General features: G+C 50.1%; 54 protein-coding genes and 1 pseudogene (1 of these 55 only partly in view). 24 read left to right on the top strand and 31 right to left on the bottom strand.

The genetic code is table 11. From position 1 onward, the window contains the following. The 3 genes from proW to ACF8PK_RS12640 all read left to right on the top strand — a co-directional run. Positions 1–323, top strand: the 3' end of a protein-coding gene (proW, locus tag ACF8PK_RS12650; protein ID WP_392441622.1) for a glycine betaine/L-proline ABC transporter permease ProW. The gene continues 784 nt to the left of window position 1, outside the view; the window shows 323 of its 1107 coding nt (coding positions 785–1107); the start codon falls outside the window, past its left edge; it ends in the stop codon at positions 321–323. After that, positions 320–1324 carry a glycine betaine/L-proline ABC transporter substrate-binding protein ProX gene (gene proX, locus ACF8PK_RS12645; RefSeq protein ID WP_392441620.1) on the top strand — a complete coding sequence of 335 codons (1005 nt, stop codon included), beginning with the start codon at positions 320–322 and terminating at the stop codon, positions 1322–1324. Before proW ends, proX begins: the two co-directional genes overlap by 4 nt. 61 nt (positions 1325–1385) lie before the next feature. Then, positions 1386–1874 (top strand): MarR family winged helix-turn-helix transcriptional regulator, encoded by a 489-nt coding sequence (locus ACF8PK_RS12640; protein ID WP_014257611.1) that lies wholly within the window; start codon positions 1386–1388, stop codon positions 1872–1874. Between the two features lie 19 nt (positions 1875–1893). Here the strand turns inward: ACF8PK_RS12640 and ACF8PK_RS12635 are convergent, their stop codons facing one another. Continuing rightward, positions 1894–4251, bottom strand: coding sequence for a methyl-accepting chemotaxis protein (locus ACF8PK_RS12635; protein WP_392441618.1), 2358 nt, complete (start codon positions 4249–4251; stop codon positions 1894–1896). Positions 4252–4581: 330 nt separating this feature from the next. Here ACF8PK_RS12635 and ACF8PK_RS12630 point away from each other — a divergent pair, with 330 nt between their 5' ends. The 6 genes from ACF8PK_RS12630 (at position 4582) to hemB (ending at position 10302) form a co-directional block, all read left to right on the top strand. After that, positions 4582–5157: a mechanosensitive ion channel domain-containing protein gene (locus tag ACF8PK_RS12630; protein WP_158164601.1), complete on the top strand. Its 576-nt coding sequence runs from the start codon at positions 4582–4584 to the stop codon at positions 5155–5157. Continuing rightward, positions 5154–6503, top strand: a complete 1350-nt coding sequence (locus tag ACF8PK_RS12625) for a magnesium transporter (RefSeq protein ID WP_004727063.1) — start codon at positions 5154–5156, stop codon at positions 6501–6503. The genes ACF8PK_RS12630 and ACF8PK_RS12625 overlap by 4 nt, the downstream gene beginning before the upstream one ends. A 348-nt stretch (positions 6504–6851) precedes the next feature. Next, positions 6852–7142, top strand: a complete 291-nt coding sequence (locus tag ACF8PK_RS12620) for a co-chaperone GroES (RefSeq protein WP_004727064.1) — start codon at positions 6852–6854, stop codon at positions 7140–7142. Positions 7143–7172: 30 nt separating this feature from the next. Then, positions 7173–8765: a chaperonin GroEL gene (gene groL / locus ACF8PK_RS12615; protein WP_392441615.1), complete on the top strand. Its 1593-nt coding sequence runs from the start codon at positions 7173–7175 to the stop codon at positions 8763–8765. 54 nt (positions 8766–8819) lie between these two features. Further along, entirely contained in the window at positions 8820–9035 is a 216-nt protein-coding gene (locus tag ACF8PK_RS12610) for a hypothetical protein (RefSeq protein ID WP_004727066.1), read from the top strand. 280 nt (positions 9036–9315) lie between these two features. After that, positions 9316–10302, top strand: coding sequence for a porphobilinogen synthase (hemB, locus tag ACF8PK_RS12605; protein ID WP_004727067.1), 987 nt, complete (start codon positions 9316–9318; stop codon positions 10300–10302). Positions 10303–10414: 112 nt separating this feature from the next. Here the strand turns inward: hemB and ACF8PK_RS12600 are convergent, their stop codons facing one another. Together ACF8PK_RS12600 and ACF8PK_RS12595 are read right to left on the bottom strand one after the other, a co-directional pair. Next, positions 10415–11362, bottom strand: a complete 948-nt coding sequence (locus ACF8PK_RS12600) for a GGDEF domain-containing protein (RefSeq protein ID WP_392441613.1) — start codon at positions 11360–11362, stop codon at positions 10415–10417. A 30-nt stretch (positions 11363–11392) separates the two neighbouring features. Further along, positions 11393–12520 (bottom strand): HD domain-containing phosphohydrolase, encoded by a 1128-nt coding sequence (locus tag ACF8PK_RS12595; protein WP_392441611.1) that lies wholly within the window; start codon positions 12518–12520, stop codon positions 11393–11395. Positions 12521–12884: 364 nt separating this feature from the next. On the opposite strand from ACF8PK_RS12595, the gene ACF8PK_RS12590 reads away from it, so the two are divergent. After that, positions 12885–13604: a prephenate dehydratase domain-containing protein gene (locus ACF8PK_RS12590; RefSeq protein ID WP_143679917.1), complete on the top strand. Its 720-nt coding sequence runs from the start codon at positions 12885–12887 to the stop codon at positions 13602–13604. A 90-nt stretch (positions 13605–13694) separates the two neighbouring features. On the opposite strand, the gene ACF8PK_RS12585 is transcribed toward ACF8PK_RS12590, so the two are convergent. Further along, a complete protein-coding gene (locus ACF8PK_RS12585) occupies positions 13695–14666 on the bottom strand; it encodes a LysR substrate-binding domain-containing protein (RefSeq protein ID WP_004727071.1) in 972 nt (323 codons plus the stop codon). Positions 14667–14758: 92 nt separating this feature from the next. On the opposite strand from ACF8PK_RS12585, the gene ACF8PK_RS12580 reads away from it, so the two are divergent. Continuing rightward, complete coding sequence (locus tag ACF8PK_RS12580) at positions 14759–15337, top strand: ribosome recycling factor family protein (RefSeq protein WP_392441608.1); 579 nt, start codon at positions 14759–14761, stop codon at positions 15335–15337. A gap of 46 nt (positions 15338–15383) precedes the next feature. Here ACF8PK_RS12580 and ACF8PK_RS12575 read toward each other — a convergent pair whose 3' ends face one another. The 5 genes from ACF8PK_RS12575 to ectA all read right to left on the bottom strand — a co-directional run bounded on the left by ACF8PK_RS12575 (position 15384) and on the right by ectA (position 20391). Then, a complete protein-coding gene (locus ACF8PK_RS12575; RefSeq protein ID WP_392441606.1) occupies positions 15384–16187 on the bottom strand; it encodes a Cof-type HAD-IIB family hydrolase in 804 nt (267 codons plus the stop codon). 438 nt (positions 16188–16625) lie between these two features. After that, positions 16626–18062 (bottom strand): aspartate kinase, encoded by a 1437-nt coding sequence (locus tag ACF8PK_RS12570; RefSeq protein WP_238824337.1) that lies wholly within the window; start codon positions 18060–18062, stop codon positions 16626–16628. An 83-nt stretch (positions 18063–18145) separates the two neighbouring features. Continuing rightward, entirely contained in the window at positions 18146–18538 is a 393-nt protein-coding gene (locus ACF8PK_RS12565) for an ectoine synthase (protein ID WP_004727076.1), read from the bottom strand. A 9-nt stretch (positions 18539–18547) separates the two neighbouring features. Further along, a complete protein-coding gene (ectB, locus tag ACF8PK_RS12560; RefSeq protein ID WP_055465780.1) occupies positions 18548–19813 on the bottom strand; it encodes a diaminobutyrate--2-oxoglutarate transaminase in 1266 nt (421 codons plus the stop codon). 11 nt (positions 19814–19824) lie between these two features. Beyond that, on the bottom strand, positions 19825–20391 hold the full coding sequence (gene ectA / locus ACF8PK_RS12555) for a diaminobutyrate acetyltransferase (RefSeq protein WP_041943219.1): 567 nt from the start codon (positions 20389–20391) through the stop codon (positions 19825–19827). 603 nt (positions 20392–20994) lie between these two features. On the opposite strand from ectA, the gene ACF8PK_RS12550 reads away from it, so the two are divergent. Further along, positions 20995–21894, top strand: coding sequence for a GyrI-like domain-containing protein (locus ACF8PK_RS12550; protein WP_004727079.1), 900 nt, complete (start codon positions 20995–20997; stop codon positions 21892–21894). Between the two features lie 96 nt (positions 21895–21990). Here the strand turns inward: ACF8PK_RS12550 and ACF8PK_RS12545 are convergent, their stop codons facing one another. After that, entirely contained in the window at positions 21991–22758 is a 768-nt protein-coding gene (locus ACF8PK_RS12545; protein WP_392441604.1) for a TerC family protein, read from the bottom strand. Positions 22759–22955: 197 nt separating this feature from the next. After that, entirely contained in the window at positions 22956–23813 is an 858-nt protein-coding gene (locus tag ACF8PK_RS12540) for an AraC family transcriptional regulator (protein WP_172562541.1), read from the bottom strand. Positions 23814–23910: 97 nt separating this feature from the next. Between ACF8PK_RS12540 and ACF8PK_RS12535 the strand changes: the two genes are divergently transcribed. Continuing rightward, a complete protein-coding gene (locus ACF8PK_RS12535) occupies positions 23911–25314 on the top strand; it encodes an MATE family efflux transporter (RefSeq protein ID WP_392441602.1) in 1404 nt (467 codons plus the stop codon). 137 nt (positions 25315–25451) lie between these two features. Here ACF8PK_RS12535 and ACF8PK_RS12530 read toward each other — a convergent pair whose 3' ends face one another. After that, entirely contained in the window at positions 25452–25796 is a 345-nt protein-coding gene (locus ACF8PK_RS12530) for a 4a-hydroxytetrahydrobiopterin dehydratase (RefSeq protein WP_158108390.1), read from the bottom strand. Next, positions 25789–26580 carry a phenylalanine 4-monooxygenase gene (gene phhA / locus ACF8PK_RS12525; RefSeq protein WP_158141722.1) on the bottom strand — a complete coding sequence of 264 codons (792 nt, stop codon included), beginning with the start codon at positions 26578–26580 and terminating at the stop codon, positions 25789–25791. Before phhA ends, ACF8PK_RS12530 begins: the two co-directional genes overlap by 8 nt. Before the next feature lie 229 nt (positions 26581–26809). On the opposite strand from phhA, the gene ACF8PK_RS12520 reads away from it, so the two are divergent. Both ACF8PK_RS12520 and ACF8PK_RS12515 read left to right on the top strand, forming a co-directional pair. Continuing rightward, positions 26810–28795 (top strand): acetoacetate--CoA ligase, encoded by a 1986-nt coding sequence (locus ACF8PK_RS12520; RefSeq protein WP_143679907.1) that lies wholly within the window; start codon positions 26810–26812, stop codon positions 28793–28795. A gap of 117 nt (positions 28796–28912) precedes the next feature. Next, complete coding sequence (locus tag ACF8PK_RS12515) at positions 28913–29836, top strand: LysR family transcriptional regulator (protein ID WP_014257632.1); 924 nt, start codon at positions 28913–28915, stop codon at positions 29834–29836. Positions 29837–30084: 248 nt separating this feature from the next. Here ACF8PK_RS12515 and ACF8PK_RS12510 read toward each other — a convergent pair whose 3' ends face one another. From ACF8PK_RS12510 to ACF8PK_RS12475, 8 genes are all read right to left on the bottom strand, one after another. Beyond that, positions 30085–31503 (bottom strand): ATP-binding protein, encoded by a 1419-nt coding sequence (locus tag ACF8PK_RS12510; RefSeq protein WP_392441600.1) that lies wholly within the window; start codon positions 31501–31503, stop codon positions 30085–30087. Further along, complete coding sequence (locus ACF8PK_RS12505; protein WP_004727088.1) at positions 31493–32149, bottom strand: response regulator; 657 nt, start codon at positions 32147–32149, stop codon at positions 31493–31495. The genes ACF8PK_RS12510 and ACF8PK_RS12505 overlap by 11 nt, the downstream gene beginning before the upstream one ends. 2 nt (positions 32150–32151) lie before the next feature. Next, positions 32152–32787 carry a tetratricopeptide repeat protein gene (locus ACF8PK_RS12500; protein WP_392441599.1) on the bottom strand — a complete coding sequence of 212 codons (636 nt, stop codon included), beginning with the start codon at positions 32785–32787 and terminating at the stop codon, positions 32152–32154. After that, complete coding sequence (locus tag ACF8PK_RS12495; protein WP_014257635.1) at positions 32784–33629, bottom strand: SDR family oxidoreductase; 846 nt, start codon at positions 33627–33629, stop codon at positions 32784–32786. Before ACF8PK_RS12495 ends, ACF8PK_RS12500 begins: the two co-directional genes overlap by 4 nt. Positions 33630–33639: 10 nt before the next feature. Beyond that, positions 33640–34323 (bottom strand): TenA family transcriptional regulator, encoded by a 684-nt coding sequence (locus tag ACF8PK_RS12490; RefSeq protein WP_014257636.1) that lies wholly within the window; start codon positions 34321–34323, stop codon positions 33640–33642. Positions 34324–34371: 48 nt separating this feature from the next. Next, the gene (locus ACF8PK_RS12485; protein WP_392441596.1) at positions 34372–35895 is read right to left on the bottom strand and encodes an AMP-binding protein; all 1524 of its coding nucleotides are present in this window, start codon (positions 35893–35895) and stop codon (positions 34372–34374) included. Then, positions 35895–36512, bottom strand: a complete 618-nt coding sequence (locus ACF8PK_RS12480) for a thermostable hemolysin (protein WP_004727093.1) — start codon at positions 36510–36512, stop codon at positions 35895–35897. The genes ACF8PK_RS12485 and ACF8PK_RS12480 overlap by 1 nt, the downstream gene beginning before the upstream one ends. 128 nt (positions 36513–36640) lie before the next feature. Continuing rightward, positions 36641–37222, bottom strand: coding sequence for a class I SAM-dependent DNA methyltransferase (locus ACF8PK_RS12475; RefSeq protein WP_392441824.1), 582 nt, complete (start codon positions 37220–37222; stop codon positions 36641–36643). 280 nt (positions 37223–37502) lie between these two features. Between ACF8PK_RS12475 and ACF8PK_RS12470 the strand changes: the two genes are divergently transcribed. After that, positions 37503–38381: a LysR family transcriptional regulator gene (locus ACF8PK_RS12470; RefSeq protein WP_004727095.1), complete on the top strand. Its 879-nt coding sequence runs from the start codon at positions 37503–37505 to the stop codon at positions 38379–38381. 202 nt (positions 38382–38583) lie between these two features. Continuing rightward, a complete protein-coding gene (locus ACF8PK_RS12465; protein ID WP_038151678.1) occupies positions 38584–39483 on the top strand; it encodes a cation diffusion facilitator family transporter in 900 nt (299 codons plus the stop codon). On the opposite strand, the gene ACF8PK_RS12460 is transcribed toward ACF8PK_RS12465, so the two are convergent. Continuing rightward, entirely contained in the window at positions 39480–39653 is a 174-nt protein-coding gene (locus ACF8PK_RS12460) for a tyrosine-type recombinase/integrase (protein WP_392441593.1), read from the bottom strand. The two genes, ACF8PK_RS12465 and ACF8PK_RS12460, sit on opposite strands and share 4 nt — an antisense overlap. A gap of 389 nt (positions 39654–40042) precedes the next feature. Between ACF8PK_RS12460 and ACF8PK_RS12455 the strand changes: the two genes are divergently transcribed. Beyond that, on the top strand, positions 40043–40567 hold the full coding sequence (locus ACF8PK_RS12455; protein WP_392441591.1) for an SHOCT domain-containing protein: 525 nt from the start codon (positions 40043–40045) through the stop codon (positions 40565–40567). A 165-nt stretch (positions 40568–40732) separates the two neighbouring features. Here the strand turns inward: ACF8PK_RS12455 and ACF8PK_RS12450 are convergent, their stop codons facing one another. Then, positions 40733–41776: a GMP reductase gene (locus ACF8PK_RS12450; RefSeq protein WP_004727097.1), complete on the bottom strand. Its 1044-nt coding sequence runs from the start codon at positions 41774–41776 to the stop codon at positions 40733–40735. A 566-nt stretch (positions 41777–42342) separates the two neighbouring features. Between ACF8PK_RS12450 and ACF8PK_RS12445 the strand changes: the two genes are divergently transcribed. Both ACF8PK_RS12445 and ACF8PK_RS12440 read left to right on the top strand, forming a co-directional pair. Next, the gene (locus tag ACF8PK_RS12445) at positions 42343–42900 is read left to right on the top strand and encodes an outer membrane beta-barrel protein (protein ID WP_038151681.1); all 558 of its coding nucleotides are present in this window, start codon (positions 42343–42345) and stop codon (positions 42898–42900) included. A gap of 144 nt (positions 42901–43044) precedes the next feature. Next, entirely contained in the window at positions 43045–44040 is a 996-nt protein-coding gene (locus tag ACF8PK_RS12440) for a 2-hydroxyacid dehydrogenase (RefSeq protein WP_004727099.1), read from the top strand. Here ACF8PK_RS12440 and ACF8PK_RS12435 read toward each other — a convergent pair. Both ACF8PK_RS12435 and ACF8PK_RS12430 read right to left on the bottom strand, forming a co-directional pair. Next, positions 44029–45501, bottom strand: coding sequence for a bifunctional ADP-dependent NAD(P)H-hydrate dehydratase/NAD(P)H-hydrate epimerase (locus tag ACF8PK_RS12435; RefSeq protein WP_014257640.1), 1473 nt, complete (start codon positions 45499–45501; stop codon positions 44029–44031). The genes ACF8PK_RS12440 and ACF8PK_RS12435 overlap by 12 nt on opposite strands. A 216-nt stretch (positions 45502–45717) precedes the next feature. Further along, positions 45718–46392, bottom strand: a complete 675-nt coding sequence (locus tag ACF8PK_RS12430; RefSeq protein ID WP_014257641.1) for a response regulator transcription factor — start codon at positions 46390–46392, stop codon at positions 45718–45720. Between the two features lie 578 nt (positions 46393–46970). Here ACF8PK_RS12430 and ACF8PK_RS12425 point away from each other — a divergent pair. Beyond that, entirely contained in the window at positions 46971–47594 is a 624-nt protein-coding gene (locus ACF8PK_RS12425) for a response regulator transcription factor (protein WP_014257642.1), read from the top strand. Between the two features lie 3 nt (positions 47595–47597). Then, complete coding sequence (locus ACF8PK_RS12420; protein ID WP_392441587.1) at positions 47598–51170, top strand: ATP-binding protein; 3573 nt, start codon at positions 47598–47600, stop codon at positions 51168–51170. Between the two features lie 57 nt (positions 51171–51227). Here ACF8PK_RS12420 and ACF8PK_RS12415 read toward each other — a convergent pair whose 3' ends face one another. The 5 genes from ACF8PK_RS12415 to ACF8PK_RS12395 form a co-directional block, all read right to left on the bottom strand. Then, the gene (locus ACF8PK_RS12415) at positions 51228–52400 is read right to left on the bottom strand and encodes an EAL domain-containing protein (RefSeq protein WP_014257644.1); all 1173 of its coding nucleotides are present in this window, start codon (positions 52398–52400) and stop codon (positions 51228–51230) included. A gap of 207 nt (positions 52401–52607) precedes the next feature. After that, a complete protein-coding gene (locus ACF8PK_RS12410; protein ID WP_004727104.1) occupies positions 52608–53048 on the bottom strand; it encodes a PAS domain-containing protein in 441 nt (146 codons plus the stop codon). Then, on the bottom strand, positions 53048–54052 hold the full coding sequence (locus tag ACF8PK_RS12405; protein WP_004727105.1) for a response regulator: 1005 nt from the start codon (positions 54050–54052) through the stop codon (positions 53048–53050). Before ACF8PK_RS12405 ends, ACF8PK_RS12410 begins: the two co-directional genes overlap by 1 nt. Positions 54053–54164: 112 nt before the next feature. Beyond that, a complete protein-coding gene (locus tag ACF8PK_RS12400) occupies positions 54165–54404 on the bottom strand; it encodes a hypothetical protein (protein WP_055465582.1) in 240 nt (79 codons plus the stop codon). A 187-nt stretch (positions 54405–54591) separates the two neighbouring features. After that, on the bottom strand, positions 54592–54948 hold the full coding sequence (locus tag ACF8PK_RS12395) for a hypothetical protein (RefSeq protein WP_004727107.1): 357 nt from the start codon (positions 54946–54948) through the stop codon (positions 54592–54594). Positions 54949–55439: 491 nt separating this feature from the next. On the opposite strand from ACF8PK_RS12395, the gene ACF8PK_RS12390 reads away from it, so the two are divergent. Further along, on the top strand, positions 55440–56603 hold the full coding sequence (locus ACF8PK_RS12390; RefSeq protein WP_014257647.1) for a threonine/serine exporter family protein: 1164 nt from the start codon (positions 55440–55442) through the stop codon (positions 56601–56603). Positions 56604–56752: 149 nt separating this feature from the next. On the opposite strand, the pseudogene ACF8PK_RS12385 reads toward ACF8PK_RS12390, so the two are convergent. Next, positions 56753–56950 (bottom strand): annotated as a pseudogene (locus ACF8PK_RS12385) (alternative ribosome-rescue factor A); the annotation flags it as partial. 408 nt (positions 56951–57358) lie between these two features. On the opposite strand from ACF8PK_RS12385, the gene ACF8PK_RS12380 reads away from it, so the two are divergent. Further along, positions 57359–57568 (top strand): cold-shock protein, encoded by a 210-nt coding sequence (locus tag ACF8PK_RS12380; protein ID WP_004727110.1) that lies wholly within the window; start codon positions 57359–57361, stop codon positions 57566–57568. Positions 57569–57671 lie beyond the last annotated feature (103 nt).

Genomic DNA, 57671 nt, shown 5'->3' with positions numbered 1-57671 from the left:
TGCCCACCATTATGGCTGGCGTCAACCAAACCTTGATGCTGTCGCTGTCCATGGTGGTGATCGCCTCCATGATCGCCGTCGGCGGTTTGGGTCAAATGGTGCTGCGCGGCATTGGCCGACTCGACATGGGACTTGCCGCCGTGGGTGGCTTGGGCATCGTGATTTTGGCCATTTTGCTGGATCGCATCACCCAAACGATCGGCGCCAATAGCCGAGACAAGAAAACCCATTGGTATGAGAAAGGCCCTGCCTCACTCGCCTACCAACTGAAACTGAAGTTCACACACACCGAAGGTCAGAAAAAACTAGGAGAACAGAAATGAACGTAGCATGGAAGACAATGCTCACCACGGGACTTGTGGCCGGCACAACGCTCTCAGCCTCGGCTTGGGCGAAACTGCCGGGCGATGGCATTACAGTGCAACCGGTTCAGTCGACAGTGGCTGAAGAGACGTTCCAAACGCTGATTGTGAATAAAGCGATGGAAGCGCTCGGTTACACCGTACTGCCCACCAAAGAAGTGGATTACAACGTGGGTTACACCTCCATCAGTGAAGGCGACGCCACCTATCTTGCCGTGAACTGGGCGCCGCTGCACGAAGGCAAATACATTGCAGCGGGGGGTGATTCAAAGTTCTACCGTAAAGGCGATTACATTGCCGGGGCAGCGCAGGGCTACCTGATTGATAAAAAGACGGCCGATCAATACCACATCACCAACATTGAACAGTTGAAAGACCCCAAAATCGCCAAACTGTTTGATGCCAACAACGACGGCAAAGCCGATCTCACCGGCTGTAACCCAGGTTGGGGCTGTGAAAGCGTGGTGGAACACCAGATGGATGCGTTTGGTTTGCGTGACACAGTCACCCACAACCAAGGCAACTACGCGGCGATCATCGCCGACACCATTTCGCGTTACAAAAAAGGCGATTCAATTCTGTACTACACCTGGACACCGTATTGGGTAAGTGGCGTTTTGGTACCGGGGAAAGACGTGGTGTGGTTGGAAGTGCCTTTCTCATCGCTACCGGGCGATCGTAAAGACATCGACACCACACTACCGAACGGCAAAAACTACGGCTTCCAGATGAACTCGATGAAGATCGTGGCCAACAAGCAGTTTGCAGAGCAAAATCCAGCGGCTGCCAAATTGTTTGAAATCATGAAGCTCAACATCAACGATGTGAGTGCCGAAAACATGATGATGAGCCAAGGACACAATTCAGAGAAAGACATCGAAGCGCACGCGAACGGTTGGATCAAAGCACACCAGAAACTGTTTGATTCTTGGGTCGCCACTGCAAAACAAGCCGCCAAATAATAACAATGGCTCAGGCAGCGTGCTGACCGGCTCGCTGCCTCTATGCCTAATGGAGGATGACTTGGATATTCACGAGGAAGTATTAGTCTCAATTCGCCAAATTATTCGCGCCATCGATCTGCATTCTAAAAAGCTCAACAAAGATTATGGCCTAACCAGTCCGCAGTTACTGCTGATGAGGGCAATCAAAGCCGAACCCAGCATGACGATTCGCCAATTGTCGGTGACCACCAACATGAGTCAGGCAACCGCCACCAGCATTTTGGACCGACTGGAAAAACGAGAACTGGTGATTCGGGAACGCGACACGATCGACAAACGCAAAGTCCACGCGATGCTCACCGCGCGCGGGGAACACATTCTGTCTGAAGCGCCGCAGCTGCTGCAAGATGATTTTGTTCAGCGATTTCAATCGCTCGATGCGTGGGAGCAAACGTTGTTGCTGTCATCGCTGCAACGCCTCTCCCGCATGATGAATGCGCCGGAAGCAACCACCCGCGTCGAACCCTTATTGCTGGCGATTGACGCAGAGTCGTTGGATCTCTCCTAACCCGTTGGCGCTGCTCCAGTTAATCATCGCTGCGAACTTTCGCGCGTCTTGCGGTCGAGAAATCTTCCTTCGTCACTTGGAACAGGCTGGCGAATGATTGCAATCTCGTCCCCATTTTATTGATGTCTTCGCCAATCACCGCACTATCTTCAATCGCATGTTGAATCACATCAAACTGCTTGTCCATGTGCGAGAAATGGCTGGAGACCACATTCAGTTGTTGATCCTGTTCGCTGATCGCACCGCCAATTTTCTCCACATGCAGTGAAATGTTGGCAATCGCCTCTTCAATCTGATGCCACGTCTCCTGCGCCTGATTCACCCGTTCTGCGCAGGCGGTGGCTGATTCCAAACTGTCACTCATCACGTTTTCAACGCGCTGGGTACTGGTTCGAATCGCACCAATCAGTTCACTCACGCTGTCAGTCGAAGCGCGGGTTTTCACCGAGAGGTTACGCACTTCATCGGCCACCACCGCAAACCCGCGTCCCTGCTCGCCAGCGCGAGCTGCCTCAATCGCGGCGTTCAACGCCAGTAAGTTGGTTTGCTCTGCGATGTCGTTGATCACTACGATCACTTGGCGAATTTTCTCCGCATCGACGGTGAGGTTGCTCACCGCTTGTGCCACCAGCGATAGGTCGCTGCTCAGTTTGTCCATTTGCGACACCGTTTCGACCACCGATGCGCGACCGCTGCCCAGCACGGTGACTGTATTTCCGGACGCGTGTTGAATGCCTTCCAGCTCGCCACTCACCAAACGACTGATTTCCGCCGAATGCATCATCTGATCTTGCACCTGCTGCGACTGATGATGCATCGAGTTGGAGGCCTTGGTCAGTTTCACATTCACATCGTTCACGTCCTGCGACATCGGCTCCATGCGCGTGATGGAACCCAGCAACGTCGAAAAGGTATTGTCCAGATGATCAATGAACGCATTAAAGCTACGCGATAGCGCCGTGACTTCATCATTGCCTTTCTCTTCCAAGCGGTAGCGCAAATCGCCCGAACCAGAGCCCAGTTGTTTCACAGCTTCCAACATGCGATGCAGCGGCGCCAGAATGGAATGGGACATCAACCACCCAATGCCCAAACCAATCAAAATGGCGGGCACCAGCATGTACAGCACCGCATTTTTGATGTGTGTTTTCAATGTGGTCAAAAACGCCATCGCTTCCGCTTCATCAATTTCACTCAAGAGCACCCATTTCAGCCCGTGCAGCTCCAGCGGCGCGTACGCCGAAAGAACCGGAATATCGCGATAATCTCGAATCAACTCAAAACCAGTTTCGCCAGCCAGTGCTTTGTTGACCGCTGTGGAATCGACGGTTTGCAAGCCAATCGATGTTGAAAGCGCATCCATCTTCGCCAACGTCGCGCTGTCAGCGCCGAGCGTTTTCATCAGCGCGAGGTAACCGGCTTTGTCTTCAATGACAAAACGCGAGTTCGAACGCATGACTTTGTCGCTGCCGACTAAATAGGTTTCACCCGACGCGCCCAGCCCCGATTTTTTCCAATCTTGGTTGTGGGTCATGATGTTGTTAATCACATCCAGCGGCATCTGCATGATCAGCACGCCGACGGTTTGTCCGTTCTCACGAATGGGCGCGCTGACAAATGCTGCCTGCGCTTCGTAGGAAGGCGTGTAAGGTCTGAAGTCGGTGAAGAAGCTGCCGGAGGAGAGCTGCATCGCGCCGCGATACGCATCAGCCAAGCCGCTGTCTTTATAAGGGCCAGATTTGAGCGAGGTGGCAAAGTCGAGCTCTTTGTACGCGCTGTACACCACGAAACCGGTGTTGGCATCGACCAGAAACACATCGTAAAAACCAAAGTTTTTAATGAAGTCGGTGAAGAAAGGATGATAGGTTTGATGCAGGACATCATATTCGCCCCCCTGCTCACCGGTGGTGAGTTTGTCCTTGCTACCCAGCGGATTGGGGTTGAGGGCAATGTATTGGTTTTGCAGTGTTTTAGCGCGCTCAGAAATTTGGCCAAACAAACCATCCGCGTTGATGCGATCGACGGTGTTGATCTCTTGATAGCGAGCCGCAAACTCATTGCGGTAGTAGCCTTTCAGCGCGTCACTGGACGTGGTACTGAGCGGATAGTCCATAAACGCTTGGGTAAAGCCGACCACCGCATCCCGAACGCTCAAGTCATGAGACATATTCTGCGCCTGCGCATCCACCGTATCAAAATAGCGCTGAATCTGTGACGCGGTTTCATTGCGTGAGATCACCAATTTATCTCTGGCGGCTTTTGCCAGCGCTTTAGAAGCATCTTGGTACACTAACCAGCCCAGCGCCACACAACTGACCGCCGTGAAGCACGCCGCCACCACCACATAACTGATAAACATTTTGCTGCGTAATTTCATCCGCCCATCCCTTGAAAGAAAAAACCCTGCTAATGCTTAGGTTTAGTCTAATTCCCTTACCTACGAATGGGCTTGCGGCGGATTAGTGACTCTTGTCACATATGAATATTGTTGCTTCTAACCCTTTATTAGTAATAAAAGCATCAATGCGTGATCCGTGTGCACTGAATTGCCTGAAAATCCGGTATTGCGCCGTGACGCAACATTGATCCCCTGATTCACCCACCCGCTTGCTGACGAAAGCAGCGCTTACGTGGGTTGTCACAGAAATCCGGTTGTAATTCACCGGTTTTCAGTTATTTTGAACAAAACCCTGTTTCTCACTATGTTATGGACTACATCGCCTTACTCAATTTAATGCAAGATTACTATCAGTGGCTGTTCACGCTGCTGATGCTGCTTCTCTATCCGAAAGTCGCCAAAGTGACGCTGCGTGTATTCGAAAAAACCGTGATTGGTCGCGACGACGTGCATCGCGTTAAACGCGCACGCTGGCTGATCAAAACCGCCCTGTTGGTTGCGCTGTTGATGACCCTCATGATCATGTGGGGGATTGAACTGCGCGGGTTGCTGGTCGTCGGTTCCTCCATTTTTGCGCTGCTGGGTGTGGGTTTGTTTGCCAGTTGGTCGCTGCTGAGTAACGTCACCTCGTTTTTTACCCTGTTTGTGCAGAACTATTGCCGCATCGGGTTATGGGTGCGCGTGGTCGACGGCGCGAACTTTGTCGAAGGCAAAATCATCGACATGACGTTTTTGAACGTGGTGCTAGAAACCCTAGATGGCAACCGCGTGCTGTATCCGAACAACTTGTTTATTGTTCGCCCAGTCATTGTCCTGAGTAAAGCGCCAGAAAAAGCCGCCAAGAAAGCCGAGAAAAAACAGTTACCGATTGGAGTCAAACGTTGAGCGAGTATCAAGATCTATCCCAACAAATTGAAGCGCTCGCCAAAGCCGAAAATGATGAGCAGCAGGTCTCGCTGCTAGGCGAAATGGTTGAAAATGGCTTGGATGAAGGCCCACTGGCGCTGATTCTCGAAGCGTTTCCCGTCGATGACCGTGTGCGTTTGTGGCGCAGCTTGCCACTGGAACTGCACATCGATGTATTGACCGAAATGCGCGCCGATGTGCGTGTGTCGATCATCAAAGCGCTGTCTGAAGTCGAACTGAAACTGACGCTGGCCAAACTCGACAACCTGTCGCTGATCGAGTGGGAAGACTCCCTGCCCGACGACATTGTCACCGAAGCGCTGCGCTTAATCAGCCGCGACGAGCTGGAACTGTACGATCAAGCCAACGAATTCAACGATGACGAAATCGGCCACTGGGCTGACCGAAAACTTTATACCCTGCCGTTTAGCATCAGCGTCAACCGCGCCAAGATCCTGCTCGATAAATACCATTTGGAATCGCCGCAATACATTTACCTCATCAACAAAGCCAAGAAATTTCGTGGTCTGGTGGCGTTTAGCGACATTCTGTTGGCCGAAGGCACCACACAGCTTAAAGCATTGAAGAAAGAAGATTTGGTGCTGATCAACGCGCATCAATCGCTGTCTGATGCGGTCGAAGCGTTGGAGCACGCCGTGTTGCCCATCGTTCCGGTGGTCAGCGATGACGATACCCTGATCGGCGAAATTGACTGGCACTTTGCACTGGGCACGCAACGTGAAATCTACGAATCGCGCTTGATGGCCGGTACCGGTATGGATGAAGGCGATGACCTGTTTGCGCCGGTAGTCCGCAGCTCCAAGCGCCGCGGCGTCTGGCTGGGCATCAACCTTTTGACCGCGATTCTGGCGTCGATGACTATCGGTTTATTTGAGAATGTGATTTCGCAAGTGGTGGCACTGGCGGTGCTGATGCCGATTGTCGCTTCCATGGGTGGTATTGCAGGGAGCCAAACGCTGACCTTGATGGTGCGTGCGATGGCGCTCAATCAGGTCACCACCGGGAACCGCTTTGCGCTATTGAAAAACGAATTGGGTATCGGCTCGATTAACGGCGTAGTGTGGGCGCTGATCATCGGTGGCGTGGCCGGATTATGGTTCCAATCCACCCTGATTGGCTGCACCATCTCGCTCGCGATTGTGGTCAACATCATCACCGCCGCGCTGTTTGGCGTGCTGATTCCGATCATCCTCGATAAATTTAAGCTCGATCCGGCTTTGGCAGGTTCGGTGATCCTCACCACCGTCACCGACGTGGTTGGCTTTTTCGCCTTCCTCGGCACGGCGAGTTTGGTCATGCTGTAATCCTGACGCCTCGCTTCGCGGGGCGTTTTTTTTTTCGCGGGCGTTGTTGTTCCCGGTCGTTTTTTACTGTCACTTTTTTCACGGACACTTGTTTTTGCTGTCACTTTTTTCACGGATATAGAGCGCCCCAACTGCACGTTTTCGGCCAAAAATTTTTTTAAAAAATTTTATTTTTCCCCTCTTGAAGTTCAATTTTTTTACCCTATTTATATCCACGAGCGGCAGTGATGCCACACCGTATCTGGGTTCGCTCTCCTTTCTCGCGTTGGACACCCCAGCGCACCGCGACCCCATATACGTTTGTCTTTTATTTTCGATGAAAACGATTTTAAGTAGGAGGCACTCCCAATGAACATTCGTCCTTTACATGACAAATTGATTGTTGAGCGACTTGAGGTCGACAACACATCTGAGGGCGGAATCGTACTGACATCCAAATCGGCGCAAAAATCAAACCGCGGCAAAGTGCTGGCGGTCGGTCAAGGCCGTCTGCTCGACAGCGGCGAACGAGCGGCGATGGCAGTCAAAGTGAATGACCACATCATCTTCCACGATGGGTATGGTGTGAAAACCGAGAAAATAGACGGGCATGACTACCTCATCCTGTCTGAATCAGACGTATTGGCGATTATTGAATAATTTTGTTGTGAGTTTTTAAGGAGAGACACCATGACAGCAAAAGACGTTTTATTCTCTAACGACGCTCGACAAAAAATGCTCACCGGGGTGAACTTGTTGGCCAATGCCGTGAAAGTCACGCTCGGTCCCAAAGGGCGCAATGTGGTGCTGGATAAATCTTTCGGCGCACCGACCATCACCAAAGATGGGGTTTCCGTGGCCAAAGAGATCGAACTGGAAGACAAGTTCGAGAACATGGGCGCGCAAATGCTCAAACAAGTAGCGTCCAAAGCCAACGATGAAGCAGGCGATGGCACCACCACCGCGACCGTATTAGCGCAATCGCTCATCAACGAAGGCCTCAAAGCTGTGGCAGCGGGTATGAACCCGATGGATCTCAAACGCGGTATCGACAAAGCCGTCGAAGCCGCAGTCGACAAACTACAGCACATGGCCCAACCATGCAGCGACAAACACGCCATCACCCAAGTGGGCAGCATTTCAGCCAACAGCGATCGCGCGATTGGTGAAATCATTGCTGAGGCGATGGAAAAAGTGGGTCGCAATGGCGTCATCACCGTGGAAGAAGGTCAGGCGCTGCAAAACGAATTGTCAGTGGTCGAAGGCATGCAGTTTGATCGCGGCTACCTATCGCCCTACTTCATCACCGACGCCGAGTCCGGCGTGGTTGAATTGGACAACCCGTACATCCTGTTGGTCGATAAGAAAATCAACAACATTCGCGAACTGATCCCGCTCTTAGAAGCCGTCGCGAAAGCCGCTCGTTCGCTGCTGATCATTGCCGAAGATGTAGAAGGCGAAGCCTTGGCAACATTGGTGGTAAACAGCATGCGCGGCATTGTCAAAGCCGCTGCGGTGAAAGCGCCGGGCTTTGGTGACCATCGCAAAGCGATGCTGGAAGACATTGCCGTGCTCACCGCAGGCCGTGTGATCGCGGAAGAGATTGGCCTTGAACTGGAGAAAGCGACGCTCGACGATCTCGGCAGCGCGAAAAAAGTCACCATCAACAAAGACACCACCACCATCGTCGATGGCGCAGCAGATGAGCGTGCAATTCACGATCGCGTGGCGCAGATCCAGCACCAGTTGGACAACACCACGTCACAATATGATCGCGACAAGTTGCAACAGCGCATTGCCAAACTGTCTGGCGGCGTAGCGGTGATCAAGATTGGCGCGGCAACTGAAGTCGAGATGAAAGAGAAGAAAGATCGCGTGGACGATGCGCTGCACGCCACTCGCGCAGCCGTCGAAGAAGGCATCGTGGCTGGCGGCGGTGTGGCGCTGACCAAAATTGCCAAATCGCTCAGCGATCTGCAAGGTGACAACGATGATCAAAACGTCGGCATTCGCGTCGCGCTGCGTGCGATGGAAGAACCGTTGCGTCAAATCGCCATCAACGCGGGTGACGAAGGGTCTGTTGTCGCCAACGCCGTGAAAGCAGGCGATGACCACTACGGTTACAACGCGGCGACGGGTGAATACGGCAACATGATTGAACTGGGTATTCTTGACCCGGCGAAAGTCACTCGTTCTGCATTGCAATATGCCGCCAGTGTCGCAGGCCTGATGATCACCACCGAAGCGATGGTGACAGACGCGCCCAAAGCGCCTGAGGCTTAATCGTGAAATAGATTGAGGGGGCATCCCCCTCCCCCTCAATCAAGTGAGGTGAAGATGAAACAGTATCCAGCGTTGCATTTAGAAATTGCCGAAACTGCCGCCGGGCCGGGCTCCCCCACCTGGCCTGCGGTGCAGAATTTCCCTCGTATTCACCGTGACGCAATCTTCTCGCTGCCGCCAGCGCGCGTGTCCCCCGCTCAGCCCCGTATCTGGGTGATCACGTTCGATCTGGCCAAGCTTGCGGAGCTGATTCACCGCACACTTCACTGATCGCCCTCCCTGACCCGCCTCGCGCGGGTCAGTTTTTATCGCCGCGTTGACACCATGTAAAGTTCATCGAACAACCTCGCATGCAGTCAATATCCAGATAACACTACACATTCATCCCTCAGCCGTTACTATGTAGGGGCTTTCTGCAACCTCGTTGCCTTTCAAGCACTCCTTGTTGCCAATCCGTCATGAAGACACGCTCAATGCCGCCGAAGGATTCCGCCGCTCAGGCACTGTGGCTATTGGCATGATCCAGACAATAAAAAAGAAGGTGTCTCCAATGGAAAGTCAGTCTCATCAAGTATTAATGAAACGTCCACGCCGCCTGCGCGCGCATCAACACATTCGTCACATGGTGCAGGAAACCCAGCTCAACAAGAGCGATTTGATTCAACCCATTTTTGTCGAAGAGGGCATTGACGCGCCCGTCGCGATTGACGCGCTGCCCGGCGTGTGCCGTATTCCAGAATCCCACATCGCTGATGAAGTGACGGCGCTGTATGAACTCGGCATTCGCTACGTGATGCCATTTGGCATTTCGCATCACAAAGATGAGTGTGGCTCCGACACATGGCACGACAACGGCTTGCTCAGTCGCATGATCAAAGCGATCAAAACCGCATGCCCCGACATGATTGTGATCCCCGACATCTGTTTTTGTGAATACACCACGCATGGCCATTGCGGTGTGGTGCACGACGGGTCAGTCGATAACGACAAAACTGTTGAGAACCTCGTGAAGCAGTCTGTTGCAGCAGCGAAAGCAGGCGCAGACATGTTGGCGCCATCTGCAATGATGGATGGTCAGGTCGGCGCGATTCGCCGTGGCCTCGATGCGGCAGGGTTCCCGAACGTGAGCATCATGGCGCACGCGATCAAATTTGCCTCCGCATTCTATGGCCCATTCCGCTCCGCGGTAGAATGCACGCTGGAAGGCAACCGCGATACCTATCAAGCTGATCCGCATAATGGCCGCCAAGCCTTGGTTGAAGCGGCATTGGATGAAGAAGAAGGCGCAGATATTCTGATGGTGAAACCCGGCACGCCGTATCTGGATGTGCTGAAATCGCTCAGCGACAACACGCGCCTGCCACTGGCGGTGTATCAAGTCAGCGGTGAATACGCGATTTTGAAAACAGCGGCGCAAGCTGGCCTGTTAGATGAGAAACGCGCGGTATTGGAAACCATGATTGGCTTTAAACGCGCTGGCGCGAGTGTGATTGTCACCTACTACGCGAAAGAGCTGGCGCAGTGGCTGAGTGAATAATTCCGTCATCAACCGATTGCCCGTCACCGTGACGGGCAATGTTTTAATAACGATGTTTTGATCGTGATACTTTAATAACAATACTTTGATAACGGTCCTGGGATAACAATGCTTAGGCGCTGACCCAGCGAACACCATTCTTCCCGCTGCGTTTCACTTGATACATGGCTTCATCTGCCCGTTCATAAAGGGTGTCAAAGTCATGCTGCCCCGGCGCAAATTCGCACACACCAATACTCAACCCAATCTGCGCTTTGCCATTTTCCAGCACCACCGGATCGGCGACCTGAGTCAGTAACTGATCGGTCAATGTATTCAGCGCCTGCGTTTCTTCTTGCTCGCACAACAGAACAAACTCATCACCACCAAGACGCGCAATCACCGACTGTGGCGGCGCAAACTGCTTCAACCATTCTGCCACGACCACCAACACCGCATCGCCCGCTTTATGACCGAGATGATCGTTGACCGTCTTGAAGTTATCGATGTCGATAAACACCATCGCCGCCAGCGATTCGGACTTAGCGTGATTGATGCGGTTAAATTCACTGTGCAGCGCTTTGCGATTGAGCAGATTGGTGAGCGGATCTTGACGCGCCAAACGCGACAATTCCTGCTCGTAGCGTTTTTCGTTGGTGATATCGATGTGCGTACCCATGATGCGCAGCGGCGAACCATCCTCGGCGTATTCAACGATACGGCCACGATCCGACACCCAACTGTGACTGCCATCTTTGTGCAGCATGCGATGCACCACCTGATAGGTATCCGCGCGGCCTCGCAGATGATCCTCAAGCGCACCGACGGCGAGATCGTAATCGTCCGGATGCAATTTGCTTTTCCACGTTTCAACATTGGCTTCCAACTCGTTGGGTTGAAAGCCAAGCATTTTGCCCCACTCCATGTTGAATATGCGCAGGCGCCCCGTCGGGACATGTTGTTCCCACAAGCAGAGCCCAGTGCCATCCAACGCGGCATTGAGCTTCTCTTCTAAGCGCTGCTTGTCACGAGTGAGCTGCGCTACCTGTTGTTCCAGCAGTGTGATGCGATCTTGTTCCATGCTCTTGTTTGGGTGTCACTCTCCGAACCCTTAGTCTGCCACAGTTTCCGGTTGCGCCGCATCCTCGAATTGATGACGAATATGCAACATGCTATCGAGATGCTCAAGAAAGCAATCCAACAAAAGCGGATCGAAATGCTTTGCACGATTCTCGCGCAGGTATGCCACCACCTCAGCAACGCTCCAAGCCCGTTTGTAAGGGCGCGTCGATAGCAACGCATCAAATACATCACAAATCGCCACAATGCGCCCTTCCAGCGGGATCTCTTCTCCCGCCAGCCCCGCCGGATACCCGGAACCGTCCCACTTTTCATGGTGCGTGAGCGAAATACGGCGCGCCATACGAATCAGCTCGGATTTGTTGTCGGGAATGATGTCACCGCCAATGGCCGGGTGTTGCTGCATCAATTTCCACTCATCCGCATCGAGTTTGCCCGGCTTGAGTAAAATCTCATCCGGCACACCAATTTTACCCACATCGTGCAGCGGGCTGGCGATTTGAATCATCTTGCACCAGTGCGCCGGTTGCCCCAGCGCTTTCGCCAGTTCAAAGCTCATGCGGCTGATGCGTTTAATGTGTTCGCCAGTTTCGTTGTCACGAAATTCACCCGCTTTGGCAAGGGCAAAATTGAGTTCGTAAGCCAGCTCTTCCAGCTCAAAACAGGCGGTATCGTAATACACCGCGGTGGCGAGTCCTAAATCCAAAAAGATGGCACGATTGAGCGCCGACATGTAACGATGAATGTTGTCGATGTTGGGGGCGAGCGATTGGTAGACCACGCGCGCCAATTGACTCATCACAATGCAATACGCGCCAGAATACACCTTAAAATCGATGCCGAGCCGTTGATGGGTTTGACCAATGCGAATGGTCGCGTTGTAGTAATCCACGCCAAAGTGACCGCGAAACACATAAAGCATCAAGTGGTCACGCAAATGCCCACGGGCGCGCACGATTGATTGTTCGTTTTGGTAAAATTGCGCCGTTTCCGGACAACTGCCGAGATGATCGTACACAAACGCCAACACCTCATCGATGTTGCGTTCCATAATCCAGTAATACTCGCGCAGTGCATCCACCGTTTGCTGATCAATGGCCAAATACGATGCCCATCGACGAATCGCATTGCCTGGATCCGAGCCAAAAGCCACTTCCATAATCCACCTGACTATTTTTCATTGTAATTATTCGTATGTGCTGCACAAAAACCATACTTTTTGTGCAGTTAATGTACGGATATAACAAAACCGTCTGCGCTCTTAAAGAGCCGCATCGACCAAGTCCTTATTTTTTATAAGAGTATTTGCACAGGTTCACATTATGATTGGAATCGACTTCACACGTTTCATTTTGTTCGTGCCACAAGTTCGACGTCTGCTTCGTCGCGCAAAGACAAGGTCAAGGAAGCCCGATTGCGTGAAGCGAGATCGGCCTTTGTCAAAAAAATGTTGCAATAATGCTTCTCGGCCGAATGATTAAATAATAAGCTCTAAGTTCCATATAATAATAAGGAGATTTATCGTGAGACGATTGGTATCCCCCTTCTTCCTCAGTTCGGCTTTATTGGCATTTTCAGGGTTCGCTTGTGCAGCCAACCACATTTACGTTCAAGCGTCGAAAGGCAGTTTTAACGATGCCGCGATCAGCAAACTATTTGAGCAACAACCGGCTCTCAAAGCGGACGTTGATTTTTCCGGCACACCACTCAATACCTTCATGCAGGCCGATTTAAATGATGGCTTGGCCTTTAGTGCGGTGGAAAATTCTACCATCAATGGTCGCTTGGTTCAGGCCACGGTTGAGGCGCTACAACAATACAAAGTGGTCGCGGTGAAAGCATTTATTGCCACACCGATTGAAATGTGTGTGCTAATGAACACGCACGATGTCGAGGCCAAACGCTCGATTGCCTTGATCGCGTCACACCCTGCGGCGCTCAAGCAGATTGATACTTGGAAACATCACTTGAAAGCGAAAGAACTCGCCGTGCCAGAAGGCACCGCCGCCGCCGCGCAGCGTGTATCCAATGGTGAAATGCCCGATGGCACCGCCGCTATTGGCGCGTGTGTGCTGGAAAAAGTCTACCCCAATCTGGTGGTGGTGGAACAAGGCGTACAGGACAACAAGAACAATAAAACGTCATTCTTGTTGATGGATGTGGAGAAACGAATCTCGCCGATTGGGGAAAGCGACGCGCGCAAAGAACTCGAAAGCGCGATTGAAAAAGGCCAGTTACTGTAAGTTTCACAAAGAGGACAGTTTCGGGAAGACATACCGACTGCACGCGGTATGTCTTCAATGACCATGAGGGGGCGGAAAAGAAGCTGCGCGTTACTGATAAGTCATCAGATCGCGATCATCAAACCATTTGGTCAGTTCTGCACGCGGCAGATGGGAGGTATTTTGAATCACATTTTTGGTTAAATGCGGCGCAAATTTCTCAATAAAGTCATACATGTACTGCTGCAAATAGGTGTTTTTGTTGTAACACAACCAAGCGTAACAATCCGGCACCAACCCTTCCAGCGAACGCACCGTAATCGAGTCACTTAGCGCGTGTGTCGCCACTGATGCGATGATGCCGATGCCCACCCCTAAACTCACATACTCTTTGATCACTTCCGCATCCATCGCCGTGACGATGTATTTCGGTGTCAGACCTTTTTGCTTGAACGCATCATCAATCGCGCCGCGCCCGGTCGACTTGAGTTCGTAACTGATGAGTTTTTCCTGCGCCAACTGCTCGAGCGTGATGTTCTCTGCTGTCGCCAACGGATGGTTGGACGGCACAATCAGCGCCAGTGACCATTTGTAAGCGGGCAGCACAGCTAAATCCATCTGCTCATCGACGTCCTGCGCCACAATCGAGAAATCGTACGGGCCAGAAGGCAGCGTATTGCCACGGGTTTCCGGCTCAATCGTCCCCATGTGCAGCGACACTTTCGGGTATTTTTTCATAAAGAAGTGCACCGTTTCCGGCAACAGGAACTTCGCAATCGCATTGGTGGTGTAGACATTCACTCGTCCCATATCTGGCGAGGTCACACTGGCCGAGAGCGCTTTGATACGTTCTTCAATTTCCAGCATTTTGCTGGCTTCACGAATGATTTGGCTGCCGATTTCGGTTGCGCCGGAAAGGTGTTTGCCTTGGCGCTCAAAAATCTGCACACCCAGCTCATCTTCCAGCAACGCAACTTGCTTACTGATCCCCGGCTGAGAGGTGAATAATTTGTCTGACGTTAACGAGATATTGTATCCATTCCGCTGGATCTCGCGGATATAGCGCAGTTGCTGTAGCTTCATTGTGTACTCCTAGGTCACAAAATGATTGCATAACAATCACTTAAATGAGCCATTAGTTATACAGGATTCGACGAGTTCGAGCTAGTCTAACAATGAATAAAAAGCGCGCCCATCACGCGCGCATGCAACACTGCCACCGCTCGATTCACCAAACGGCAAAAGGGCGATTCCGCGCAGAGACGATTTGCTTTAAGATCCAAATCGTTCACGCTCACCACGCTTCGGTCACACACCAACCGCAGCCACACCGTCATGAGGAATCCACCCGTTTGGTCACCAAAGTCTCTGATTCGATGCTGACAATTGCCCTGCCTTCGCTGATCCATCGCATTGGTCGCGAGCACGCCACCGCTTTACAAGCGTTTGCTACTGAGCACCGCTGCACCCTCAAACGGGTACGCCGCTCGCGCAACTGGCAATGTCAGGGCGAGCCGGAAGATATGCTGTTGCTGCTGCGTACCATTCAAGCGAGTGAGATGGCGTTGTCGGTGTCGTTTGTGGTGACCAAACTCGAATCAGGCATTCAGCCGTATCGACAAGACACGCTCAGTGAACGACTGGCGCATTTCGTGCGGGAGAATCCGGCGATGACGTTGGCCGAATTGATGGAAAAAACGGGCTGTACCGTGGCTCAAGCCAGAGCGGCGCGCGAAGCGCAAGAAGCGTGGTAAACCAGCACATGCATCGACGACTGGTTTACCTGAACGTGGTCAAAGATTAAGCTTCGCTCAGCAGCGCTTTGATGATGGTCAGCACACCGCCGTCACGGTTACTTGGCGCGCGGAAGCGGGCGTACGTTTTCACCTGCTCATGCGCGTTCTCGACCGCGTACGAGTAGTAGCTGGCTTGCAACATTTCAACATCGTTGAAGTAGTCGCCAAACGTCATGGTTTCCTGCTCGGTAAAGTGGAACTTCGCTTGTAACTGCTTAATGGCCGTGCCTTTTGATGCTTCGGCATTCATGATATCCAACCAGATTTTCGCACTCACCACCACTTTATGGCTGTCACCAAATTTCGCGTTGATGCTTGGGTAAACCCATTGTTCCGTGCCATCAAAATGACAAATCGCCACTTTAATGAAATCGTCCTCAACCGATAGTAGGTCCGACACCGACTCGCAGCGATGGTAGTACTTTTGAATTTCTTCCATCGCCTGTGGATCTTGGGTTTCAATATAAGCGGAGCGCTTACCACACAACACCACGTGCGTACCTGCAATGCTTCTTGCGGCATTGATGATGTCGGCAATCGCGGCTTTGTCGATCGTGCTGCTGTATAGCTCTTCACCTTTGTACATCACCAAGGTGCCGTTTTCAGCGATAAACATGATGCGATCCTGAATTTCCGCAAAGGTATCCAGCAAGCTGTAATACTGGCGACCAGACGCCGCAGCGAACAAAATGCCGCGTTCATCCAACTGTTTGTGCAGGGCGAAAAATTCTGGGTCGAGCTGGCCTTTCTCGTCGAGAAGCGTGCCATCCATATCGGTGGCGATGAATTTAATAATGCGTTGTGACATAAAATGAAAACTCATAGATTCAAAAATGCGTGGGCTGGGCCATCCTACCATATTCCGTCGCGGCTTATTTAGTTTGCTGTCAGAATGCATGAGAATCCGATTCAACCGACACAGCCATTCGGCTGGCGTGATCATTTACGCGATTAAAACTCAAAAATAATTGTAATAAACTCAAAAAATGTTTAGTTTGAAGACAGATTTATTTGAGGAAGTGTCATTATGAGCTTTAAACAAGCCTACCTGTTTTACCTAACTTGCGCCGCCACCATCAGCTTTGGTTTTTCGTTTCTGGTGCTTTACCTAGCAATCAACAGCTAAGTATCCAATCGCTAAACATCGCTGAACACGATAAGTATTAAAAAGCCGCTGCAGAGACGATCTGCGGCGGCTTTATTTTTGGCTTGAAGAGACCACCTGACGTGGCTTTAAGAAACAACGTTATGCGGCTTTCACCGATTTGGCATTCGTCGCGCTTGGGCGAACTTTTTCACGAATGAGCGCTTCGTGTAGCGCGCAAATCGCGCTGTTGTAATCACTGTCTTCAACCACAAATTGCACGTTCACATTGCGCATCGAAGAGTGCGCCGCCATCGGATTCACATTCAGTTCCGCCAAAGCATGCATGCCGCGCGCTAACGCTTGGTTGGTGTTGATGTTCGCACCAATGGCTGAAATCAGCGCCACCATTTTCCCGGAGATCGACGCGTTCGGGTAACGCTTCTCTGCTTTGTACAACACCTGATTGAGGTTATCGCTGGTGCCGCTTAAAAAGTACGTCATCGAGTTGGCATTCATCTCTTTTCCAACCAAATGCACTTTGGCTTCAGCGATGATTTCCATCAAGTCATAGCTCACATTGTCGACTTTACCGACCATGCTCTGATCAAACATGTGCAGCGCAAACACCTTGTTGCGCCCGGCAATGATTTCAACCTTATTGTCTTCCGGTTGATGATGATTGGAAATCAGCGTGCCCGGGTGGTCGGGTTCAAAGGTATTTTTCACCCGCAACTCAATGCCCTGATTGCGCAGACCCGCTGCCGCATTGGGGTGAATCGCTTCCATGCCGAGGTTGGCCAGTTGATCGGCCACATCAAAGTTGGTCAGCCCCATGGGGCGTACTTTCTCTGGCCCCACGACGCGTGGGTCGGCCGAGCTGAGGTGATACTCTTTATGAATGATCGCTTGGTCCGCATGCGTCAGCGCAGCAATGCGGCTAAACGTCATCTCGCTGTATCCACGATCGTAAGTTTTCATCAAGCCTTCATCGCAATAGGCATAGCCCGTCACGATCGGCAGCTCTGTCGAAACATCAATCTCATCAAAAGCACGCAGAATCACCTCATCCAGACGACCTTGCGTGCCTTCGTTCCACCCCGACAGGTCGACAAATCGCGCATTGATGCCGAGCGTTTTCAATTTCAGAGTCGTGTTGTACGCACTGTGCGCTTCACCAATCGACGACAGAAACTCGCGAATTTGGGGTAGATAATGACGCAATGAAAACTGCCCGTATTGGCAGGTTTCAAGAATATTGTTGATGCAGTTCACTGCTTCAGAAATGCGGGAACGAATGAACTTATCGGCGCGAATCCGACTCATGGGATCGGCAAACAAGTGTTCATTAGTCAGCAACATACGCTGTTCCAGCTCGTACATTGCATCCGTCCAACTGTCGTCGCGTTTCGCGATCATTTGATAAATGCCGGGCTTGCCAGTGCGTTTGCACTCCAGCAGCGCATCGGTCATGCCCGAGTAAGCCGACACAACAAACACGCGGTCGTACGGATGGCTCGGTTTAAGCAGAATATTATCAAGGACCGCGTCAAACGCAGTCATGGAAGTACCACCGATCTTTTCTACGGTGTAAGACATGGGGTCTCCTCGTTATTTTAAATTTACAGGGTGTGGCTTGCGTCAGGTTGCCAGCAGGCGCCAGCAACCTCAGTCAGCCTGCACTAATCGGCGATGGGGTAAACGCCGTTTTCATCGTGCACTTCCGCCCCTGTCAGCGGCGGGTTAAACACGCACGCCATGACCATATCGGCACCTTTGTAGGCGCGCAGGTAATGTTCATCGTGTTTATCCAAGATGTAGAGCGTTCCCGGTTTAATCGGGTAAGTTTCACCACCCACCACAGCAATTTCGCCCTCACCGGACATGCAGTAAACGGATTCCAGATGGTTTTGGTAGTGAATATGGGTTTCAGTGCCTTTGTAGATGGTCGTGATGTGGAATGAAAAGCCCATCTGATCGTCTTTGAGCAACATGCGGACGCTTTCCCACGTTCCGGTTTCAGCAACGATACGGCGTTCGCTTTGGCGACATTCATCCAAGGTTCTTACAATCATGACTCTTCCTTATGAGGCTTTTTTAATGAATTGAGGGGCGATGTGTTCCACCGCGCGTTCGAAAATGGTCAGGCCTTGTTCCAGCTCAGCTTCACTGATGGTTAGCGGGCAGAAAAACTTCACCACTTCATCATTCGGGCCGGCGGTTTCAATCACCATGCCTTGACGAAAACATTCGCGGGCAATTTTTTCTGCGATGTCGCCATGTTGACAGGCGATCCCTTGCATCAGGCCACGTCCTTTAAGACGCGTAAACAGCTCGGGGAAGCGGCGCAATGCGGTTTGAATCGTGCGCGTGACTTGCTGCGCTCGCTCTTGAATATGCTGAGCAAAATCATCGGTCGCCCAATAGGTTTCCAGCGCTTTCGCTGCTGTCACAAACGCGTGGTTGTTGCCACGGAATGTGCCGTTGTGCTCACCCGGTTTCCACTGATCCAACTCGGGCTTAAACAGCACCACCGCCAGCGGTAAACCGTAACCGCCGATCGATTTCGACAGCGTCACGATGTCGGGTTCAATCCCGGCAGGTTCAAAACTAAAGAAGGTGCCCGTACGGCCACAACCGGCCTGAATGTCATCGACAATCACCAGCACGCCATGTGCTTTACACAGCTTACTCAGGCGTTGCAGCCACTCATTGGATGCGGCGTTCAAACCGCCTTCCCCTTGCACCGCTTCCACCAAAACTGCGGCTGGCTTATCCAAGCCAGACGAGTTGTCGTTCAGCATGGTTTCAAACAGCGCAAGGCCATCGATATCGGCATAGCCGTCATACGGCAAACGCGTGACGCCAGAAAGGCCAAGCCCCGCACCACCGCGATGATGCTGGTTCCCCGTCGCCGCCAATGCGCCGTAAGAACAGCCGTGAAATCCGTTGGTGAAGGCCACAATATTGCCGCGTCCGGTGACTTTCCGTGCCAGCTTCATGGCCGCTTCAACGGCGTTGGTGCCGGTTGGACCCGTGAATTGCACTTTGTAATTCAGGCCGCGAGGTTCAAAGATGTAGGTTTGCAACGCATGCAGGAATTCCGCTTTCGCTTCCGAATGCATGTCCAGACCGTGCGTGATGCCATCTTTGTCGATGTACTCAAGCAGTGCTTGTTTAAAAATGGCGTTGTTATGGCCATAGTTCAGCGAGCCAGCGCCCGCCAGAAAATCGAGGTAAGCATCACCATCTTTGGTATACAGCCAGCTTCCTTTTGCGGTGGAAAACACCACAGGGAAATGGTTGGCATAAGATTGAACGTTTGATTCTTTCTTCTTAAAGATATCCATAACGATGGGATTTATCCTTTTCGGTTGGTTCGTGGATTAAGGGGGATTCGGTACAGGTATTCGGTGTCGTGCTCGCCATCAAAATGGCGGGTTTCATCAAGAAACGTCGACACTTCACCCCGTTCACCGTGGGCCCGATCCAATTTCTTAAACAGGCTCCAAGAGCCGTTGTTGTCTCGGGTAATGGTGGTTTCCAACACGTCAATGTCGGTCAACTCATCGCGAGTTAATAACTCGTTCAGCATATGGAAAGCCAGACCCATTCCGCGTGCGTTTTCATGCACCGCGACTTGCCAAATAAACAGTTCGCCCGGTTTATCCGGCTTGCGATAGGCTGAAACGAAACCCACCATGTCGCCATTGCGCTCGGCGACCACACAGGTACTTTGAAAGTGAGTGGATTGCAGGAAGTTACAGTAAGCGGAGTTCTCATCCAGCGGCGAGCACTGAGACACTAACTCATGTACGCGCTTGCCATCCGTTCGATTGGGAGTTCGGAACGTCCACTCTTCCTGAGCGTTGTGCATAATTTCAGGGTATGCAACCCATGGTGCTGCTGTAATCATTGTCTGCCACATATCAATTCAATTAGAACTCTAAACAAATTCCTTTTATAAACTAACAGCTCAAATGATTATTTCAACCCCACGATATAAAAAATAATAATGGATAATTCAATAAAACCATCCTAATCAATCGATTAGCCCATGTAATTTAATATATCGGACACAACAAAAATAGTTAGACATGTAATCAAAATGACAATCACATAACAATACGATGTCAAAGTGATTAAGTTACATTGCTATCACTAGCAATTTGAACGCAATTCGCATTTTGCATTCGCATAATGCAATTGATTGAGCAAAAATAGGGCTTAAATCGACCAAAATCGTTCAATATATAGTCAAAACAGTGCTCTGAAAGTTGGCACATATACTGCATTATATTAGTCGACCCTTATTAAGCCGAGGGTCACCTAGCCAACTGACGTTGTTAGTGAATACATTTTGTTCACACTATATATCAGCCAATCGTGCTCATTACGATTGGCTATTTTTTTTGCCTGCAATTCGCGATTGAGATCGTGGCTGAGAGCTTTGGCACACTTCTTAACACAGCGCTTTACCTCCTCAATTTCCACAGTAAAGTAAACACGTCAATGACCATCAGAATTGCCCATGAAAACGGACTATCAAAAACGCTTACTGCCCGTCATTCGCTTTCTCGAAACGAACTTCGATCAGCCCTTTAATTTGGAAGCGGTCGCGCGTATGGCGTGTCTCTCCCCTTATCATTTTCATCGTATTTTTAAGGCGGTGGTTGGCGAAACGCTCAACGACTATCTGCGCCGTTTGAGAATGGAAAAAGCCGCCAACCAGCTATTTTATAAAAAGAAAACGGTGGTTGAAGTGGCTTTGTCTATGGGCTTTTCCAGCTCGCAGGCGTTTGCCAAAGCGTTCAAACAACATTTTGGCCTGACCGCCAGCCAGGTGCGTGAATGCGACAATTTGGAGGCGTTTACCCTGTTGCTGAAAAATAGCAAGATAGGACACACATTGCGCAAGGATGGACACGCGTTCGATGCGCCGGGCACGTATCATGACCAAACATTGAACACAAGGAGTCAGCACATGGAGCTACACACTTTTGAACCCAGCGGTTTGGCATTCGTGCGCGTAACCGGGCCGTATGGCGAAAACTACGATCCCGCCATTGGCACGTTGTATGGTTGGGCAGGCCCGGCCGGATTGGCGCACCACACATCAATTTTCATTTATCACGATAACCCAGAGCTCACGCCCGCCGACAAATGTCGTACCGACATCTGCCTGCAAGTGCCCACAGGCACCGACGTACCAGCGCATATCGAATACACTGAGTTTACGGGTGGGAAGTACGCGACGATTCGCCGCACCGTGACGGACAAATCTCAATATGTGCAGTATTGGAATGAGTTGATGGAGAACGTGGTTGAACAAGGCCTCGATTGCGACGATCGGCCGTGCTTTGAGCTGTATCACGACTGCAACTTAGAAACGGGCGTCGCCGATGTGAGTTTCTGCACCGCCATTCGCTAGCTTCATCCATCACGCTGTTTAGAAACCATCAGGGGAAGCCAACGCTTCCCCTTTTTTGATGTTTGTTCTGTCGAATTGCCATTGATGTTGCCGGGCTTACCGCAGCAACACCTGACGTCCGTCCATGCGCAGTGGTCGCACGCGCTGAATGCTCAGTGCCTGTTTTTTCTTCCACTGAATGTGGCACAGCTCCATTACCAAACCAAACGCCATGGCAAAGTAGACGTAGCCTTTGTTGATATGCAGTTCAAACCCTTCAGCCATCAACAGGCCGCCCAGCAATACCAAGAATAACAGTGCCAAGGTTTTGAAACCGGGGTAACGGCTGACCAAGGCGTTAATCTTGGCAGCGGTTAACATCATGATCACCGCAGAGACCAGAATGGCCGCTACCATCACCGGAATATCGTTGGTCAAACCGACGGCCGTGATCACCGAGTCCATCGAGAACACCGCATCCACCGCCACAATTTGCAGCAGCACCACCGTCAACCCAGCGCTCACGTTGGCACGGGCATGTTGCTCGACTTCAGTTAGCCAAGACCACAGCTCTTTCGCCGCTTTGACAAGCAGAAAGGCGCCGCCGCCAATCAAAATGAAATCGCGACCGGAGAATGCGTTCCCCAAAACCGTCACGATAGGGCTGGTCAAAGACATCACCCAACTGATCGAAAACACCAAACCGATTCGCGCGGTCACGGCCAGCGCAATACCTAAATTGCGCGCCAGTGCTCGCTGATGCAGCGGCAAGCGTTCACACAGTACGGAGATAAACACCACGTTGTCGACACCCAATACCACTTCCAATGCCAGTAGTGTGGCGAAGATGGCCCAGGTTTCAGGTTGGAGAAATAGTTCTAACACGCGGCCTCCTGAGAAAAGGAAGCGGAGTTAAGGGAAAAAAGAAGTGAAGTTGGTCGCCTTAAGGGGTCGTCCATTCGTTGTTATAACCTCTATGACTTAGGAGGCATCAGTAAATCATTGCGCCCTTTGTTGAGCAAGATCTCCATTTGTAACAAGCTGTAAAACAGCCTATTTTCGGCATGCTGCGGCGTGGGAAATTATAGTTTGGCGCCGTTTTGATACTCATAACGATGCTGGCGGGGCGTTTTTCCGCTCCAGCGTTTAAAGCGTGTACTGAAGTTGGCACTGTTAGGGTAGCCCACCATTTCGCCGATATGTTGCACCGACCAATCAGATCGCGCCAGCAAACGAGCAGCGTACTCCATGCGCAGCCGCGTCAAGTGCGCTTTGGGGCTGTGATGATAGTAAGTTTGACTCAAACGATGCAGGTGCGGCACGGAACACGGCACCAAGGCCGCCAGTTGTTCCACGCTCCATTCACGATGCAGTTGCTTTTGCACCTGCTCAAACGCGCGATTCAATCGCACTGCCATGCGTGGCTGAGGATGGGGCGTCGGGGAATTCAACAACACGTTGATTTGTGCAACCGCGTATTGGGCGATAGTTTTGCCGAGTTCGGCTGGCAACGACAGGGTACGCACCAAGGTTTGCGTACAGGAAAAAATCACATCGGTCACGGGCGTCAGATCGTAGCGAATTGTCGCATCAACCACACAGGGCCAATCGCGCTGGGGTGACAAAAACAGCCACGCCAATTGCCAATCTTCTTCTTCAATACCAAAGCCATTCTCAACGCCCGCAGGCACCACGATCATCGAACCAGGCTCCAACACATAACGCTCTTGCCCGCTTTGCAACCAACCTTTGCCCTTCACGGTAAACAGCAACATGTGTTGCCCGGGTGACTTCCGATACACGCTAAAAGCCTCGCGACAGGTGGCCAACCCACACTGAACAATGCCGCTCTGCTCAAGGTGCAACGCATGCTCCTGATCGATCACCTGATGGGTGGTTTGATCGGAAATTCGATAATGTTCTTGCGTGTCCTGAATCATGAGAGTTTGGCAAATATTTGGGATGGAATTGAACAATACAAAGGAACGCGCAGCCCCTACACTGACAGCGTTCATTTCTTCGAGTGAGATCGCACCCATGTTGGCCTCTTTTCATCATCTGGATCGCCCGTTCTGGCAAAAACTGATCAGCATTGGCGTACCCGTGTCCATGCAATCCATGCTGTTTTCACTGCTGGGTGTGGTGGATATTTTTATGGTCAGCCAACTGGGTGAAGCCGCCACCGCCGCCGTTGGGGTGGGTAACCGAATCTTCTTTTTCAACTTGATCGTCATTGTCGGCGCGAGCGGCGCAGTAAGCGTGTTGGCGTCGCAATACTTTGGCTCGGGTAATCTCGATGGCGTGCGCCGCACACTCGCCCAATCGTGGGTGGTCGCCCTTGGATTCACGCTGCCATTTATGGCGCTGTATCTGATATCGCCACAATCGGTGGTGTCGATGATTGCCTCAGACCCCGAATACATCGCTTTAGCGACCGATTACTTGTGGGTCACCGGGGCCAGTTTGTTCTGCACTGCCTTGGTGGTGCCGGTTGAGGGCGTGCTGCGTTCGGTTGGCGAAGCCAAACTGCCAACCCGCGTCAGCATCATTGCCATCATCATCAATGCAATCCTCAACACACTGCTGATCTTCGGCCTGTTCGGTTTCCCTGAACTGGGCGTTTTGGGCGCGGGAATTGGAACCTCGGTTTCTCGCGTGTGCCAGACCGCCATGTTGTTTTATGCGTTGCACCGCCGTTACCCGCATCTGCTGCCGACACGAACACATTGGCAGCAAGCGAAGCTGCGCCTACACCGCGTACGCTACTACAAAGTTGCGTGGCCGATGATTGTGCACGACACGGGTTGGGCCGTGGGCATTCTGGCGTATAACGTGATTGTCGGTCAGTTGGGCGTATCAGAGCTGGCGATCATCTCATTGCTTTCACCGATAGAAAGCGTGTTGATATCGGCGTTTATGGGATTTGCGGTCGCTGCCTCAATCATTTTAGGCAATGAGATTGGCGCTCAGAATTATCAACGCGTCGAGAACACCGCGTGGTGGTACGTGATTACGAGCTGCGTGCTGGCGTTGCTGTTGGCGCTACTTTGCTATCTCGCCAAACCAGCGCTGGCATGGCTCATCAGCCATAGCCCGCTGGAAGATTCAGCCATGGCATTGAATGTGTGTTTGGTGATGGCATTTGGCATGGTGCTGCGCGTGTTCAACATGGTTGGCATTGGCGGCGTGCTGAAAAGCGGCGGCGATATTCGCTACAGCATTTTTATTGATCTGTTCGGCCAATGGGCCATTGGGATTCCGCTCGCTTACTTCACCGGTTTGGTGCTCGGGTGGCCGCTGCACTGGGTGTTGATGGCAATTTGGCTGGAAGAGGTCGCCAAGATTTTCCTGACCACGCAGCGCATTCACTCCAAACGCTGGATCAACAACCTGATTGGCGACAGTGAATCACCATCGCTCATCGCGCAGCAAGCGAAATGAAAACAGCCTGACGCGCAACAACGTTCGCGCGTCAGGCGTAACTGAACATGGCTGAGGTCGTGATTGGCATCGACCGTGACTGGCGCCGACCTCGATGAGAACCGATGCCGTGTAAAAACTACTTACTCGCAGTCCAATTATGACGACGCGGACGCAGTCACGCGGTCACACTTGGCAGCGCAAATGAAATCATTTTTGTGCAGCCCTTTGATTGAATGGCTCCACCACGTCACGGTCACTTTTCCCCACTCAAGCACGATGCTGGGATGGTGGAATTCGTCTTCAGCAAGCTGAGCAATCTGATTGGCGAATGCCCAAGCCAGCTTGAAATTCTTAAAGCGATACGCTTTTTCCAATTGTGGAATGCCGTCGCGGTGGATCAGCGCCCAGCCTTCAAGTTCGCTTAACAGCGTTTGCTGTTCGTCCTGAGTTAACGCCATCGCATCGGCGCTGCACGCTTCGCAACGTAATTCATCAAGCATGTGTTTCTTCCTTCGGGGTAAATAAAGGGGGCAGCAGTCCTGCCGCCATGGCCTGTTCAACATGGCCCATCAGATCGGTCTGACTGAGCTGATACAACTGGCGAATATCGTCCAAGACGTAGTACACCGGCTGCATGATATCAATGCGGTACGGAGTGCGCAGGACGTTGTGCACGTTGAAACGCTCCCGTGTCGGAATGGGGCTATCGAGCGAATAGATTGTTTCGCCCGGCGACGAAAGAATCCCGCCTCCATAGATTTTGGTGTGATTTCCCTCGTTCACCAACCCAAACTCCACCGTAAACCAGTAGAGACGCGCCAGATAAGCCCGCTGCTGCGGTGTGGCGTTTTTGCCCAGTTGCCCATAAGTATGGGTGAACGCAGCAAAATCGGGATGCGTTAACATGGCGCAATGGCCGAAGATCTCATGGAAGAAATCCGGTTCTTGCAAGTAATCAAACTCCTCACGGCGGCGCAAAAACGTCGCGACGGGGAATTGCTTCTCTGCCAGCAGCGCAAAGAAGCGATCAAAATTGATCAGTGCTGGCACAGGTGACACTTGCCATCCCGTTTCTCGCAGCAACACGCGATTAATTTCCGGCAATTGCGGCACGTGGTCGAGGGGCAGATTGAGCATCTCCAACCCATCAAGGTAAGCCTGACAAGCACGCGAACGAATGACCGATTGTTGGCGCACAACCAAGTCGTGCCAAATGGCATCTTCCTCGGGATCCCAATCGACAAATCCTTTGTGATTCACTGGTTTGGAATGATACGTCGTCATCACCCCATCTCCTTAACAACCTCGTTACATTAAGCCTATCGCCTTCGATTTTGGCTGCCAATGATCCGCTCTGAATACCCGCACAAAGCAGTGTAACATTTTATTTACATTCGTTATTTTTTTGCTTATATATCAGCGATCTGATCATTGGCCGCAGGTTTGACTTTACGGGAAAATGGTCAAAACTTGATGCATTGCAGAAAAAAGAAAACCAATCATCGAGGATGTTATGTCAAACGCCACGCCCCTTTGGACGCCCAGTCAGGACCGAATCAACGCTTCCAACCTGCAGCAGTTTCTTCGTCACATCAACATGCAAGGCGAAGCGTTTGAGAGTTATGACCAACTGCACCGGTGGTCGGTGGCCGACAAGAAAAAATTCTGGCTCGAGGTGTGGCAATTTTGCGATGTAATTGGGTATTGCGGCGACTGCATTCATGGCGAAGGGATCGCGCGCTGGGATGAGTTTGAACCCGCCAGAGACACCATTTGGTTTCCTCAGGCGCAGCTCAATTACGCAGAGAATTTACTCTCTTATGCCTATCAGCAACCCGATGGGGTGGCCATTTGGTTTAAAAACGAAAACGGCCAAAGCCGCAAGCTGACTTGGCAGCAAGTGTGCGATCAAGTCTCCATCGTTCAGCAATGGTTAACCCAAAACGGCGTGGGCCGCGGCGATGTGGTCGCTGGCTATCTGCCCTATCTGCCCGAAAGCGTGATTGCCATGTTGGCGACCACCAGTCTAGGCGCAATTTGGACGTCAACCTCGCCTGATTTTGGCGTCGAAAGCGTGGTGGAACGCTTTGGTCAGGTGCAACCGAAAATTCTGTTTTGCTGTAATGGCTACCGCTTCGGCGGCAAAAACCATGTGATGGAAGAACGCAACGCCAGCATTGTCGCGGCGATCCCGTCGATCGAAAATACCTGTCAAATCGAATACCTTCAGCAGCGCAGTTACAGCCAAGATTTCAACGATAGTTTTTCTGACTGGCCAGCGATCCTCGCCAGCTATTTGCCGCGCGGCATTGAGTTTGAACGCGTGGGGTTTAACGATCCGCTGTTTATCCTCTACTCCTCCGGCACCACTGGCCAACCCAAATGCATCGCGCATTCCGTCGGCGGCACGGTGCTAAACCACCTCAAAGAGCATCAACTGCACTGCGATATTCAACCGGGCGATCGGGTCTTTTATTACACCACATGCGGCTGGATGATGTGGAATTGGCACGTGTCCGCGCTGGCAAGTGGCGCAACCTTAGTGATTTATGACGGCAGCCCGATGTACCCACAGCCGGGCGTGTTGTGGGAGTTGGCTCAAGAAACCCAAATGACGCTGTTTGGCACATCAGCCAAATACATTGAAGCGTTGCAAAAAAGTCACTTCTCGCCCAGTGACTTCTACGATTTAAGCGCTCTGAAAACAATTTGTTCGACGGGCTCGGTGCTCTACCCCGAGCAATTTGAGTACGTCTACGCCGACATTAAAGCCGATTTACATTTGGCATCTATTTCGGGTGGTACCGATATTTGTGGCTGCTTTGTGTTAGGAAACCCAATCTCGCCGGTCTACCGCGGTGAATGTCAGGGCGCAGGGCTTGGCCTCGACGTGGCGGTGTACAACGACGCCGGCATTGCCGTGAGCCAACAGCGCGGCGAACTGGTGTGTCGCAACAGTTTTCCCAACCAACCGATTGGCTTTTGGCATGATGATGGCGAACGCTATCACCACGCGTATTGGGACAAGTACCCCGGTGTTTGGCATCATGGTGATGAAATTGAATGGACAGCGCAACGCGGTTATCGCTTTTATGGACGCAGTGACACCACGCTCAATCCGGGCGGCGTTCGGATCGGCACGGCGGAAATTTATCAACAAGTCAATCAGTTAGATGAAATCGTCGATTCGATTGCGGTCGGTCAAAAACAGGGCAATGACGAAGCCATCGTGCTGTTTGTGCAGTTGGATAGCAAAACCTTTTTAACCGATGAGCTGAAAGAAAAGATTCGTAAAACCCTGCGCGCCCACTGCTCGCCGCGCCACGTGCCAGCGTCCATTTATCCCATCAGTGAGGTGCCGCGCACCAAATCGGGCAAGTTGGTTGAACTGGCGGTCAAGCAGACTTTGCAAGGCCAACCGGTGAAGAATATTGGCGCTATTGCCAACCCGATGGTGTTACAAGAAATAGAGCAGCTGTTTGAAAAGCATGAGGTTTAGCCACCAACATGCACATAAACATGAACGATACTTCATGCTGGCGTGAGCAATTTTCATTACTGTATTTTTCTTCAACAATGCTATGCTTGCGCCACCGTATTCTGCTTTATTTATTTTATGGATTATATTCATCTATCGAGATTCAGTTTAAAGCACCTGACGGCACTGCACGTGATGCTCAGCACACGCAGTGTGACGCAGACCGCCGCCCGCCTGTGCGTGAGCCCGTCCAGCATCAGTAAGATTCTGGCCCAGTTACGTGAGTTACTCGATGATGACCTGTTCTATCGTGATAGCAACCAGTTGATTCCAACCCCTTACGCGTTGCAAATGGGCCCGGCTGTTCACAGTATTCTATCCAGCATGAATGGCCTGTTGCATCAGGCAAACTTCGACCCCAAACAGTACAGTGGGCACTATCGGCTAGCGATGCGCGAAAGTACGTTGGAGCTGTTTGCAGAAGACATTGCCAACATCATTTCCGAATGCTCACCCAATCTTTCATTAACCATTCATTCCAAAGAGTATTACGGATTTGAAGCGCTGCAGCGCGGCGTGATTGATTTCATGATTCTGCCGCACGACATCAGCCAACCGCCGACATACGCGCAGGACTTGGTGTGGCATGTGATCACCGACGATGAGATGGTGTGTTTAATGCGGCCAACGCATCCGCTGGCAGATAAAGAGATGACCACGGAAGATTATCTCTCATACAAACACATCGCGATTTTGGATAAGGAACTCAGCGAACCCTTCTTTGAGAAGAACCTCGCCCAACGGCATAAATCGCGTCAGGTGAGTGTGACGACCGCCGATTTCGGCGCGGCCGCCATCATGTGTCAGCACACCGATTTGCTGTTTACCTGTTCAAAACATTGGGCAGAGCGCGCGCATCAGGCGCAAGGCTTAGTCTGCAAGCCGCTGCCGTTCGATTACGGCACCGTAGCCTACAGTTTGGTGTGGAACAAACCGAGCATGAACGATCAAGCGATGAAGTGGCTGTGCAAGCAACTGACCAAAGGTCAGTGCGGCTGCTAAGTGAAATAGGGCAAACAGAAAAGTAAAAAGGTCAGCAAACGCTGACCTTTTTACTTTTCTGTTTTTGATTTTATTTATGTCAAACCCTAGCCATGAGTTGTTAGTCAATAAACAGATTTCGATGATGAAATCAGCCAAACGATAAGTTTCGCTACTAATTTCATATCTGCAGTGTATGTATTCTGAGGGATTTCCGACAGTGAAATTACGTAAATAGTCAATTTACGTTTTGGAAAAACCTTGCAGGACTAGGCTTTAGGCAGGACTACCCAGAAAGTATTACGCTCATTTTCTCTTGGCATCAAGGTGATCGTGCCGTGATGCAGCTTAGCAATGTCCTTAGTAATGGACATACCCAGACCGGCCCCATCCCCTTTTTCGGTGTTGGCTCGGTAGAAGTTTTCAAACAGTTTCTCACGGGCCTCCTCGCTCAGCGCTTCCCCCGTGTCACTGACCCACACATTCACAACCTGACCTTCCTCTTGCACCTCGACTTTGATCTGGCTGCCTGCCCCCGAGTAACGAATGGCGTTATCCACCAAGTTGGTAAATAGAATCCGCAGCAGGGATTCATCTCCCAACACAAAAATATCGTCGCCGTCGAGAGAGAGCTCTTGTTGATTGCGCAGCGCAAGCGGCACCAGTTCGGCAATCACACCTTGCACCAGCTTCGTCAGGTTGATGCTGGAGAATGTTAAGTCATGGATGCTTTCCACCCGCGCCAACATCAGCAACTGTTGAATAAGGCGATCCGTGCGCTCAATGCCGCGCAGAATATTGCTTAAATCGGATTTCAACTGCGCTTCATTTTGGCTCAGCAGGGCGTTTTCCGCATTCAGTCGCAACACCGTCAACGGCGTTTTCAATTCGTGAGCAGCCATGCGGGTAAAGCGTCGTTCACGCTGCCACGCCTGATCCAACTCGGTCAGCAATCTATTTAACGAGTCCACCAGCGGAGAGAGTTCCTGCGTAGGGTTCGACACGTAAATGCTATCAAGCTTGTTGGCACTACGCTGGGTAATGGCGCGTTTGAGCTCAGAAATCGGTTCAAAATGTTTGCCAATCAGCAAGGCCATCACCAAAGCCAGACAGGGAATCAAAATCAGTTGCGGCAAGGCGGTTGAGAGCGCCAATTCGCGGCTCATCTCGTCTCGAATCGACTGTTTCTCCGCCACAATCACGTATTCTGGCTGAGTATGATATTGCGTCGGCAGCGGCAATTGAAAAAAGCGCCATGGCTTGCCCTCAATATCCAGATAGCCAAACCCGGCGTAGCGCGGATCGTGTGCAACCCGGCTGATCGCGGGAATGGAACTCCACACTAGCTCCCCACTGAGGTAAAACTGAATCAGAATATTGCGCTCGTAAGGGTGGCCGAAAGTGGTGGGCGAATCGCCGCCCTTAGATTGCTTGGCAATCCGCGCCATCCAAGTATCAAGAATCTCGCTGGCGCGGCGTGCTTCCAGCCCGTCTTCTTTGACGGGCATCCCCAGCAACAGCATTTTAGCCGACTGCCCTAAACGGGCATCATACACTTCTTCAATCTCATGCTGCGACGCGGTAAAGCTGAAAAACAGTGACACAAGGATCAGCACCGTCGACAGCAAGACCACGGCGATGGTGAGACGTTTCTTGATTGAAAACGCGTATTCCGCACTATTTTTCAATGATGTACCCTACACCACGAATGTTTTTGATCACGTGATTTGACACCTTTTTCCGCAGATTATGAATATGCACCTCGATGGCATTGTCGCTCGCTCCTTCATCCCAGCCGTGCAGGGATTGTTGCAGTTGCTCTTTGCTCAGGACACGACCCGCGTGCGTCATCAACGACGCCAACAATTTGAACTCGTTATTGGTGAGTTTCAGGCGGTTGCCCTGAAAATCGACCGATTGTTCAGACAGCGACAACGATAACTCCCCCACGTCGATGCGCGTGTCACAGTAACCCGATTGACGACGAATCAGCACCCGCAGGCGCGCCATCAACTCTTCCAGCGCGAACGGTTTGATCAGGTAGTCATCAGCGCCGCCATCCAACCCTTTCACGCGATCGTCAATGTCATCGCGCGCGGTCAGAATCAATATCGGCAGCGTAAAACCAGCGCGGCGAATGTGACGCAGCACCATCAACCCATCAATATCCGGCAGGGTGAGATCGAGGATCACCGCCATAAACTGCTCGGTTTTGAGCACGGTCTCGACGCCCGAGCCGCGCTCGACCCAATCGACGGTGTAACCGTGGCGACTCAACGAGGTCACCATTGAGCGGCCTAATAAAACATCATCTTCGACAAGCAGCAAACGCATTTCTAATTCAACGCTCCCAGTTTCTTCGCGATCTCTTGTTGTCGCCCTTGATCAGCCAGCGGACGCGCTGGACGTGGTTTGGCCTGCTGGGCTTTGGTCAAATACTGAATCGCTTCGGCTTTGCGGCCGTCCTGCGCCAGAAAATCACCATAAAAATAGTTCGGATCGATGCCATCAGGATTGATTTCCAACGCTTTTTTTAGCATCGCTTCCGCTTTGTCATCGTCGCCAAAGCCAATTGGCCAACCCGGTACTTGATAGTATAGCGAACCTAAACTGGTATACGCGGAGCCATCTAACGTTTCTGGCGCTGTTTCAATCACTTGTTCCAGTAACACTTTGGCCTCTTTCACCAACGACAAGGCGCCCAAACCGCCATCCGCCCCGGCAAGAGACGATTTATTGATCGCCAGCCAAACTTTCAGTTCCTGACGCTCGGGCGCGGCTTTTAATGCCTCTTCGTTCCGTTGGATCAGATTTTCCAAGCAATACACCTGATGATCTTTGTCCTTCGATTGATACTGACACACGGCCCATTTTTTCTGAATGGTTTGCAGCGGGTCAGCACCGGCGGCTGCGACAGACATGGTTGTACCTAAAGTTAAAGCTGCGATGCTCAGCGTGATCGTCCGTTTCATCGTTCGTCCCTCATGATGTGCGGTGAGCGAGGCGGCTGCACCGCTCCCGGTGTGATGTAGTGATGAATGGTGTCTTGTTGTTTGCGAATCGAGGCAGACACCACCGTGGGAATGAGCTGGTTTAAGCGCGCAAACAACTTTTCCGGCCACCCAATCCACATTGACGCGCGCTCTTTTTCCAAGATAGACACCACATGGCGTGCGACGACACTTGGCGCATCGCTGCGGTTGCCCAAATCACGATTCATTTGCGTGACACGGTCATCATTGAGATCGGTGTTGGTCGCCCTTGGCGCCAGATACAACACGCGAATTCCCGCGCCATCTAACTCGCGATCCAACGCCTCGCTGAATCGCTGTACGCCCGCTTTCGCGGCGCAGTAGCTGGTGTAACCCGGAAAGCCAATCGAACCGAAGGTCGAGCCGATGTTCAGGATGATGCCCGGACGTTGCAGCCAACTCAACGCCGACTGACTGGTCAACATCGGTGTCATCAGATTCAGGTGGATCTCTTCGCGCAGTGATTTCGCGCTGCGCTGAGCCAGAAAACTAAACTGGTTATTGCCCGCATTGTTAATCAGCACATCGATGCGCTGATCGCGGTGAACCTGTTCAAGCGCGAAGGCTTTGAGCACATCTTCGCTATCAGGATGTTGGAAATCGATGGCCAGGACGTGATGACGCTCTGGACACTCAAGGCTGTTTTTCAGCGCTTCCAGTTTATTGCGGCTTCGCGCCACTAAGATCAGGGCGGCGCCTTTCGCTTCCAGCGCTTGGGCGATTTCTCGGCCAATGCCGCCCGAGGCACCAGTTAACAGCACCCGTTTACCTTGTAAGTTCATCGTCTTGTCCTCACGCCGCGTGTTGGAATGCATGCGGTGTCAGCTCACGCAGCATCTCGCCGTAGAGTCGAAACACCATGTTAGCTGAATCGATGATCGCTTGCTGATCGACCGGATCGGTAATTTGGTTCATCAACCTTTCAAACAGTTGAATGTGGTCTTGATCCAGCACGCTGTGCGACGTCAGATAACTCATGGCATTCTCCGGCAAATTTAGCGTCTGTTTCACCAAGGCGGCGACCTCACCGCCCACCCCGACACTGGTGCCTTCCAGCACCCAAACCATGCCAAACAAAGCGATGGGATTGACACGATCAATTTGGTGATAGAGATAAGCCACCATCAATTCAATCGGCGCGCCCACTCGGCCCTGAGCCTGATTGGCTCGTACCAAGTCAGCGTCAGCACCACACGCGGTGATGTCGTTGAGGATCCATTCGTGATGCCCACTCTCCTCGTCGATGTATTCCCCAACAGCTTGGCGCAGCCATTCATATTTCTCGGGCAAGCGTCCACCACACGCCATCAACAGCGGCACCGTGTGTTTGACGTGATGAAACGCCTGCGTCAAAAATGCCACGTAGGTTGCGCGGTCAATGTCGCCACGCGCACATTGGGCGAAAATCGGCGCCTGTAATAGGGTTTGCTGCGCAGCTTGCGTTTGCTGTTTCAGTGTTTGGAAGAATTCACTCATGCTGTTTTCCTCTTTCCATTCGGGTCAATGGCGTTTGAGTCCCACGACTCAACTCCACGATTCATGCTGTTGCGTTGTGTGATTTAAGTTGCTGGTGTCATTCAAGTTGGTCGTGATCGTGTGCTGCCCGCCAACAGGAAGCTGCGCCAGCCAATGTTCAAATTGTGCCCGCACTGGGCGCCCATTGGCGGTGTATAACCCAGGCTGCTGTTTGAGCCCTGCCAGCGTCACCACTTTGCCAATGCGGGCATAGTCCGGCAGCGCCGCATTGAGCTTGCGTAGGCTGACCGCCACAATTTCGGGCTGATTGCTGTCGACCACCGCCGTGAGGGTCGATTGTCCTTCCCCTACCACCACCATGCTATGCAGCGCGGGCAACACTTGCGCTTCCGATTCCAGCCACTCCGGCGACACGTTGCGCCCGAACGCGGTGATGATTTGGTTTTTCTTGCGGCCATTGATGGTCAGAAAACCCTGTGCATCCAGATGTCCCAAATCGCCAGTGGCCAACCATGTTTGCGTAAACGCTTCGCCGATATAACCCAGAGCCACGTTACCGCGCACCAGTACTTCACCATCATCAGCAATTTTCACCTCAACATGCGGCAGCACGCGGCCACTGGTCCCCGGTTTGTGAGCGCTGGGCGTGTTCAAACTCACCACGGAAGCACATTCCGATAAGCCGTATCCTTCAAATGCAGGAATGCCCAATGCGCGTGCCTTGTTTAGCAAGGCTGGCGTGACACGAGCACCGCCGACCGCGACAAACTTAAGCGAGCGCGCCAACGTTGGGTTCAACGTAACAATATGAATCAGCGCCATCAGCAGCGCGGGGGTTAACACCAAACTGCTGGGTTGATACTGACTGAGCGCGACCGCAAACTGATTGGGATTGAACTGACTTGAGCCAGACAGCCCCACATTTTCCCCTGGCACCACCACCGACGTAGCACCGAGCAACATCGGTACGTAAACGCCGGTAATGTTCTCCAGCAAAGTGGACAGTGGCAGTAAAATCAGGTGCGTTTCGCAGCGCGTTTCCGTCGCGATCGCATCGGCCAGAGCACCACTGACTTGCGCCAGTTGTTCATCGCTCAAGCAGACGCCTTTGGGTTGCCCAGTCGAGCCTGAAGTGAACGTGATTTTGCTGCTGTCAGGTAACCAATGAGCGCCATGAGCATGTGAATTGCGCCACAATGGCAAGCCTTCCAATTGCCCCAGCAGTTCCGGTTGTAAGCTGTGCCATTCACCAATCAATACATCGGCGCCTGAACGCTCCAAGGTATGCACGATTTGGGTTTCACTAAAAAACATCGGTACGGGCACCACCGGAATGCGCGCCTGCATCGCGGCCAAATCGGTAATCACCCACCCCAAACTATTTTCAGCGCGCAATGCGATGCAACGCGCTTCAAGCTGAGTGAGCAGCGCCGCCGCTTCTTTGACACGCACCCACAACGTCAGATAACTAATGGACTCGATCTGTTGTGTGCGCTCGCTGTAACCTTGAAATGCAATCGCATCGGGCGTCGTTTCCGCGCGTTGGGCCAATGCCTGTAAAATGGTGTTCATCAGAAACCTCCGCTTAAACGATGTTTGCGGTCAGAAAACAGCGCCTGCAAATGCACCAAAGCGCCTTTCAGATTACCGGCGACAATGCGCGGCTGATAGTGGTAATAGCTGCCCCAAATCGTGTGGGCATCTGGAATACGAGTGGGATCGGCTTCAGCCAAGATGGTCGGGTCCAACCCCAAACGACACATCATGGCGTAGAGCGGGTCGGTGGCGGTAAAAATGCACCATTCAAAGCCTTGTTCGACCAGCTTTTGCGTCATCAGCAGAAAATGTAGGGAGGAAAACCCTTTGGAAAACGAAGCCAATTGGCCAAATTCGATCAATTGAGTGCGCTCGACGGGACGCTTGAACGTGTTGGCAAGTAAGGCGTCCGCCGGGTGATCTAAATATTGCTCAAGAAACAGCGCCTCGTCGCTGGCAACACGGTAACCACACAAGGACTTAATGTGGTCATCGTCCATCAACGCCATGAAGGTCGGCATAAAGCAATTGAGACGCGCATCAAACGCCAATGAATAACGTTGCGCGATATAGTGTTCGACTTCATCCCGCTTGGGATGGTTACGATCAATGATCGCCAGTTCAAGCGCGTGATCGTGAAAAAAGTCTTTCATTCAGAAGCCCTCTCTGTGCCCGACACCATGAGCTTATGGCGGCAAGCTTAAGAGACACTTAAGAATCTTAAGAAAACAAAAAAGCCGCGACAGAAATCCTGTCGCGGCTTAATTTAGTCAATAAATTTCTATTTTCGGCCGACGCCCATCACCACGGGCACAACGCCTTGTGGCGTTTTCACGTCAAACACTTTGCTCACTTCAACCGTCGCAAAGCCCGCTTGCGTTAGCATGGCGTGCGCATCACGTTCGCTTAAGCCGAAGTCCGGATCGTTGTCGTCCACCAGCCAATCCCAGTGCACAAATAAACCGCCTTCGTCTAGCAAGGTGTAGATGATCTCGGCCATTTCTTCATGGTTCGGCACAAAACCGCACACTGAAGAGGCAACCACCACATCAAACTGCTTGCGAAACGCCGGATGCTGCGCAACCAAGCCACGCGTTAAGTGGTCCACCACCGGCTCCACATTCACCAGCTCTTTCTTGTCCAACTCTTCAATCATGGCTTCGGACGCATCCAAAGCCACAATGTCTTTTGCCACTGGTGACATCAGTTGACTTAGCAAACCCGTGCCGCAACCAAAATCAAGCACGTGCTTGCCTTCAAGCGAAATGAGCTTATTCAGTTGCTGAAAAACGTTCTGCGCAAAAACGGTTGTCGCTTCGTCTTTTTCCCAATCCGCTGCGTATTCGTCCCAGTCGTGTGCCATCATGGCCTCCGTGTTACTTCTTGTATTCGGGCAAATGTGCCCAAGTGACCTCAAATTGGCAGGCTCATTTCCTGAATGCACAAGCATTTAGGTTAAACCCGTAAGTTTGAGACTACTCGAACACACCAAGATTAAACCAAAACGGAGTAAAGTTCATAGAGTTACAACGCAATCTTGCGCAAGAAAATCTGAATTTGAGTCAATTGGCGAATATTAGAGCAGATAGGCAGCCTGACGAAAATTGTTTATGATTCGGCAACTTCTATCCAATGAGTCTGCTATGAACCTGTCCCAAATTGAAGCTTTCTGCACCATCGCCAATACGGGCTCGGTTTCCGAGGCTGCCCGCCAGCTTGAGTGTAACCGCACCAAGCTGAGCATGGCGATCAAAGCATTTGAAACCGAGCTGGGTGTCGAACTGTTTACGCGCACCGGAAACAACCTCACGTTGTCTGAGGCGGGAAAAGCCATCTACAAAGATTGCGAGAACATGCTCATCACATCGACCCGCATTCGCCGCACCTGTTCGCAAGTTTCTGATGAGTTTGCCGCCGAGATGTGGATTGCTCGTGATGACTCGCTGCCGGACTCGTTGTGGCAAGATCTGGCGCACTCACTCAATAAGCTCTTTCCCAACACCTCGTTTAACATCGTGTTGGCATCCAGCGGTGACTTGGCAAACTTGGTCTCGACCCAACAAGTCGACTTTGCTTTTGGGGTTGACTACGAACGTCTCGATGACCCACGCATCGGTTATCAGCCACTCGGTAAAATCCGGATGATGTCGGTGTGCAGCACCACACACCCGCTCACCAAAATCAAACGCGTGACCGATGAAGACCTGCGTAAATCGATGCAAGCAGTGATGGTGTACCTCAACGAACGTGATAACTCCAGCCTAGAGCCCTTTTCTCGCCGCTACATCGGCTTTTCAAGCTTTGAATACATGTTGAGTACCATCCTGACCGAAAGTGCCTGGGGCGTGCTGCCAGAGCCGCTGATTCGTCACCATTTACGCGAACAGCGATTGGCCGTGATTCGCCACACCTACGGTTTGACTCAGGAAGACTATTGTATGTTTAGCGTCGCCGGCAGTTCAGAAAACCCAGCTATGGTTTGGCTTGCTGACAAGCTCAGTGACTATCTATTTGACTTCTAATCGCTGTTTATTTTGCACTCGACTGGCGAAAGGCCAGTCAGTGTCAATATTATTGACAGAAATTTAAACTAATAACTCATTGATATTTAAAAACTAAATCTAAAATCCTTCAAAACTACCTGTTCAAAAAAGCAAATCACCATTGTAAAGCTCGGCCGATCAGCCAAAATAACCTCAGTTATCCAACAGGTATAAAAATAAAATGAGTGCTCCAAAAAGTTTTAACGAAAACCGTGTTCTGACCCTCTCAGCCCTTTTCGCATCTATGTTTGCTGTAGCTGGTCTTGTTGTCGGTCTGCTTGTAGGCTCTCTGGTTATCGTGTTCGACGGTGTTTATTCTCTCGTCAGCCTACTGTTAACAATCTTGTCGCTAGTGGCGGCACGCTACATCAGAAAACCTTCTGATTCTGAGTTCCCATTCGGACGAGCATTGTTTGAACCAGCCGTGATTGCGGTCAAAGGGACCGTCATTCTGATGCTCGTCTGTTACTCACTGTACTCTGCGATCGGTTCTATGTTTACCGGTGGTCGTGAAGTCGATGCGTCTATCGCAACTGTATTTGGTGCTATCAACGTGATTGGTTGTGCCATCGCTTGGTGGTACATGGTGTCACTAAGCAAGAAACACTCTTCTGGCCTTATCGGCGCTGAAGTAAAACAGTGGCAGATGGATACACTGCTGAGTTTAGCGGTAACAGTCGGCTTCGTGGTCGCATGGTTGATGACTCTGACACCGATGGCAAATTACGCGGTCTACGCTGACCCAGTGATGATGCTTGCAATGTCGTTCTACTTCATCAAAGTTCCATTTGACATGCTACGCTCAGCAATGCGTGAAATCTTCCTGATGTCACCAAGCGAAGAAATTTGCCAAACCGTTGACCAAAGTGTGGTTGTGGCCTGTGAAGAGTCCGATCAGGAAATTGAATTGGTCGGTGTAACGAAAGTTGGTCATGAGCTTTGGGTTGACGTTGATATCTACCCAGAAGACAACTGTGACACCATTCTGGTTGAAGACATCGAACAAACGCGTCAAACCATCGAAAAACATCTCGAAAAATTGCCGCTGAAACTGCAAATTACCGTAAACATCGCAAGTTAACGACAATTGATAAGAACCCGCCGAACGGCGGGTTTTTTATTCCCACCACATCTAGAAAACCCAAGTATTTTTTGCAGCGTGATGATGTTGCTGCCCTTCATCATCAAGTGGCTGGCGAACATATGGCGCAGAACGTGGAACCTCCCTTTCACTCTTCCGTTTCGCCCCATCGAGCACCTATGGCTGCAGTCAAGCACCTACTTTTTTTATGCTCATTATCCGCACACTGAACAACATGGGCTGACATGCATATTGGTACGCAATGGTGGTGATAAAGCCTAAACCGATCACACAATAAGACTCTCTCATTTGATATTGTGGGTACGTTTCATTTGTCAGTTGTTGGAATTCTAAAACCAACTAAAAAATATAGGTGACTTAAATAACCTCCTAATATATGTTTCACTGGAATTATATATAAAAAGTTCATTTAAAATCGACTAATATGCTTTTATATGAATGGTTAAAAATTACAGTCGAATATTGCTTAAAGTCAAAACATGTTAAGCAAAAATTGATATTGTTACCGCGGTACAAATTCAAATCAAATGAGGTAAATATGTTAGGTGGGATTTTTTTCTGGTTTTTATTGGCAATCGCTGTTGGTTTTTTAGCTTCCAATTACAATCGTAGCAGCTTTCTGTGGTTCTTGTTAGCTTGCATCATTTCTCCTATTATTGCGGCCATTTTCCTACTTATTATGGGGAAAAACAACGAAGCAGAGGTTCTTGAGAACCTAGCTAGAGTTCAAAAATCTCAACAAGATTTTATTGAACTATATTGTGCCAACGAAACAGTAGTAAAGAAAAACCCAATATTAGAAAATACCTTCAAAGAGCTATCAAATGCCAAAGCTTCTAGCACATCCCAGATCACTGTCGAAGACATCGATAAAAAAATTAATATGCTGTTAATGGAAGTTGCAAGAGCTGAAACACCGAAGCAAGAGCACGTTGAAACACACACTGAAGAAACAAATGATCACTTTTCACAGTTAGAAAAATTAAAAAAATTACTAGATATCAATGCTATCACCAGTGAAGAGTTTGAAGCGAAAAAAGCAGAGATACTGAGTCGCCTATAAATACCACGAGCATAACAAACTGTTAATAGGGTATCGCCCACTGCCTGTTTTTGTAGTTGAGGGTGTTTTTATTTGGCGTGACATTAGTATCAAGCAAACATTGAGATAAAAAAGAGCCGCTAAAAGCGGCTCTTAATATTTCGTATTTTCCGAAGAGTTAACAAATTACTCTTTACCGAATACGTTGTTCTCTTGCTCTTGTACGCGGATGAACGTGGTACGCTTGGTTAGCTCTTTCAGCTTTGCTGCGCCTACGTAGGTACAAGTTGAGCGCACGCCGCCGAGGATGTCTTGGATGGTGCCGTGCACACTGCCACGGTATGGCAATAGGACAGTTTTTCCTTCAGCTGCGCGGTAACCCGCGACGCCTCCAGAGTGTTTGTCCATCGCGCTCTTTGAAGACATGCCGTAGAACTTCATGAACTTCTCGCCATCTTTGTCGATGATCTCGCCGCCTGACTCTTCGTGACCAGCCAGCATGCCGCCCAACATCACGAAATCTGCGCCGCCACCGAACGCTTTTGACACATCACCAGCGCATGAACAGCCGCCGTCACCGATGATTACGCCGCCAAGGCCGTGCGCTGCGTCGCCACATTCAATGATGGCAGACAGTTGTGGGTAACCCACACCGGTTTTCACGCGCGTGGTACATACGGAACCTGGGCCAATGCCCACTTTCACGATGTCTGCACCGGCCAGAATCAGCTCTTCACACATGTCGCCTGTGACCACGTTACCAGCCGAGATCACTTTGTCTGGGAAGGCTGCGCGCACGCGCTCTACGTATTCCACCAAGTGCTCTGAGTAGCCGTTCGCGATGTCGATACAGATGAAGATGAATTCATCAGACAGCGCCATGATGTCTTGCGTTTTTTGGAAATCAGCATCCGACGTTCCGGTTGAAACCATCACGTTGTTTAGCGTTGCTTTGTCTGCTGTTTTTGCAAACTCCGCCCAGTCCGCCACTGTGTAGTGTTTATGAACCGCGGTCATTACACCATGCTCAGCGAGGGCTTTCGCCATGGCAAAGCTGCCCACGGAATCCATGTTCGCCGCTATAACTGGCACGCCAGACCATTGACGGCCACTATGCTTGAAGGTAAACTCGCGGGTTAAATTTACTTGAGAACGGCTTTTCAGGGTTGAACGTTTCGGGCGAAACAGGACATCTTTAAAACCTAACTTAAGTTCTTGTTCGATACGCATTGTGTAATTCCTTGATTGATTCACAGTTTGTGTCTCTGTTTGCAGAGTGCGTTGTACTTCGGTTGGCAGACTTCAGTACTTTTCGGACACAAAAAAACCGGAGCGTTGGCAGACGCTCCGGTTTTCAGCATTATAGGTTGTGATTTCTTTCCGGCAAGTCTGATATTTGTATTTTTTTTGTGTTACGCTGTCGAAGATTTCATACCCATTGCCATTTTCTACGCTCCCCCCAATACAACATTCCATTAAACCTCATCGTAATCAACGAGTTATTAACAAAACCCTTATTTACTTGATCACGTAAACGTTCACCGCAAACGTTCACTTCGATGACATCAAATATTAAATTGCGATATAGATCTCACTTCCATAGGCTGATTTTTGTTCAACCCTAAGTGTTCTTCCCTGCAATTTCTTTGTGGATCACACATTTTTTTCTTTCTCACAAGAGAATCATAGAATCGGTTCGAATATTGCTAAGGTTTTACTGTTGCCTGCAACTTTGCCGTGTGGCAATGCCAAACACCGGTTTGGCTCACTTCATTTCATGGCAGTGGAGAACGAGAATGAAAAAACTAGGGATAACAGGGATCACGTTGGCCGCATTGTGTGCCGCAATGCCAACAATTGCCGCCACTAACGGCCAACATCAGTTTAGCGTCGATGCCGGGTACAGCACGCTCGACAACGGTCACAGCAGCGATCAAGTCTTTACCACGACCGTAGGATACAGCTATTACTTCTCCACATTCTTGGGTGCGGATTTGGGGTATACCGGCACGCTCTCAAGCAAAGCCAAGCTCAACGACGGCAACGGAAATGACATCGAGACCCAATACGACAGTTTCTATGGGGGTGTTCGTGTAGAAGCGCCGATCATGCAGTTTGCTACCGTGTATGCGCGTGGCGGCGTCTCTTATACCCAACTCGAGGAGACGAACGTCTCGTCTTCGCCCAGCACAACCTCAACGCATTCTGGGGTGAATCCATACCTGAGTGCCGGGGCGCGCGTACAATCTGCCTTCAACCCAAATCTCGAATTCAATGCGGAAGTGACCTATCAAGATCTCGACAAAGGCTACTCCAGCACCGCCTTCAGTTTGGGCGCTCGTTTTCGAATGTAACGATTTTTGCCACAATGTGAACAAACGGTAAGCGGCTTACGCCCAGCCTTTGTTCACATACAAAAGTTAGGGTTTATTTTTCTCACCATCCGTTTAACTATAGCGATAATTACTTCAAGTCAGGTCTTAATTAAGGAGACTGCTATGATCGATATCGCTTTCTTCAGCGCAAAAACATACGACGAAGCCTCATTCAAAAAAATCGTCGATAAAAACACTTTTACGCTGCAATTCCACGACTTTCGTCTGACCAAAAAAACCGCCAAAATGGCCAAAGGCAGCAAGGTGGTGTGTGCGTTTGTGAACGACGATTTGAGTGCGACCGTGTTGGAAGAACTGTATCAAGGGGGCACTCGCCTAATCGCCATGCGCTGCGCGGGCTTTGATAAAGTGGATTTAGACGCCGCAAAACGCATTGGCATGCAGGTGGTTCGCGTACCGGCATATTCACCAGAAGCGGTGGCAGAGCACGCGGTCGGGTTGATGATGTGTCTGAACCGCCGTTACCACAAAGCGTATCAGCGCACACGTGAGGCCAACTTCTCGTTGGAAGGCTTGGTGGGCTTTAACTTCTATGGCAAAACCGTGGGTGTGATTGGTTCAGGCAAGATTGGCATTGCAGCGATGCGTATCCTCAAAGGCCTTGGCATGAACATTCTCTGCTTTGACCCGTATGAAAACCCATTGGCCATTGAAATCGGCGCGAAATACGTTCAATTGCCGGAGCTGTATGCAAACAGCGACATCATTACGCTGCACTGCCCGATGACCAAAGAAAACTACCACCTGCTGGATGAGCAAGCGTTCGCTCAAATGAAGGATGGTGTGATGATCATCAACACCAGCCGTGGCGAATTGCTTGATTCAGTCGCAGCCATTGAAGCGCTCAAACGTGGCCGTATTGGCGCGCTGGGCTTAGACGTATACGACAACGAAAAAGATCTGTTCTTCCAAGACAAGTCGAACGATGTGATTGTGGATGACGTGTTCCGCCGCCTGTCCGCCTGCCATAACGTGCTGTTTACCGGTCATCAGGCGTTTTTGACAGAAGATGCCCTGCACAATATCGCGCAAACCACGCTTAACAACGTGCTGGCGTTTGAGCAAGGCACCAAATCTGGAAACGAATTAGTTAACTAAACTGCGCAGATGGTGCAGTAAGTCACTGGCGAGCAAGCCTCGCTCGCCAAAGGCTTTCGCGTTCTGATCGGCCGCTAAACTGTGGATCAGAACGCCCATTTTTGCCGCCTCAAACACGTTCAGGCCCTGAGCCAACAACGACACAATAATGCCGGTCAACACATCCCCCATGCCGCCCGTTGCCATGCCCGGATTGCCCGCCAGACAGACAAATATTTCTTTGCCGTCACACACCAACGTCCCCGCACCTTTCAAGACCACCACGCCGCCATATTTCTTCTGCAACGCTTTAACCGCGCTATACCGGTCGGCTTCAATGTGCGCCACTTTGGTGTCGAGCAACTTAGCGGCTTCTGCCGGATGCGGGGTGATAATGCGTTGGTGATCAAAATTGGCAGACTGCGCCAGAAAGTGCAGCGCATCCGCATCCATCACTTTCGGCTTGGTTTGGTTTTGCACTTTGTGCATGATTTGACGTGCGGTATCGTTGCGGCCAAGCCCAGGGCCAATCGCGACCACGTCACACCACAAGAGGCGCTCCTCGATCAACGATTCATTGCTCCACCCCGCGGCCATGATTTCAGGGCAAACCGACAGCAGCGGCGTGGTATTGCTCGGATGCATCAAGCTTGCCGTTAAACCACTGCCAACGCGTGCACAGGCTTGAGCCGCCAGAATAATCGCACCGCCCATGCCTTCGTTCCCGCCGACAATCACCGCTTTGCCATGGCTGCCCTTGTGCGAACAGGGTTCCCGTTTCGGCAGCAGGTGTTTGATCGCTTTGGGATCCAGCGATTGAACTGTCGGCGCATTCTGCTGGCTAAAACTCTCTTCCACTCCAAGGCCCGCGAAATGCAACTCACCGACGTAATTGCGCGCTTTGCCCGTCACCAAACCTTGTTTTAAACCAATGAAGCTGACCGTGTGCTGAGCATGAATGGCCGCCCCCAACACTGCACCGGTATTGGCACATAAGCCCGAAGGAATGTCGATGGCGACGATCGGCGCAGAACAGCGGTTGAGCGTGTCGATGAGTTGCTGCATTGGCTCACGAACCGTGCCCGATAACCCCGTCCCCAGCAAGCCATCAATGACCAAATCTACATCATCCGGCACCCTATCATCGATGGGGTAAACATCGCCGCCGTGATCCAACCAATGGTAATAGGCCGAAAGCGCATCGCCCTTGAGTTGCTCTGGGTCGCCCATTTGCCATACCGTGACTTGCACGCCAAGTGAGCGCGCTAGGCAAGCCACAATATACCCATCGCCACCATTATTACCGCCTCCGCAACACACCAGCCAGTGGTGCGTTGCCGGGTACTGAGCGTACGCCACGGTAAACACCGCTTGCCCCGCCCGCTCCATCAAGCTGAACATCTCCAGCCCTTTGGCTTTGGCGGCCATCACTTCACCTTGTTTGACTTGTTGCGCGGTATAAAAAAGACGTGGTAGTGGCATTTGGAACCTGTCCCTGTATAAATCTAAACTTATAGTTTATACCAAAAATGGCGCATCAATGATTTGCAAACCATATTTGTGCAACAATCCATGCGGAAATAGATAGAAAACATCGTGCCTCTACATCATCAGTCGAACGAAATAATGTAGAGGGAAATATCGAATGAAACGGGGCAACAAGAAACGGCTGCGCATGAAATCGGACAAAATAATGCGTTAGAGCGTGTTCGCCTTTAAGCAATAGCCAATCCCGCGAACCGTTTTGATACTCACATCAGGGAATCGCTCGCGAAGACGAAATATATGAGTATCCAGCGTTCTCGTTTTCATGGACTCGGAATAACCCCAAACATTTCGTAAAATTTCATCTTTTGAACACACGCGGCCAGAGTTTTCTAGCAGAAAATACAAGAGATCAAATTCTTTGGTAGATAATCGGTATTCCTTACCGTGATAAATCGTTTCCCAAGAGACACGATTTAATGTAATTGGAATTCCAGGACATATTAAGGTGGTCATTTTACTTTTTAGCGGATAGAACTTTCGAATATGGGCTCGAATGCGCGCCAATAATTCTAAACCGGAACAAGGTATATCAACAAAGTCGATTGCTCCGGCATCCAAAGTTCGGACTTTTTCACCCGTGCTAAAATTAATTCCCAGCACAACAAGCGGTAGTCGCTTACATGCCATCATCCGAGCGATGAGTGGCAAATCCTTGGTGCTGTTCATTTTCCAGATCACTAAGTCTGCATCGACCCAAGCATCCGTCTGAGGGCGGCAGTTGACGTGAGTTAAACATTCACACCCAACCATTTCTAGCCCCATTACTATCGCTTCGGTTAACGCCTCATCGTCATTGATGATCAATATTCGTTTGTTTGAAAACATTTAAAACTTCAAAATAAGCGGCATTAAAAATAGTCATGACATGATGATTTTTAATGACTAACGTCTATTCCAATATCAACTCATCATTTCATTCATATTTTACTTGAGGTGAACGAAACCACCTTTCTTCTATTTTACCTTGTTACACATGACGCCCTTGTAGGAAATTTCCGATAAACAGGGAAGAATTGTCCCGCCTATCACAGGGAATGGTTTATCTTTTATTTGAGCATGTATATGATCAAAACGATTATCACAGCCAATCATTCACGGCATAAATTTAACAGCAACGAATTCAGCTGAGTGATGGCTAAAATTCATTTACTTAAATAATAGTATTGTGAGCATAAAAAACGGATTCAAAATAAACACATTTTTAACATTTTAGCAAAGATTATATAAATAAAAATAAATCGTAAACACGACACCCAACATAACAACCAATAGGAATAGACATAAATTGCGAACAAAACATCATATTTTTCAATTTTTTCGTGAATAGATACGCCCCAAATTGTATCCAAAGACACAGTATTTAACTTATCCACAAAAAATTCGTTATCTCAAAGAGATTACATATGAAAAATATATTAATTGTTGATGATCACCCAGCAATCAGAATGGCTGTCAAAATACTCTTAGAATCGGCAGGGTATGAGGACATTCGTGAAGCAACCAACGGGGTTGACGCGGTTAAAATGGCCCATACGGAGCGTTTTGACTTGGTGATTTTGGACATTGGCATTCCACAGCTTGATGGCATGGAAGTCATGAACCGTTTAAGAAAGCTGCAACCCATTCCCAAGATCTTGGTGCTCACCACACAACCCAGTGAACACTTCGCAACACGCTGTTTACATATGGGGGCATCGGGTTTTGTCTCCAAAAGTGAAGACATCACAAACATTATCGACGCCAGTCGCGCGATCTTATCCGGCCATAGTTATTTCCCGGTCGCCTCATTTCACCATCAAAATGCAGCCCTTTCTGGTCAAGAAAGTGAAATGCTGAAACTCTTGTCTGACCGAGAAATGATGGTATTGCAGCAATTGTCCCAAGGCCTCACAAACAAAGAAATTGCTGACAAAATGATCCTTAGCAATAAAACCATTAGCACGTATAAAACCCGTCTAATGGAAAAACTAGGGAGTAGTTCGCTACTGGAGTTAATTGAGTTCGCCAAAAGGAACGGTGTCGTTTAATTTATGAAAAAAATACTCGTTTTTCTCATTGTCTTATTCTCTGGCCATCTCGTTTATGCCAACGAGCACTATCAAGAACTCAAATTGTACGGTCGTGAAGAAAATCGAGTACAGTCCATTCCATTGACCAAGGAGCAGCGCGATTGGCTACGGCAAAAAAACGAAATCGTTTTAGGCACGTCAAACCCTGACCATGCTCCTTTTGACATCACCACCAGCGGCGTCGATTTTGAAGGCATTACGGCCGACTACTTAGCCTTGATCGCAAGCATGCTCGAGGTGAAAGCGACGGTCAGAGTGTATCCCAACCGAGAGCAAGCCATCCAAGCCCTCAACACTGGGGAGATCGACTTGATTGCCGGCGCCAACGCATTTGAAGTGCATCAGCAGCCGTTCTCTCTCACTCATCATTACGTTCCCGACCGCTCCGCGTTTTTTACCAAAGATCATCGCCTCACGTTTTCCAACAGCGATGACATCGATCAGCAATCGATCAGTGTCGCCAATGACTATTTGCCGAAAGAATTTCTCACCACGCTCTACCCCAACGTGGCATGGAAATTCTACCCGTCCATCAACGCCGCGCTGAGCGCATTAGCGTTTAATGAGGTCGATTACTTCTTGGGCGATCTGGTCACCACGAACTACTCGATCAACCAGCAGCTTCTCAATGGGATTAAGCCCCATAGATTTATTGAGATGGCTCCCACCGGGTTTGGATTTGCCTACCGAACATCAGATGCACTGTTGGGGGATGCCATCAATATCGCGCTGGATCACGTCACGAAAAACCAGAATCGAAGCATTCTTAAGCGCTGGAGCGCGGGCTCAAGCAGCTACTTGTACAACGACCCCATTTCACTGACCGCCGAAGAAAAGCAATGGATCAAGGAAAATCCGGTCATTAACTTCGTCACCGTCGACACCATTGCGCCGCTCTCATTCCTCGACCAAAACCAAAATTTCCAAGGTGTCTCCAAAGACATTTTGAGCATCATTAGCTACCGAACGGGTTTGAGTTTCAACGTCACCATTGCCGACTCCGTGTCCGAAGCCAATCAACAGATCATCAACGGCGAGTCCGATCTCACCATCCTCACGCCCAGTGAGAGTCGGGGGAAGGACATGCTGTTTACGCGTCCGTTTATGCAATCCAATTTGGTGTTGGTGACGCGGCATAAAAGTGCCATAAGTCGCATGTCTGACTTGGAGGGAAGGACCCTTGTCTTGGATAAGGGCAATATCATCATCGAGAAAATCAAGCGCGATTATCCAGGCATCAACATCATGATTGCGGATAACACGCTAGATTCGATGCGAGTACTCAATAGCGCAGGCGCGGATGGCACGATTACACAACAGAAAGTCGCGCAATACTATGTGAATCGACTTTATGACAAGAAACTCAAGATCGTCGATATCGTCTACCCGTCGATCAATGTCAGCTTTGCGGTCTCGATGGCCAATCACCCGTTAAAGTCCATCGTAGAAAAATCCATCATGACGCTCTCCCCCGATGAACTGTCAATTATTGCCAATAAATGGTGGAACAACGCTTATTTTAGCTCTCAAAGTTGGCGCGACTATCAGAGCCAAATTTATCTCATTGCCGCATTTCTACTGTCTTTAGGCATCATTTCCACATTTTGGAATCGACGCCTCGCCCAACAAGTGAAAGAGCGACAGGCCGCCGAAAACTCACTCAGCGCGCAGTTACAATTCATGCAATCGCTGATTAATGGCATTCCGCATCCGATCTATGTCAGAGACAATCAACTCAAACTGGTCACTTGCAACAGCCAATACTATCAAGTGTTCGGCCTCGACCGAGCTTCGGCCATTGGCAAAACGCCACAAGAAGTGAAGAAGAATTTACAAGAAGCCGTCAAGTTTGAATCGGATTATCAGCAAGTCATTCGAACCGGAGAGCCGATTCTTGTTGACCGAACCTTGCATGTTGCAGGCACTGAGCTGAGCATTTATCACTGGATTGAACCGTATAAAGACACGGCTGGACATTGCCTTGGAGTGATTTGTGGCTGGATCGACGTCAGCGATCGCCGCGACCTTATCGAACAGCTCACGCAAGCCAGCAAAGCAAAAACCACCTTCTTAGCGACCATGAGCCACGAAATCCGCACGCCGATGAATGCCATCATTGGTTTACTAGAGATTGCGATTAAGAAATCCCATCAAGGCCATTTCGATGTGCCCGCGTTGGAAGTCGCTTACGACTCTGCACATAATCTTCAGGTGTTAATTGGCGATATTTTGGATATTGTTCGCATCGAATCAGGCCATATCAGCATCGCCCCTCAGCGAGTCAACCTGCGGGATCTGGTGGAATCAATTACGCGTGTCTTTGATGGATTGGCGCGCCAAAAGTACATTCAGCTCGACGTGCATATCGACCCGACCATCACCCAAGATGTGTATGTTGACCCCACACGGCTCAAACAAATCCTCTCCAACTTACTGAGCAATGCAATTAAGTTTACCGATCAAGGTGGCGTCACCGTGACCGTCACCAATCATGGACCTAGCGAGACAACGTTCACAGAACCAGAACAACAAGGCTCCATCGCCGAACGCTATAGCTTTGTGGTGAAAGACACGGGCACTGGCATCAGCGAGGAGGCGCAGCAACGCTTGTTTGCGCCTTTTGTACAAGTGCACAGCGATGTGGACAGACGGGGCGCAGGCCTAGGGCTGTCGATCGTTCAGTCCTTATCTAACATGATGGGTGGCACGATTGCGCTATGCAGTGAAGTGGGGGTCGGCACGCAAATTGAAGTGTCGCTCCTATTGCCCGTGCTGGAGCCTGAAGTGGCCAAAGTCACCGCCTCCTTGCCGAATTTGGCGCCACAAACCCACCTGATCTCGAAAAAAGTATTGATCGTCGACGATCATGCCGCAAACCGATTATTGCTTGGCGAGCAACTCAAATTCATTGGCTATCAAGTGATCGTCGCTGACAATGGCTTTCAAGGTTTTCAAAAGTGGAAAGCACAACCGGAAATTGAAATTGTGATCACGGACTGCAACATGCCCGGAATTAACGGCTATCAATTAACCCAAAAAATACGCCAAGCCGAAGCCCAGTCAGAGCGCTATCACACACATATCATTGGTTTTACCGCCAATGCTCAGCTCGAACAGCGGCAGCGCTGTTTAGATGCCGGCATGAACGATTGCCTCTTTAAGCCACTCATCATCAACGACTTAAAAGAAGCGCTCGCTAAAATAGCCAAGCAAGTCCCCGCCTCGCCCACACTCAATGACAGTGCTTTAGGTGACGACATTCGCCAACGGATTGTCAACGAAGTGGTAAAAGAGAACGTGAATGACAAGCAACGCCTGCTGGCATCATTGGCAAATCATGATTATCAAACGCTGGGCGATATTGCGCACAAAGTGTGTGGTGCCGCTAAAATCATCAGCGAACACGACCTTGCCACCGCTTGTAAACAACTGGAACAGTTAGTGAAAACTGAGGGGGACATCGTTCATCACGATGTGCAAATGGCCGTCAATCGAATGGTTGAATTGATGGATGCGTTAGCCAAAGAGAAATAAAAATATGGTGGCTTATATCGCGATTAAGCCACCACACTTATATTGCAATCATCATCGTTATTCACTCTGGCATAATACGTTTAATATATCGCTTGAACCTTTGGGCTTCGAATAATAAAAACCTTGCGCTAAACTGCAGCCAATGTCTTTCATGAGGTTGACATGGCTGATATCTTCCACGCCTTCGACCACCAAACTCAAATGCATGTCGTTAGCCAGTGAGAGCACACTGTTGATCGCCAATTTACTGTTTGGGTTGTCGTGGATACTGCGGATAAATTTAGCATCCAGTTTTATCTCGGAAAATGGAAAACTCAATAAGCGACTCAGCGATGAATGGGACACGCCGAAATCATCAATGGACAATTTAATGCCTGCGTTCGCGAGTCGAATAATATTTTCCATCACGAGCGGCGATTCAATTACATCCGACGTTTCCGTCAATTCGAGCGTGACGCAGCTGTAATCTAACGTATAGGCGTTGATTTTCTGGATCACCGTCGTCGCGAAGTTCTCGTTCAATAGCTGACGAATATCGATGTTATACGACACTTGAATCAGCTTCCCGAGTTCCATCAAGCTTTTTTGAAACGCCAGCCCGTGGGCAAAAATACTCTCAAAGAAATCATCCAATAAATCATTGTTGATGATGTCATCCATGAATAATGCGGCACTGAGTACGCCACTTTTGTGGTTGTTCCAGCGCGCCAACGCTTCCAAACCAATCAAATTGCCGGTGTTGATATTGTATTGCGGTTGATAGTGATACACGAAGTCGCCATTGAGCAGTGCCGCTCTCAACTCTTCCAACGTAAAATAGATTTCCTTCGTGCTTTGGTTATAAACCGTTTTACCAACGGCGCCGTTGATAATTTTATCTTTGATCTGTTTCAGCGGGGAATGGACACTGATATCGCCAGAAAAACTGAAGTCAAGCAGGGAAACAAAACTGGCGATAGAACTGCACAAGGCTTCTCGCGATTCACCAATGTTGTACACGCATTTTAACGTGCAATTGTACTTATTGATTTTGCGTAAAAATGATAACCCTTCCGCTGTTTCGGCAAGTAAATCAATAAATAGGGTGTAGATTTTCCCGTCAGACAGTATTCTGTCCAAAGCGTTATGCTCTTCTTCGATCACCACGGATCGGAAAATGCCAATTTCTTTGAGCTTTCGTCCCAACCCGAGATTATCGTCAGTTCGCCTACCCACAATGAGCGCATGCATAGTTGTATTCCTAGTTGTACAGGTAGCCACAGAATACTGCGCGGTTCACGCTGACGTTATCAGCTCCGACTGAGGGCGACTTCTCACCTTCCTATCACCGTGTAGGATTTTTCTTATTCACCAATGTCCTTATCCACGAACAAGGAATAGTGAAAAGACGTCATGTGAACATGAGTTCACGTCCAGCATGACGACGCTCGTTGAGTGTTATTGGGATTGCTTCACGACCAGCGCTTCTGCAGTAGCATCCTGAATCGATAAAAACAGTGAGTTAACTTTGCCCGTTGGCGTGCGCATCGGGTTCAGTGTGATGTTCTGATACATAAATTCCGCTTGCTGCGTCACGGGGCGCACATTGCGACACTTAAAAAGGTAAGGACGCTGCTGCCAGGTGATAAAACTGCGGCACCCCAAATCGTAAACGGGTTTGGTTTTGAGTTTGAACCACTCTTGATGAATTTCAGGGAACAAGGTAAACAACGACTGACCAATGGCTTCGTGCGCTAACTTGCCGCTATGGTGGGTCATAAACCCGTTCCACACTTGCACGTTGTAGTCACGATCAAGCACGATCAAGCCCATATCGACGTTTTGTACCATGTCCACCATCCAGTGGAACTGTTCAAATTCTGCAGGAAGCGACAACATCAGAAATCCTCCATCAGGTATGCAAGTTTACTGTCCAGCAGTGGCAGCGATTCGTCGACAAACATAAACAATAGATCACAGCGAATAGACGTGCCTTCGATGTTGTAGCTGACTTCAAACGTCATGGTTTTCTTAAACGAGCCTGCTGTCGACTGAATCACCGAATCAATCGGAATGTGCTGCCCGAGCAACACGGGTGAACTTTGGAAAAAACGCACTTCGGCTTGTTCGCCCAGCCCGTTAAGGAACGAGCCGACCAAAATGTTGGACACATCCATCAAGAGCTCAAGCTCTTCCAACTCTTCACTGTCGGTTGGGACTTTCATCAGTTTCTTCAAATCTGCAACGCTGGAGTCTGTCAGCAGCACTAACGCCTCTCCCGCAATCCCTTCGCCGCTAAACCCCTGACACACACCCGAAACGTGAACGTTATCGGCCAAATCACGCAGTGCCATGTGTAATTCGCTCACTTCAAAGATATTGACGTTGGGTAGGGGCAATTGCACAAACACATCAAAATGACGCGCCAGAGCATCAGCCGCGCGACCAATCGACACGTTCGCCACTTCCATGTAGATGTCACGGCGACGCAAAATCGGCAGCTCGATGGACACCGGGGTCACAATACGCGGCTGAGCGGCAGGCTCGACCAACGTACGAATAACCGCATTGAGGTCATCTTTGTTGATCGGTTTTTGAATGAAGGCTTTGGCCCCCAGTGCCATCACCCGTTCTTTGGCTTTGGGTTGGATATCGCCAGAAACCACCACCACTGGCGTGGTATGGCCTTTGTCACGCATCGCTTCCAACGTACCAAACCCATCGAGTTCTGGCATCGTCAAATCAAGGAACATGAGCTGGAAGTCTTGCTGTTCAAGGGTGCTCAGCGCTTCCAAGCCATGCACAGCAAAGGTGATCTCTGCATTTAACGATGCAGGAAGAGAGCGTGCCATCTGCTTTCGGGCCAACGCCGAGTCATCGCAGATGAGTACTGAATACGACATATCATCACCTTCTCGTTCTCATTTTGGGTTTACCCTAAAGTGTATACCTAATTTCGTGAGAGAGGCTAGAATACAGCGCTTAATTATTGATAAATAGGATGATTCCTACTTGCTAGTAATTTGGCCAAATCATCAGCAGAATGATTCTCAGCACGAAGGCACACACCATCATCGCAATGCCCAGTCGATACCATTTGTATTCAGCAATCGTCATGGGAATGCGTTTATAAAACATCGTCGCAACACCTTTCCAGTCGTGGCTGCGTTTCCCGTACTGAGTAATGCCAGTGAGCACAAACAAAATGCCGCCAATCAGCAGGCCTTTTTCAATCAAAAACAGTGCGGTTTCCATGCGTTCATCGTCCTTTATTTACTACATCAAAGAGAGTGTATAAATAAACGCGGACGCTGACTGTAGAACTATAGTCGAAGAAAGCGCCAAGGGTTGCACGCTATGCCCCGGTTGCCAGTCCAAGATCATCGACGTAAAAAAGAGGCCTTGCGGCCTCTTTTTTACGTCGATGATTGGTGCGATCGGATTAATGATGCAATGTGGGTTTTGGCACCACCGTGATGCTGTCTCGATAGCTGAACCACAAGTAGCTCACCACAATCGAGAAGAACAAATACGACAGCGCAAAAATAATGGGCGACGTAATCAGTTGTGCAGAGAGCCCCCAAGCCACGCCTAGGACCGTCACACCTACTTTGGCTAACAGGCCACAAACCAGCAGAAAAACGGCCAGTTCAGGAAATCGCGTGCTGCGGAAGGCAAACCAGTAACAGCTGCCAACCGCCAAGGCGGCAACGGACAAGCCAAGCATGAAAGAGTGGAAATGTTCAGCGGAGGCGACCCCTGCCGAGACTGATGCCATCATGATTAATAACAGTTTCATAATCTGCCTACCTTAGTTACAGAAAGCATCCTTTCAAATTTGGAATCTCACTTTTTGTCTATTTTCTCGCATCAAATAATTATTTCAAGGTCAAAAAAGCAACAAAAAATAAACAGAATGTTGAGACGAAGTGTTTGTTAAATAGACGTTAAAACAAACCAAACTCCACTTATCGATTTACCAGTCACTTCGGGACTAATGATTTGCAAAACTTGACATTTTGAAACAAAAAATTAACCACAAATTTTTTATGATTAATGTTTTCAAATTGTGACAAAGGCACAGTTTGCGCTCGAAGAAAAATTTCAGATTGCAAAAATGGAAAAACTCAGTGGGCACGCCGCCTGCAAACCGTGCGTGGTAAAACACCATAACAGTTGAGTCCATCACACTTCTCACCTATTGATGAATCGAACAGCACGCGATTTCTCGTCTTCATTCGAACACTCTGATACGTTTGTGCCACCGAACGTTAACCCCATAATGACTTCATGCCGTCACAGTATCGAATCAACAAAATTGTTGAGATTGGCGACACACTCCACCGCAGCGGATGCGCCCCTTACAAAGTCGAGAAATACACTCAATTTTATGCACAAAAGCATGGCGTGGATGTCATGATTCAAGCCACGCCAACCACCATCAACTATCAATTTCCCGATGACAACAACACGGTGGTGATGAAGCGACTCAAACCTGCATCCATTAACTTGAGCTTGCTGGCCAATACCATCATTCGCATCAACCAACCCAGTCACGAGCCAGTTCCTGAGCCCATCGGCTATTCAAAATGGATTATCGCGCTGGCCAACATGGGCATTCCGCCCGCCTACTTGATGCTGGTCGGCAGCACCTTAGAAGCAGTGATGATTTCAGTGGTGTTGGGCTTGCTGGTGTGGGTCAGTCAGTTGGTGTGCCATTCAAGACGTGCCATCGCGGTTGAATTTGTGGCCGCGCTCATCACAGGCATCTTAGTCGCGTTTTTAGCCAGCACTGGCTTACCCATCCCGGTGTGGGCACTGTGCGTGGCCGCCGTGATCTTGTTTGTGCCCGGCTTGTCCATTGCGAACTCATTGGAGTGTTTGGCCTTTAACGACTTGGTTTCAGGCACCAGCTTATTTGGCCAGAGTGCCTTAACGCTGATTAAGCTGTTTGTCGGCATTGTGATTGGCTTAAATATCGGTGAAGCGATTTGGGGACAAGCCCCCGCAACCACCTATCGCAACGAAGTGCCATTGGCATTGCACATCTTTGGCCTCTTCTTGCTCTCCGTGTCGATTGGTGTGCTGTTTAATGCGCGTCCCAAAGACATTTTGCTCGGTTTACCCGTGGCCGTACTGGGGATGTGGGGGCCGTTTTATCTCGGTTTTGATGCAGGCTGGGTGGTTGGGACTTGGGTCACGACGGTGTTGATTACGCTGTATGGCACATGGCTGGCAAAGAAAATGGAGCTCACTGGCTCCATCTATATCGTGCAGGGGATCATCATTTTGGTACCGGGCAGCCGCGTCTTGATCAGCGCCAGTCAGTCGGTGTTTGAACAATCGATTCTGCCGATCCCAAGCATTGGCCTGTCAGCCCTGTTTATGTTCTCGGCAATTGTGGCGGGCCAAGTCACCGCCTATTCGATTTATTCACCCAAAGTCGAACGTTGATATTACCGAACGTTGATATTACCGAACGTGAACGCTGATCGTTCGTCTTTAGCGGTCATCGGCTGCCTCTTTGGTCGCTGCGTTTCAACCACACGTTTCAGCCACACAATGAAAGAAAGAGCCCTAGTCGAAAGTCACTATTAAGCAGCTTTTGAATAGGGCTCTTTGCCTCTATGTTTCATTTTACGGCTGAAACTACCTTTACCTTTTTTCGCTTTCTCAACGCGTTGCTTGAACAGTTGACTAGTGACAACCGCTTTCAAGGCGTTATCTTTAATCGTGCCTCGACCAAACTCGGTGTCCATCACCGGGTTGTCACGAGACGTCTTTGATGACTGGCTCATCATGGCCTCCTTTAGATTGGTTTGACTACAGATGACACCGTTGGTGACACTGTCGTTGGATGAGATTATTCCGATGCATATTTTGCGCTGAATTATTGACGTGTCAATGGTTCAGCCGTCTCACCGAGCACCATTTTTAATACTGAGTACATGCTTAATTACATAGAAATGGAGCATGGAGCAAAAATTTGCACAAAATCCAAAAAAGCTTTTCGAGTGAAGTCAAGATTCGATTGACAACCCTACGGATTGCTCTAGACTCATTAGCAGCTAGAAATGAAGTTCTTTGTATACACATTCGTTGGATTACTTGTAACTCCCGTCGTGTCGTACGCAATAGCAATCTACTTTTCCACGCTATCCGCGCCGTAATCGGCCACATATTTAAATATATTTTTTAGGATACACACTATGTCAACTCCAGTTACTGGTACCGTTAAATGGTTCAACGAAACTAAAGGCTTCGGTTTCATCAAACAAGAAAATGGTCCTGACGTTTTTGCTCACTTCAGCGCAATCCAAGGCGACGGTTTCCGTACTCTTGCTGAAGGTCAAAAAGTTGAGTTCGTAATCACTCAAGGCCAAAAAGGTCCTCAAGCAGAAAGCATCAAACTTCTGTAATTGACTTTCCGAATTTTAATAGCCAGCTTATAGCTGGCTATTTTCGTTATTGGGCCATCCTTTTTCGGTTCCAACTCCTACTTTTTCTTCTCAGTTTTAGCGT

This window comes from Vibrio sp. CJQ_6 (assembly GCF_043106745.1).
Lineage (GTDB): Bacteria > Pseudomonadota > Gammaproteobacteria > Enterobacterales > Vibrionaceae > Vibrio > Vibrio furnissii.
The sequence above is the reverse complement of the archived record's forward strand: the minus strand, read 5'-3'. Positions and strand labels throughout refer to the sequence as shown.

What these genes read in the sequence shown, in the direction of transcription:
- proX (WP_392441620.1), top strand. Translation starts at nt 320, where the DNA reads ATGAACGTAGCATGGAAGACAATGCTCACCACGGGACTTGTGGCCGGC.
- ACF8PK_RS12635 (WP_392441618.1), bottom strand. Translation starts at nt 4,251, where the DNA reads ATGAAATTACGCAGCAAAATGTTTATCAGTTATGTGGTGGTGGCGGCG.
- ACF8PK_RS12630 (WP_158164601.1), top strand. Translation starts at nt 4,582, where the DNA reads ATGGACTACATCGCCTTACTCAATTTAATGCAAGATTACTATCAGTGG.
- ACF8PK_RS12620 (WP_004727064.1), top strand. Translation starts at nt 6,852, where the DNA reads ATGAACATTCGTCCTTTACATGACAAATTGATTGTTGAGCGACTTGAG.
- groL (WP_392441615.1), top strand. Translation starts at nt 7,173, where the DNA reads ATGACAGCAAAAGACGTTTTATTCTCTAACGACGCTCGACAAAAAATG.
- ACF8PK_RS12610 (WP_004727066.1), top strand. Translation starts at nt 8,820, where the DNA reads ATGAAACAGTATCCAGCGTTGCATTTAGAAATTGCCGAAACTGCCGCC.
- hemB (WP_004727067.1), top strand. Translation starts at nt 9,316, where the DNA reads ATGGAAAGTCAGTCTCATCAAGTATTAATGAAACGTCCACGCCGCCTG.
- ACF8PK_RS12600 (WP_392441613.1), bottom strand. Translation starts at nt 11,362, where the DNA reads ATGGAACAAGATCGCATCACACTGCTGGAACAACAGGTAGCGCAGCTC.
- ACF8PK_RS12595 (WP_392441611.1), bottom strand. Translation starts at nt 12,520, where the DNA reads ATGGAAGTGGCTTTTGGCTCGGATCCAGGCAATGCGATTCGTCGATGG.
- ACF8PK_RS12585 (WP_004727071.1), bottom strand. Translation starts at nt 14,666, where the DNA reads ATGAAGCTACAGCAACTGCGCTATATCCGCGAGATCCAGCGGAATGGA.
- ACF8PK_RS12580 (WP_392441608.1), top strand. Translation starts at nt 14,759, where the DNA reads ATGAATAAAAAGCGCGCCCATCACGCGCGCATGCAACACTGCCACCGC.
- ACF8PK_RS12575 (WP_392441606.1), bottom strand. Translation starts at nt 16,187, where the DNA reads ATGTCACAACGCATTATTAAATTCATCGCCACCGATATGGATGGCACG.
- ACF8PK_RS12570 (WP_238824337.1), bottom strand. Translation starts at nt 18,062, where the DNA reads ATGTCTTACACCGTAGAAAAGATCGGTGGTACTTCCATGACTGCGTTT.
- ACF8PK_RS12565 (WP_004727076.1), bottom strand. Translation starts at nt 18,538, where the DNA reads ATGATTGTAAGAACCTTGGATGAATGTCGCCAAAGCGAACGCCGTATC.
- ectB (WP_055465780.1), bottom strand. Translation starts at nt 19,813, where the DNA reads ATGGATATCTTTAAGAAGAAAGAATCAAACGTTCAATCTTATGCCAAC.
- ectA (WP_041943219.1), bottom strand. Translation starts at nt 20,391, where the DNA reads ATGTGGCAGACAATGATTACAGCAGCACCATGGGTTGCATACCCTGAA.
- ACF8PK_RS12550 (WP_004727079.1), top strand. Translation starts at nt 20,995, where the DNA reads ATGAAAACGGACTATCAAAAACGCTTACTGCCCGTCATTCGCTTTCTC.
- ACF8PK_RS12540 (WP_172562541.1), bottom strand. Translation starts at nt 23,813, where the DNA reads ATGATTCAGGACACGCAAGAACATTATCGAATTTCCGATCAAACCACC.
- ACF8PK_RS12535 (WP_392441602.1), top strand. Translation starts at nt 23,911, where the DNA reads ATGTTGGCCTCTTTTCATCATCTGGATCGCCCGTTCTGGCAAAAACTG.
- ACF8PK_RS12530 (WP_158108390.1), bottom strand. Translation starts at nt 25,796, where the DNA reads ATGCTTGATGAATTACGTTGCGAAGCGTGCAGCGCCGATGCGATGGCG.
- phhA (WP_158141722.1), bottom strand. Translation starts at nt 26,580, where the DNA reads ATGACGACGTATCATTCCAAACCAGTGAATCACAAAGGATTTGTCGAT.
- ACF8PK_RS12520 (WP_143679907.1), top strand. Translation starts at nt 26,810, where the DNA reads ATGTCAAACGCCACGCCCCTTTGGACGCCCAGTCAGGACCGAATCAAC.
- ACF8PK_RS12515 (WP_014257632.1), top strand. Translation starts at nt 28,913, where the DNA reads ATGGATTATATTCATCTATCGAGATTCAGTTTAAAGCACCTGACGGCA.
- ACF8PK_RS12505 (WP_004727088.1), bottom strand. Translation starts at nt 32,149, where the DNA reads ATGCGTTTGCTGCTTGTCGAAGATGATGTTTTATTAGGCCGCTCAATG.
- ACF8PK_RS12500 (WP_392441599.1), bottom strand. Translation starts at nt 32,787, where the DNA reads ATGAAACGGACGATCACGCTGAGCATCGCAGCTTTAACTTTAGGTACA.
- ACF8PK_RS12495 (WP_014257635.1), bottom strand. Translation starts at nt 33,629, where the DNA reads ATGAACTTACAAGGTAAACGGGTGCTGTTAACTGGTGCCTCGGGCGGC.
- ACF8PK_RS12490 (WP_014257636.1), bottom strand. Translation starts at nt 34,323, where the DNA reads ATGAGTGAATTCTTCCAAACACTGAAACAGCAAACGCAAGCTGCGCAG.
- ACF8PK_RS12485 (WP_392441596.1), bottom strand. Translation starts at nt 35,895, where the DNA reads ATGAACACCATTTTACAGGCATTGGCCCAACGCGCGGAAACGACGCCC.
- ACF8PK_RS12480 (WP_004727093.1), bottom strand. Translation starts at nt 36,512, where the DNA reads ATGAAAGACTTTTTTCACGATCACGCGCTTGAACTGGCGATCATTGAT.
- ACF8PK_RS12475 (WP_392441824.1), bottom strand. Translation starts at nt 37,222, where the DNA reads ATGGCACACGACTGGGACGAATACGCAGCGGATTGGGAAAAAGACGAA.
- ACF8PK_RS12470 (WP_004727095.1), top strand. Translation starts at nt 37,503, where the DNA reads ATGAACCTGTCCCAAATTGAAGCTTTCTGCACCATCGCCAATACGGGC.
- ACF8PK_RS12465 (WP_038151678.1), top strand. Translation starts at nt 38,584, where the DNA reads ATGAGTGCTCCAAAAAGTTTTAACGAAAACCGTGTTCTGACCCTCTCA.
- ACF8PK_RS12460 (WP_392441593.1), bottom strand. Translation starts at nt 39,653, where the DNA reads ATGGGGCGAAACGGAAGAGTGAAAGGGAGGTTCCACGTTCTGCGCCAT.
- ACF8PK_RS12455 (WP_392441591.1), top strand. Translation starts at nt 40,043, where the DNA reads ATGTTAGGTGGGATTTTTTTCTGGTTTTTATTGGCAATCGCTGTTGGT.
- ACF8PK_RS12450 (WP_004727097.1), bottom strand. Translation starts at nt 41,776, where the DNA reads ATGCGTATCGAACAAGAACTTAAGTTAGGTTTTAAAGATGTCCTGTTT.
- ACF8PK_RS12445 (WP_038151681.1), top strand. Translation starts at nt 42,343, where the DNA reads ATGAAAAAACTAGGGATAACAGGGATCACGTTGGCCGCATTGTGTGCC.
- ACF8PK_RS12440 (WP_004727099.1), top strand. Translation starts at nt 43,045, where the DNA reads ATGATCGATATCGCTTTCTTCAGCGCAAAAACATACGACGAAGCCTCA.
- ACF8PK_RS12435 (WP_014257640.1), bottom strand. Translation starts at nt 45,501, where the DNA reads ATGCCACTACCACGTCTTTTTTATACCGCGCAACAAGTCAAACAAGGT.
- ACF8PK_RS12430 (WP_014257641.1), bottom strand. Translation starts at nt 46,392, where the DNA reads ATGTTTTCAAACAAACGAATATTGATCATCAATGACGATGAGGCGTTA.
- ACF8PK_RS12425 (WP_014257642.1), top strand. Translation starts at nt 46,971, where the DNA reads ATGAAAAATATATTAATTGTTGATGATCACCCAGCAATCAGAATGGCT.
- ACF8PK_RS12420 (WP_392441587.1), top strand. Translation starts at nt 47,598, where the DNA reads ATGAAAAAAATACTCGTTTTTCTCATTGTCTTATTCTCTGGCCATCTC.
- ACF8PK_RS12415 (WP_014257644.1), bottom strand. Translation starts at nt 52,400, where the DNA reads ATGCATGCGCTCATTGTGGGTAGGCGAACTGACGATAATCTCGGGTTG.
- ACF8PK_RS12410 (WP_004727104.1), bottom strand. Translation starts at nt 53,048, where the DNA reads ATGTTGTCGCTTCCTGCAGAATTTGAACAGTTCCACTGGATGGTGGAC.
- ACF8PK_RS12405 (WP_004727105.1), bottom strand. Translation starts at nt 54,052, where the DNA reads ATGTCGTATTCAGTACTCATCTGCGATGACTCGGCGTTGGCCCGAAAG.
- ACF8PK_RS12400 (WP_055465582.1), bottom strand. Translation starts at nt 54,404, where the DNA reads ATGGAAACCGCACTGTTTTTGATTGAAAAAGGCCTGCTGATTGGCGGC.
- ACF8PK_RS12395 (WP_004727107.1), bottom strand. Translation starts at nt 54,948, where the DNA reads ATGAAACTGTTATTAATCATGATGGCATCAGTCTCGGCAGGGGTCGCC.
- ACF8PK_RS12390 (WP_014257647.1), top strand. Translation starts at nt 55,440, where the DNA reads ATGCCGTCACAGTATCGAATCAACAAAATTGTTGAGATTGGCGACACA.
- ACF8PK_RS12380 (WP_004727110.1), top strand. Translation starts at nt 57,359, where the DNA reads ATGTCAACTCCAGTTACTGGTACCGTTAAATGGTTCAACGAAACTAAA.